At 38.1% G+C, this 52,256-nt stretch carries 48 protein-coding genes, 3 tRNA genes and 2 rRNA genes; 5 read left to right on the top strand and 48 right to left on the bottom strand.

The window, feature by feature from the left end:
* From BMX18_RS08510 to BMX18_RS08485, 6 genes are all read right to left on the bottom strand, one after another.
* Nucleotides 1-197, bottom strand: a 16S ribosomal RNA gene (locus tag BMX18_RS08510); the annotation flags it as partial.
* A 429-nt stretch (nt 198-626) separates the two neighbouring features.
* A complete protein-coding gene (locus BMX18_RS08505) occupies nt 627-1,559 on the bottom strand; it encodes an ABC transporter ATP-binding protein (RefSeq protein ID WP_039696037.1) in 933 nt (310 codons plus the stop codon).
* On the bottom strand, nt 1,559-2,605 hold the full coding sequence (locus BMX18_RS08500) for an ABC transporter ATP-binding protein (RefSeq protein ID WP_074870119.1): 1,047 nt from the start codon (nt 2,603-2,605) through the stop codon (nt 1,559-1,561). Before BMX18_RS08500 ends, BMX18_RS08505 begins: the two co-directional genes overlap by 1 nt.
* A gap of 11 nt (nt 2,606-2,616) precedes the next feature.
* Nucleotides 2,617-3,648: an ABC transporter permease gene (locus BMX18_RS08495; protein ID WP_074565183.1), complete on the bottom strand. Its 1,032-nt coding sequence runs from the start codon at nt 3,646-3,648 to the stop codon at nt 2,617-2,619.
* 11 nt (nt 3,649-3,659) lie between these two features.
* On the bottom strand, nt 3,660-4,574 hold the full coding sequence (locus tag BMX18_RS08490) for an ABC transporter permease (protein WP_006530948.1): 915 nt from the start codon (nt 4,572-4,574) through the stop codon (nt 3,660-3,662).
* Between the two features lie 111 nt (nt 4,575-4,685).
* Nucleotides 4,686-6,341, bottom strand: a complete 1,656-nt coding sequence (locus BMX18_RS08485; RefSeq protein WP_074561358.1) for a peptide ABC transporter substrate-binding protein — start codon at nt 6,339-6,341, stop codon at nt 4,686-4,688.
* A gap of 199 nt (nt 6,342-6,540) precedes the next feature.
* On the opposite strand from BMX18_RS08485, the gene pbp3 reads away from it, so the two are divergent.
* Nucleotides 6,541-7,773 carry a D-alanyl-D-alanine carboxypeptidase PBP3 gene (gene pbp3, locus BMX18_RS08480; RefSeq protein WP_093816044.1) on the top strand — a complete coding sequence of 411 codons (1,233 nt, stop codon included), beginning with the start codon at nt 6,541-6,543 and terminating at the stop codon, nt 7,771-7,773.
* A gap of 69 nt (nt 7,774-7,842) precedes the next feature.
* Here the strand turns inward: pbp3 and sufB are convergent, their stop codons facing one another.
* The 9 genes from sufB to BMX18_RS08435 form a co-directional block, all read right to left on the bottom strand.
* A complete protein-coding gene (gene sufB, locus BMX18_RS08475) occupies nt 7,843-9,261 on the bottom strand; it encodes a Fe-S cluster assembly protein SufB (RefSeq protein ID WP_074482843.1) in 1,419 nt (472 codons plus the stop codon).
* A gap of 4 nt (nt 9,262-9,265) precedes the next feature.
* Nucleotides 9,266-9,712, bottom strand: coding sequence for a Fe-S cluster assembly sulfur transfer protein SufU (sufU, locus tag BMX18_RS08470; protein ID WP_074565189.1), 447 nt, complete (start codon nt 9,710-9,712; stop codon nt 9,266-9,268).
* The gene (locus BMX18_RS08465) at nt 9,699-10,931 is read right to left on the bottom strand and encodes a cysteine desulfurase (RefSeq protein ID WP_074965537.1); all 1,233 of its coding nucleotides are present in this window, start codon (nt 10,929-10,931) and stop codon (nt 9,699-9,701) included. The genes sufU and BMX18_RS08465 overlap by 14 nt, the downstream gene beginning before the upstream one ends.
* A 1-nt stretch (nt 10,932) precedes the next feature.
* A complete protein-coding gene (gene sufD / locus BMX18_RS08460; RefSeq protein WP_014334313.1) occupies nt 10,933-12,195 on the bottom strand; it encodes a Fe-S cluster assembly protein SufD in 1,263 nt (420 codons plus the stop codon).
* A gap of 74 nt (nt 12,196-12,269) precedes the next feature.
* Nucleotides 12,270-13,040, bottom strand: coding sequence for a Fe-S cluster assembly ATPase SufC (sufC, locus tag BMX18_RS08455; RefSeq protein ID WP_074565193.1), 771 nt, complete (start codon nt 13,038-13,040; stop codon nt 12,270-12,272).
* A gap of 113 nt (nt 13,041-13,153) precedes the next feature.
* The gene (locus BMX18_RS08450) at nt 13,154-14,317 is read right to left on the bottom strand and encodes a glycosyltransferase family 4 protein (RefSeq protein WP_074561363.1); all 1,164 of its coding nucleotides are present in this window, start codon (nt 14,315-14,317) and stop codon (nt 13,154-13,156) included.
* Between the two features lies 1 nt (nt 14,318).
* Nucleotides 14,319-15,080, bottom strand: a complete 762-nt coding sequence (mecA, locus tag BMX18_RS08445; RefSeq protein ID WP_074603782.1) for an adaptor protein MecA — start codon at nt 15,078-15,080, stop codon at nt 14,319-14,321.
* Nucleotides 15,081-15,183: 103 nt separating this feature from the next.
* A complete protein-coding gene (locus BMX18_RS08440) occupies nt 15,184-16,023 on the bottom strand; it encodes an undecaprenyl-diphosphate phosphatase (RefSeq protein WP_039696026.1) in 840 nt (279 codons plus the stop codon).
* 51 nt (nt 16,024-16,074) lie between these two features.
* A complete protein-coding gene (locus tag BMX18_RS08435; RefSeq protein WP_180366650.1) occupies nt 16,075-17,967 on the bottom strand; it encodes a DUF2207 domain-containing protein in 1,893 nt (630 codons plus the stop codon).
* Nucleotides 17,968-18,103: 136 nt separating this feature from the next.
* Here BMX18_RS08435 and BMX18_RS08430 point away from each other — a divergent pair, with 136 nt between their 5' ends.
* From BMX18_RS08430 to BMX18_RS08420, 3 genes are all read left to right on the top strand, one after another.
* Nucleotides 18,104-19,675, top strand: a complete 1,572-nt coding sequence (locus BMX18_RS08430; protein ID WP_074965543.1) for an ABC transporter permease subunit — start codon at nt 18,104-18,106, stop codon at nt 19,673-19,675.
* Complete coding sequence (locus tag BMX18_RS08425) at nt 19,675-20,415, top strand: amino acid ABC transporter ATP-binding protein (RefSeq protein ID WP_039696023.1); 741 nt, start codon at nt 19,675-19,677, stop codon at nt 20,413-20,415. Before BMX18_RS08430 ends, BMX18_RS08425 begins: the two co-directional genes overlap by 1 nt.
* Nucleotides 20,416-20,569: 154 nt before the next feature.
* Nucleotides 20,570-20,689, top strand: a complete 120-nt coding sequence (locus BMX18_RS08420) for a putative metal homeostasis protein (RefSeq protein ID WP_093816040.1) — start codon at nt 20,570-20,572, stop codon at nt 20,687-20,689.
* Between the two features lie 88 nt (nt 20,690-20,777).
* On the opposite strand, the gene BMX18_RS08415 is transcribed toward BMX18_RS08420, so the two are convergent.
* The 16 genes from BMX18_RS08415 to tig all read right to left on the bottom strand — a co-directional run bounded on the left by BMX18_RS08415 (nt 20,778) and on the right by tig (nt 37,497).
* On the bottom strand, nt 20,778-21,662 hold the full coding sequence (locus BMX18_RS08415) for an SPFH domain-containing protein (RefSeq protein ID WP_074561367.1): 885 nt from the start codon (nt 21,660-21,662) through the stop codon (nt 20,778-20,780).
* A gap of 161 nt (nt 21,663-21,823) precedes the next feature.
* Nucleotides 21,824-23,074 (bottom strand): threonine ammonia-lyase IlvA, encoded by a 1,251-nt coding sequence (ilvA, locus tag BMX18_RS08410; protein ID WP_074561368.1) that lies wholly within the window; start codon nt 23,072-23,074, stop codon nt 21,824-21,826.
* A gap of 106 nt (nt 23,075-23,180) precedes the next feature.
* Nucleotides 23,181-24,203 carry a ketol-acid reductoisomerase gene (ilvC, locus tag BMX18_RS08405; RefSeq protein ID WP_006530986.1) on the bottom strand — a complete coding sequence of 341 codons (1,023 nt, stop codon included), beginning with the start codon at nt 24,201-24,203 and terminating at the stop codon, nt 23,181-23,183.
* 68 nt (nt 24,204-24,271) lie between these two features.
* Nucleotides 24,272-24,757: an acetolactate synthase small subunit gene (gene ilvN / locus BMX18_RS08400; protein ID WP_074561369.1), complete on the bottom strand. Its 486-nt coding sequence runs from the start codon at nt 24,755-24,757 to the stop codon at nt 24,272-24,274.
* The gene (locus BMX18_RS08395) at nt 24,750-26,453 is read right to left on the bottom strand and encodes an acetolactate synthase large subunit (protein WP_093816036.1); all 1,704 of its coding nucleotides are present in this window, start codon (nt 26,451-26,453) and stop codon (nt 24,750-24,752) included. The genes ilvN and BMX18_RS08395 overlap by 8 nt, the downstream gene beginning before the upstream one ends.
* A gap of 135 nt (nt 26,454-26,588) precedes the next feature.
* The gene (gene ilvD, locus BMX18_RS08390) at nt 26,589-28,310 is read right to left on the bottom strand and encodes a dihydroxy-acid dehydratase (protein ID WP_074603789.1); all 1,722 of its coding nucleotides are present in this window, start codon (nt 28,308-28,310) and stop codon (nt 26,589-26,591) included.
* 203 nt (nt 28,311-28,513) lie between these two features.
* Nucleotides 28,514-30,178 (bottom strand): DAK2 domain-containing protein, encoded by a 1,665-nt coding sequence (locus BMX18_RS08385; RefSeq protein ID WP_093816034.1) that lies wholly within the window; start codon nt 30,176-30,178, stop codon nt 28,514-28,516.
* Nucleotides 30,178-30,543, bottom strand: a complete 366-nt coding sequence (locus BMX18_RS08380) for an Asp23/Gls24 family envelope stress response protein (RefSeq protein WP_003063261.1) — start codon at nt 30,541-30,543, stop codon at nt 30,178-30,180. Before BMX18_RS08380 ends, BMX18_RS08385 begins: the two co-directional genes overlap by 1 nt.
* A gap of 115 nt (nt 30,544-30,658) precedes the next feature.
* On the bottom strand, nt 30,659-30,847 hold the full coding sequence (rpmB, locus tag BMX18_RS08375) for a 50S ribosomal protein L28 (protein ID WP_021141651.1): 189 nt from the start codon (nt 30,845-30,847) through the stop codon (nt 30,659-30,661).
* A 205-nt stretch (nt 30,848-31,052) separates the two neighbouring features.
* Nucleotides 31,053-31,125, bottom strand: a tRNA-Thr gene (locus BMX18_RS08370).
* Nucleotides 31,126-31,249: 124 nt separating this feature from the next.
* Entirely contained in the window at nt 31,250-32,131 is an 882-nt protein-coding gene (locus tag BMX18_RS08365) for a class II fructose-bisphosphate aldolase (RefSeq protein WP_024344752.1), read from the bottom strand.
* A gap of 224 nt (nt 32,132-32,355) precedes the next feature.
* Nucleotides 32,356-32,441 (bottom strand) — tRNA-Leu (locus BMX18_RS08360).
* 59 nt (nt 32,442-32,500) lie between these two features.
* The gene (locus BMX18_RS08355) at nt 32,501-33,430 is read right to left on the bottom strand and encodes an alpha/beta hydrolase (RefSeq protein WP_093816046.1); all 930 of its coding nucleotides are present in this window, start codon (nt 33,428-33,430) and stop codon (nt 32,501-32,503) included.
* A gap of 127 nt (nt 33,431-33,557) precedes the next feature.
* On the bottom strand, nt 33,558-35,168 hold the full coding sequence (locus BMX18_RS08350; RefSeq protein ID WP_039696017.1) for a CTP synthase: 1,611 nt from the start codon (nt 35,166-35,168) through the stop codon (nt 33,558-33,560).
* Between the two features lie 278 nt (nt 35,169-35,446).
* A complete protein-coding gene (rpoE, locus tag BMX18_RS08345) occupies nt 35,447-36,019 on the bottom strand; it encodes a DNA-directed RNA polymerase subunit delta (RefSeq protein WP_039696016.1) in 573 nt (190 codons plus the stop codon).
* Nucleotides 36,020-36,213: 194 nt separating this feature from the next.
* On the bottom strand, nt 36,214-37,497 hold the full coding sequence (gene tig / locus BMX18_RS08340; protein ID WP_093816032.1) for a trigger factor: 1,284 nt from the start codon (nt 37,495-37,497) through the stop codon (nt 36,214-36,216).
* Between the two features lie 203 nt (nt 37,498-37,700).
* Here tig and BMX18_RS08335 point away from each other — a divergent pair, with 203 nt between their 5' ends.
* The gene (locus tag BMX18_RS08335; protein ID WP_039696038.1) at nt 37,701-38,543 is read left to right on the top strand and encodes a mechanosensitive ion channel family protein; all 843 of its coding nucleotides are present in this window, start codon (nt 37,701-37,703) and stop codon (nt 38,541-38,543) included.
* Between the two features lie 45 nt (nt 38,544-38,588).
* On the opposite strand, the gene BMX18_RS08330 is transcribed toward BMX18_RS08335, so the two are convergent.
* The 17 genes from BMX18_RS08330 to rrf form a co-directional block, all read right to left on the bottom strand.
* Nucleotides 38,589-39,152 carry a TIGR01440 family protein gene (locus BMX18_RS08330; RefSeq protein ID WP_074565210.1) on the bottom strand — a complete coding sequence of 188 codons (564 nt, stop codon included), beginning with the start codon at nt 39,150-39,152 and terminating at the stop codon, nt 38,589-38,591.
* A 24-nt stretch (nt 39,153-39,176) separates the two neighbouring features.
* Entirely contained in the window at nt 39,177-39,647 is a 471-nt protein-coding gene (locus BMX18_RS08325) for an ECF transporter S component (RefSeq protein ID WP_093816030.1), read from the bottom strand.
* Nucleotides 39,634-40,401, bottom strand: a complete 768-nt coding sequence (locus BMX18_RS08320) for a bifunctional hydroxymethylpyrimidine kinase/phosphomethylpyrimidine kinase (protein ID WP_093816028.1) — start codon at nt 40,399-40,401, stop codon at nt 39,634-39,636. Before BMX18_RS08320 ends, BMX18_RS08325 begins: the two co-directional genes overlap by 14 nt.
* Complete coding sequence (truA, locus tag BMX18_RS08315; RefSeq protein WP_074561376.1) at nt 40,391-41,140, bottom strand: tRNA pseudouridine(38-40) synthase TruA; 750 nt, start codon at nt 41,138-41,140, stop codon at nt 40,391-40,393. Before truA ends, BMX18_RS08320 begins: the two co-directional genes overlap by 11 nt.
* A gap of 117 nt (nt 41,141-41,257) precedes the next feature.
* The gene (locus BMX18_RS08310; protein ID WP_074561377.1) at nt 41,258-42,028 is read right to left on the bottom strand and encodes an alpha/beta fold hydrolase; all 771 of its coding nucleotides are present in this window, start codon (nt 42,026-42,028) and stop codon (nt 41,258-41,260) included.
* A 66-nt stretch (nt 42,029-42,094) separates the two neighbouring features.
* Complete coding sequence (dnaJ, locus tag BMX18_RS08305) at nt 42,095-43,234, bottom strand: molecular chaperone DnaJ (protein WP_074561378.1); 1,140 nt, start codon at nt 43,232-43,234, stop codon at nt 42,095-42,097.
* 315 nt (nt 43,235-43,549) lie between these two features.
* Entirely contained in the window at nt 43,550-45,382 is a 1,833-nt protein-coding gene (gene dnaK, locus BMX18_RS08300) for a molecular chaperone DnaK (protein ID WP_074561379.1), read from the bottom strand.
* Nucleotides 45,383-45,466: 84 nt separating this feature from the next.
* The gene (gene grpE / locus BMX18_RS08295; protein WP_039696008.1) at nt 45,467-46,006 is read right to left on the bottom strand and encodes a nucleotide exchange factor GrpE; all 540 of its coding nucleotides are present in this window, start codon (nt 46,004-46,006) and stop codon (nt 45,467-45,469) included.
* Nucleotides 46,007-46,051: 45 nt separating this feature from the next.
* The gene (hrcA, locus tag BMX18_RS08290; protein ID WP_039696007.1) at nt 46,052-47,086 is read right to left on the bottom strand and encodes a heat-inducible transcriptional repressor HrcA; all 1,035 of its coding nucleotides are present in this window, start codon (nt 47,084-47,086) and stop codon (nt 46,052-46,054) included.
* Between the two features lie 134 nt (nt 47,087-47,220).
* On the bottom strand, nt 47,221-47,811 hold the full coding sequence (locus tag BMX18_RS08285) for a glycoside hydrolase family 73 protein (RefSeq protein WP_093816026.1): 591 nt from the start codon (nt 47,809-47,811) through the stop codon (nt 47,221-47,223).
* Nucleotides 47,808-48,584: a M15 family metallopeptidase gene (locus BMX18_RS08280; RefSeq protein WP_093816024.1), complete on the bottom strand. Its 777-nt coding sequence runs from the start codon at nt 48,582-48,584 to the stop codon at nt 47,808-47,810. The genes BMX18_RS08285 and BMX18_RS08280 overlap by 4 nt, the downstream gene beginning before the upstream one ends.
* Complete coding sequence (locus tag BMX18_RS08275) at nt 48,568-49,272, bottom strand: histidine phosphatase family protein (protein ID WP_074561382.1); 705 nt, start codon at nt 49,270-49,272, stop codon at nt 48,568-48,570. The genes BMX18_RS08280 and BMX18_RS08275 overlap by 17 nt, the downstream gene beginning before the upstream one ends.
* 229 nt (nt 49,273-49,501) lie before the next feature.
* Nucleotides 49,502-50,839, bottom strand: coding sequence for a PFL family protein (locus tag BMX18_RS08270; protein WP_093816022.1), 1,338 nt, complete (start codon nt 50,837-50,839; stop codon nt 49,502-49,504).
* 11 nt (nt 50,840-50,850) lie between these two features.
* Complete coding sequence (locus tag BMX18_RS08265; protein ID WP_021141631.1) at nt 50,851-51,117, bottom strand: ACT domain-containing protein; 267 nt, start codon at nt 51,115-51,117, stop codon at nt 50,851-50,853.
* Nucleotides 51,118-51,310: 193 nt separating this feature from the next.
* Nucleotides 51,311-51,787, bottom strand: a complete 477-nt coding sequence (locus tag BMX18_RS08260) for a sigma-70 RNA polymerase sigma factor region 4 domain-containing protein (RefSeq protein WP_093815957.1) — start codon at nt 51,785-51,787, stop codon at nt 51,311-51,313.
* 142 nt (nt 51,788-51,929) lie between these two features.
* Nucleotides 51,930-52,003, bottom strand: a tRNA-Asn gene (locus BMX18_RS08255).
* Nucleotides 52,004-52,008: 5 nt separating this feature from the next.
* Nucleotides 52,009-52,124 (bottom strand): 5S ribosomal RNA (gene rrf, locus BMX18_RS08250).
* Nucleotides 52,125-52,256 lie beyond the last annotated feature (132 nt).

Here is a 52,256-nt window from a genome sequence, read left to right as displayed (position 1 = left end):
CATGGGTTAAATGCTGTTATGCGGTATTAGCTATCGTTTCCAATAGTTATCCCCCGCTAGTAGGCAGGTTACCTACGCGTTACTCACCCGTTCGCAACTCTTCCAACTTTAGCAAGCTAAAGTCTTCAGCGTTCTACTTGCATGTATTAGGCACGCCGCCAGCGTTCGTCCTGAGCCAGGATCAAACTCTCATTTAATCTTGTTCTCATTCTGTCACTGACAGATTTATCGTTTTTGACAGGTTACTTCCGTAACCCGCACGTTTGGTTCGTATTGTTCAGTTTTCAAAGGTCTTTGTCTCACTCGAGACAACTTCTATATTCTATCAAATTTGAAACGCTTTGTCAACATCCTTTTTCAAGAAATTTTCAAGTTTGTTTCAAACTTGTTACCGATGTCCTCTCGAACAACAGCTATATTAGTATACTAAATTTACTACAGCGTGTCAACGCTTTTATGAAACTTTTTTCATTTTTTCCAATTTGCCATCAGAACCCTCTAAAATCGCTCAATTCAGCAGTAATTGACTTCGTGTACATTCTAATACTTCTTCTCTTATAATGCAACTAAATTGACTTTTAGGAACCTTTAAACGCAAAAAAGAGGGCTCTTTGCCCTCTTTATAATTATGATAATGCTTTTTTATATTCTTCAGCTTCAGCTTCAGTAGAAAGTACAAAGTGACCTGGTGTAATTTCACGCATTTCACGTTCTTGACCATCAAGTTCTGCACTTGGATCATAAACTTGATGCACGCGTTCACGTTCAGATTCTGGATCTGGTTCTGGAATTGCAGACAATAAACTCTTAGTGTATGGGTGAATTGGGTTATTGTAAACATCTTCAGATGTTCCAATTTCAAGCATTTTACCCCAGTGCATTACACCAATACGATCTGAAATGTATTTGACCATTGACAAATCGTGAGCGATGAAGAGATAAGTCAAGCCTTTTTCGCGTTGAAGTTTTTGCATCAAGTTAACAACTTGAGCTTGAATAGACACGTCAAGCGCAGAAATTGGTTCATCAGCAATAATGAATTTCGGTTGTACAGCAAGAGCACGTGCAATACCAATACGTTGACGTTGACCACCAGAGAATTCGTGTGGGTAACGAGTCATGTGATCTTTGTTCAAACCTACTAGAGAAAGTAATTCTTGAACTTTTTCATCACGCTCTTCTTTACTATTAACGAGTTTGTGAATATCAAGACCTTCGGCAACGATGTCACGGATTTTCATACGTCCATTAAGACTTGCTTGTGGGTCTTGGAAAATCATTTGCACATTTTTACGGAATTCATGCAATTCTTTACCTTTAAGGTTAGAAACTGTTTCTCCATTAAAGTCGATTTCACCACCACTAATATCGTAAAGTTTTAAGATAGCACGTCCAACAGTTGTTTTACCAGAACCTGATTCACCAACTAAACCAAAGACTTCACCTTCATAGATATCGAAGCTGACGTTGTTGATGGCTTTTACTTCATTCTTTTTGCCTTCGTTGAAAGTCAAAGAGACATTTTTAAGTTCAACAAGCTTTTTTCTATTTTCAGTCATTAAGCTTTTCTCCCTTCAAGTTCTTTCCATTTTGCCCAACGTTTTTGAATTGGTAATGGTGGTGTTACTTTAGGTGCACGTTCGTCTAACAACCAAGTTGCAGCATAGTGTGTGTCACTAACTTTAAACATTGGTGGTTCTTCTTCGTAATCGATATCCAAAGCGAATTCGTTACGTGGTGCAAAAGCATCACCTTTTGGTGGGTTAAGAAGATCTGGTGGTGTACCTGGGATTGATTGTAAGCTACCAGCTTCTGTGTCAGTTGTTGGCATTGAGTTCAACAAGCCCCAAGTATATGGGTGTTGCGGATTGTAGAAGACTTCGTCAACTGTTCCATATTCAATAACTTTACCAGCATACATAACTGCAACACGGTCAGCCATACCAGCAACGACACCAAGGTCGTGGGTGATAAAGATGATTGATGAACCACGTTCTTTTTGAATTTTTTTCATCAAGTTAAGAATTTGAGCTTGAATAGTAACATCCAAGGCAGTTGTTGGTTCGTCAGCAATTAAGACATCTGGGTTAGCAGCAAGTGCGATTGCAATAACAGCACGTTGACGCATACCACCAGACCATTGGTGTGGGTAATCGTTGATATGTTCTTCCGCATTTGGAATACCAACATTTTTCATTAAATCTAGCGCACGATTCCAAGCTTCTTGTTTTGAAACTTTTTCGTGGATCATGATTGGTTCAGCAATTTGTTGACCAATTTTCATTGTTGGGTCAAGACTTGTCATTGGATCTTGGAAAATCATTGCGATTTCATTTCCACGAACTTTGATCCATTCGTCTTCTTTTAATTCAGTAAGTTTTTTACCTTTAAAGTCAATGTCACCTGTAATAGTAGCATTTGAAGCAGATAGCCCCATTAATGTTTTAGTTGTTACAGATTTACCTGATCCAGATTCACCTACGATAGCAAGTGTTTCGCCTTTCTTCAAGTCAAAGTTGACGTCGCGAATAGCTTTAATTTCTCCAGCGTAGGTTTGGAAATCTACATGGAGGTTTTTAACTTGTAAAATTGTTTCTTCACTCATATTTTTTCCTCCTAACGATCACCAGATTTTGGATCAAATGCATCACGAAGACCGTCACCTAACAAGATGAAAGCAAGTGAGATTAATACCAAAGCAAGGGCTGGTAGAGTTACTTGATAAGGGTAGTATTGTAAGTATTCTTGAGCATCAGTAATCAATGAACCAAGTGATGCTGTTGGTGGTTTTACCCCAAGGTTAATAGCTGAAAGCACAGCTTCATACATGATGGCACTTGGAACTGTCATCATAATTTGAACAATAATAATCCCTGAAATATTTGGAAGGATGTGTTTAAATGCGATTTTAGGAGCACTTTCACCCAATGAACGAGCAGCAAGAACAAACTCTTGTTCGCGGTAAGAAAGTGTTAAGTTACGTACTTGACGAGCCATTGATGTCCATCCAACGATAGCAATTGAAATAATGATTGATGTAACACCATTACCAAGCAAAAGACCAAGCATTGTAACGATAACCAAGTTAGGAATTGATGAAATAACTTCGATAATACGTTGCATAACCATGTCGACACGTCCGCCAACATAACCTGAAATCAAACCATAAGTTACCCCAATCAAAAGGTCAATCAATGTTGCAACGATAGCAATAAGAAGTGAGATACGCACACCTACGATGATACGTTTGGCAACACTACGACCTAGGTTATCAGTACCAAGGATAAATTTTTTACCTTCTGGAACACCTTGGTCTGCATAAGCATCGTTAGCTTCAGTATTACCAGAATAAGTAATTTTACCGTTCCAGAATGGAAGGTTGTCACTAAGTTTTGGTGGAAGGTTACGGTAAGTTGTAACTTCTTTTGTATTGAAAGCATTAGCGTCATCACGTGGTACCAAAACTACTGAAATCATTGAGAATACAAGTAAAATTCCCAAGAACCACATTGAGATAACAGCTAATTTATTTTTCTTCAAACGGCGCCATGCATCTTGCATAAAAGAAAGAGCAGGCTTTTCGATTTTTTCTTGTGAGCTGGCTGAACCAACACCAACAAGTTTAAATTCTCTTGTTTTTTCTGCCATGAATAGTCTCCTTATTGCAAGCGTACACGTGGGTCAACAATACTTGTTGCAATATCTGTTACCAAGATAGCAACCATCAACATCATTGCATAAACGATTGTTGTTCCCATAATTACTGGATAGTCTTTAGCTGGGATTGATGTTACAAATTGTTGACCAATTCCTGGAATTGAGAAAATTTGTTCAATCAAAGCTGAACCTGTTAGCAAGTTTGCTGCCATAGGACCAACCAAAGTCAAAACTGGAATCATTGAGTTACGGTACGCGTGTTTACGTGTCACTTGACGTTTGTTCAAACCTTTAGCAGTAGCTAATTGAATGTAGTCAGAACTCAATGTTTCAATCATTTGTCCACGGAAGAAACGTGTAACTTGGGCAAATACTGGAATTGCCAAGGCAATAGATGGCATAATGGTTTGTTCAAATGAACCCCATCCTGCAAGTGGGAACAAGCTCCATTTGAAACCAAGAGTAACCAATAAGAAAAGACCGATAATGAATGATGGTACTGAAATACCAAGTGTAGAAATAACACTAAGTACACCATCAATCCAGTTATTTTTGTTACGTGCTGATGCAGCACCAACCGCAAGACCAGCAAGAAGACCAACGATTAGGGCTTGAACACCAAGTTGGATCGAAACGCCTAAACGTTGAGAAATCAAACGTCCAACTGGTTGATTAATTGATTGGTAACTTGTACCGAAATCACCATGGAGAATATTCCATAGATATGTAAGATATTGTTGCCAAACTGGTTTATCCAACCCATATTGTTTGTTCATTAAAGCAATCATCTCATCAGTTAATTTTGGGTTATTGTAAGGTGTCCCAGGCATAACTTGCATGAGGAAAAACGACAGGGTAACAACTACCCAGAGTGTTACAAGAAGAATAGCAACACGTTTAAGAATGTATTTTACCATAATATTTCCTTCTCTTATTTGCTTTTGTTGGCAGGGGAAAAGTTTTACCTGTCAACAAAAGCAAGAATTGGTCGCAACCAATTCTTGCCCATTATTCATACTTATTAAAGATTATTTGTCTTTATAGGCATATGTAAAGTCAACTTGCAAACCAGTTGAGTTACGAACAAGACCTTTGATTGATGGATTTTGAAGTGCTTTTGTGTTACGGAAGTAAAGTGGGTTATAGTGTGCATTATCATAAAGTGCTTTTTCAGCAGCTTTATAATCATCTGCAGCAGCTACAGGATCTAAAGCATCTGTAGTCAATGCTTTTTGGTAGGCCGCATCATATGTAGCATCGCTAAACTTACCGTAGTTGTAAGCTGAATCTGATGTAAACAATCCATAGAATGTAGATCCTTCTGGATAGTCACCACCCCAAAGTGATAGAACAACATCAAAGTTTTGTGTTTTAGAATCTTGCAATCGTTGTTTGAATGTTACGAATTTTTCTTCTACTTTTAATCCTGGAAGAACATCTTCCCATGTTTGTTTGATGTAGTCTACTGATGCTTTGGCAACTGGTGTATCAGAATCAGCTGTAATTGTCAATTTAACTGATTTTTCACCGATTTCAGCAAGACCTTCTTTGAAAAGTTTTGCTGCTTGTTTGGCATCATAAGTGTAATCTTGTGATACGTATTTAGATAAATCAGTACCATCTTCTAAGGTTTCAAGTCCTGTTGGAACAAGAGCCGTTGCTGCTTTTGAACCAGTATCGATAGCTGCTTTAACAACACCTTCACGATTTGTTGCAAGATTAAGTGCTTGACGAATCTTAGTATTAGCTAAAGCTTTAACAGAACCTGTTTCGTTGTAAACGAGGTATGCAGATGTTGCTTCTGGAGCATCCACAACATCTTTGTTGCTTTTATTTGCTTTATAAATTGCTTCTGTACCAGAGATGTTTGCTGTATCAAGCTCACCATCTTTGTACATTTGCACGGCAGTATCAGGTTTTTTAACAGCTTGGACGTTAACTTTCTTCAATTTAACGTTTTTAGCGTCCCAATAGTATTTGTTTTTCACAAGTGTGAATGAACCATTAGAACCATTCCAATTTTTTACTGTGTATGGACCTGAATAAAGTGCTTTTTCAGAAGTTGTAGCGTAGTCACTTCCTGCTTTTTCCACAAAGGCTTTGTTTTGAGGAACGAAGTTAGCAAATGTCAAAAGACTCATAAATTGTGGAGATGGACTAGATAATGTAAAGATTACTTTATTACCATCTGCTTTAACTCCCAATTCATCAACGCTCTTAGTACCATTGATAACTTCTGCAGCATTTAAAACATGCGCATCTGATGCAAGGTAAGCATACTCTGAAGCAGTCGCTGGATCAACAATACGTTGCCATGTATAAACAAAGTCATCTGCCGTTAAATCACTACCGTCAGACCATTTAAGTCCATCACGTAATGTGGCAGTGTATGTTAAACCATCTTCAGATACTTCTACTTTCTCAGCCAAATCAGGTTTTAATTCACCGTCTTCGTTACGACGAAGTAAGTTACTACCTGAGTTACCGATAGCAATTGAAGAATAAGTATCTGTAACTTTCGAAATGTCCAAAGTGCTAATTTCAGTCGGAGTGTACCAATTGATCTCATCAGTTTTTGAAGAAGTTGATGAGCTTTTACCTCCACAAGCTGCCAAAACAGCTGTTGAGACTAAGGCTACAGCCCCAAGACCGACGCGTTTCCATGTTTTACCATTTAGTGACATGTGACGCCCTCCTAGTTGTTCTCTCTAAATTATATTATTTGACAAATAAAATTATATCATAAAGTTTCCTTAAAGAAAATAGTTTTTTCTGAAGAGAATAGTTTTTTCTGAATTTTTTGTCAGATTTTCTGACACACTGAAAGTAAGCGATTAATATGATATAATCATATTATCTAATTTTTTAACAAAGGATGGAACAATGAAGAAAGTTTTTGCTGTTTTGGCCCTACTCTTGGCCTTCATTGGAAACAAAGTTGCTGCTGATGATACCTTTGATGTAGCAGCTAAACACGCTATCGCTGTCGAAGCTTCTACTGGTAAAGTATTATATGAAAAAGATGCAACTACACCTGATGGTATTGCTTCAATGACAAAAATATTAACGGTTTACTTAACTTACAAAGAAATCGATAAAGGGAATCTAAGTTGGGATACTAAAGTTCCTATATCTGATTATGCTTATGATTTAACAGCTAATTCGGATGCTAGTAACGTTCCTATGGAAGCACGCGAATATACTGTGGAGCAATTAGTTAATGCTGCCATGGTAGCTAGTGCTAATAGTGCTGCGATTGCCCTTGCAGAAAAAATCGGCGGTACCGAAAGTAAGTTTGTTGATATGATGCAAACTCAACTCCAAGAATGGGGAATCAATGATGCTAAATTATTTAATGCTTCTGGTCTTAACAATAGTTACCTAGGTGATAACATTTACCCAGGTTCTAGTTCAACTGATGAAAATACCCTAAGCGCTCGTGATGTTGCCATCATTGCCCAACACTTAATCACCGAGTACCCAGATGTGCTTAAAATTAGTAACCAAACAACTGCTGACTTTGATGGTTCTACAATGAACACTTATAATTACATGCTCAAAGGAATGCCTTACGAACGTGATGGTGTTGATGGTCTAAAAACCGGTACAACTGAACTTGCTGGTGCTTCATTTGTTGCGACTTCTACAGAAAACGGCATGCGCATTATCTCTGTTGTTATGAATGCAGATAATTGGCAAGAAGATGAATTTGCCCGATTTAAAGCTACGAATGATCTTCTTGAATATGTTAAATCGCATTATGAAATGACTACTCTTGTTGATGCTGGCGAATCAACTAAAAATAGCAAAGCAAAAGTTATCGATGGAAAAGAAAAGACTGTACCTGCAGTTGCTTCTCAAGAATTAAAGGTTGTTCATCGTATTGGTACTGATGCTTCAGCAACATTCTCAACAAAATCTAAAGGATACGAAGCTACTATTAATAAAGGTGATAAAGTTGGTTCTTTCATTTATGATGATAAACAAATCGTCGGAACTGGCTATCTAGACTCTAAACCAAGCGTACCAGCACTTGCTAAGAAAGAGGTAAAAAAAAGCATTTTTCTTAAAGTCTGGTGGAACCACTTCGTCACTTACGTTAACGAAAAACTATAAAAACTACCATTACTTTTCCTATTATATATAGAAAAAAAGAGACAAGTTTAAAAACTTGTCTCTTTTAAGTTATCCAACAGAACCTTCCATTTCATAACTAATCAAACGGTTAAGTTCAACCGCGTATTCCATTGGGAGTTCTTTTGTAAATGGTTCTACAAATCCCATGACAATCATCTCTGTTGCTTCTTGTTCAGAAAGACCACGACTCATAAGATAATAGAGTTGTTCTTCTGAGATTTTTGAAACTTTAGCTTCATGTTCAAGCGCAACTTGTGAATTGTGAATTTCGTTAAATGGAATGGTATCAGAACTTGAAATATCATCCATCAAAATCGTATCACATTCAATGTGACTCACTGATTTTTTAGAATTTTTATTAAAAGTCACTTGACCACGATAGTCAACTTTTCCGCCACCTTTAGCAATTGATTTTGAAACAATTGATGATGAGGTATGTGGTGCATTGTGAATCATCTTAGCACCTGTATCTTGATGTTGACCTTTATTAGCAAAGGCAATTGAGAGCATTGTCCCACGCGCACCTTCGCCATCAAGATAAACAGATGGATACTTCATTGTTGTTTTGGCACCAAGGTTACCATCAATCCATTCTACCGTAGCATTTTTCTTAGCCGTGGCACGTTTAGTTACCAAGTTATAGACATTATCTGACCAGTTCTGAATAGTAGAATAACGCATGTAACTACCTTCAAGAGCAAAGATTTCAACAATGGCTGCATGAAGACTAGCTGATGAGTAGTTTGGTGCTGTACATCCCTCAACGTAGTGAACACTTGCCCCCTCATCAACAATAATCAAAGTACGTTCAAATTGTCCCATCGCTTCGTTGTTAATACGGAAATAAGTTTGCAAAGGAATATCAACTTTGACACCTTTTGGGACGTAAATGAAGGTACCACCTGACCAGAAAGCTGAGTTTAAAGCAGCTAACTTGTTATCTGTTGGTGGGACTAATTTAGAGAAATATTTTTTGAAAAGCTCTGGGTATTCTTTCAAAGCAGAATCTGTATCGGTGAACACGATTCCTAGCTTATCATACTCATCTTTCATGTTGTGGTAAACCACTTCAGATTCATACTGAGCTGAAGCACCAGCGAGATAAGCTCGTTCGGCTTCTGGAATCCCGATACGTTCAAAAGTTTCTTTGATTTTATCTGGAACATCATCCCATGAGCGGGCAGGTTTATCAGATGCTTTTTGATAGTAAGTAATCTCATCAAAATCAATATCTGACAAATCTGGTCCCCAATCTTGCATTGGCATTTTGTTAAAAATTTCCAATGATTTCAAGCGAAATTCCAGCATCCATTCTGGCTCACCTTTTTCAGCAGATAATTCACGAACAACATCTTCACTGATTCCTTTTCCTGTTGAAAAGACTGGTGTCACGTCATCGTGGAAGCCATATTGATACTCACCAATATCAATTGGTTTTGGCGTTACTTTTTCATTTTTTTCAGGCATCTAATTACCTTTCTGTATTTTTACTATCGTTTTCAATAGCTTTTTTCAGGGCATTCCATGCAAGAGTTGAACATTTTATACGTTGTGGAAATTTTGAAACTCCTGCCAAGAAACTTGCCTCACCGAGTCTTTTTTGGGCGTCATCTCTTTCACCTTGAACCATTTTTGAAAAAATCTCAGCTAGTTCAAGAGCTTCTTCTTTCGTCTTGCCAACAACAGCATCAGTCATCATACTTGATGAAGCTGTTGAAATGGTACAACCATCACCAGCAAAAGCGATATCAGAAATGCGATCACCATCAAATTTCACTGATAATGAAATCACATCACCACAAGTTGGATTATTAAGATTAACTTGATCAACATCTTCTAATTTTCCATGATGGTGAGGATTTTTTGAGTGATCTGAAACAACTGCCATATAAAGACTATCTAATCTAGAAAGTGCCATTGAAAAACTCCTTTGTTTTAAGAATTGCTTCTATTAGTTTATCACAATCTTCTTTCGTATTATAGATATAAAAACTTGCGCGCACTGCCGAATGAATTCCAAGATAATTAATCAAAGGTTGTGCACAGTGATGTCCTGCTCGCACAGCAACACCTTCATAATCAAGTGCTGTTGCCACATCATGTGGATGCAATCCATCAATATTAAATGAAATGACTCCCATGTGCTGACTAGGGTCTTGTGGACCGTAAACTGTTACTCCTTCGATGGCTTGTAGTTTAGGTAAAATATAATCAACCAGTTCTTGCTCATGCGCATGAACATTATCTAAACCAAGATCATCCAAATACTCAATAGCCGCGCCTAAAGCAATAGCACCAGCAATATTTGGTGTCCCGGCTTCGAATTTCCAAGGCAATTCTGTCCAAGTGGCTTCTTGTTCGTAAACGAAGTCGATCATTTCCCCACCAAACTCAACTGGTGACATTTGATTGAGCAATTCTTCTTTACCATAAAGCACACCAATGCCTGTTGGTCCAAGCATTTTATGTCCTGAGAAAGCAAAGAAATCACAATCCAAATCTTGAACGTCGATTGTCATATGAGGAGCAGACTGTGCACCGTCAACCACCATATAAGCACCAACTTCATGAGCTAATTTGGCAATTTCTTTAACAGGTTGCACTGAGCCTAGAACATTTGAAACATGGGCAATGCTTACAAATTTTGTTTTACTTGAAAGTTTGCTGCGCAAATCTTCCATATCCAGCTGACCATCTTTTAAATAAACATAAACCAATTTTGCACCAGTCTTATGGCAAACTTGTTGCCAAGGAACGACATTCGCATGATGTTCTAAAACTGAAATAAGCACTTCATCGTCTTTTTGAAGAACTTCTTGGGCAAACTGCGCAACCCAGTTAAGTCCAGTTGTTGTTCCACGTGTAAATAACACTTCTTTTGTTGACTTAGCATTAATGAACTGACGTGCTTTTTCACGACTGGCTTCATAAGCAGCTGTTGCACGTTCAGCAAGGGTATGAACACCGCGGTGCACATTGGCATTGATAGTATGATAATACTGATTGAGCGCATCAAGTACTTTTTGTGGTTTCTGAGTTGTTGCCGCATTGTCTAGATAAACCAGAGGTTCATCATTGACAACTTGGTCAAGTATAGTAAAGTCTTGAGCGATTTTATGAGCGTCTAATTTTGTCATATTAGCGTTGCTCCAACTTGCTATCAAGTACAGCAATCATTTCATCACGCACTTCTTTGACAGGAATTTCAGTGATAACAGTCCCTAAGAAACCACGAATAACTAGGCGTTCTGCTGTTTCCTTGTCAATACCACGACTCATGAGATAATACATATCTTCTGGGTCAACTTGTCCGATTGAAGCGGCGTGACCAGCTGTCACATCATTTTCATCAATCAATAGGATTGGGTTGGCATCTGAACGAGCTTTGTCTGAAAGCATCAGAACACGACTTTCTTGTTGAGCGTCCGCTCCCTTAGCACCTTTTACAATGTGACCAACACCATTAAAAGTCAATGTTCCGCGTTCAAGAATGACACCGTGTTGTAAAATGTGTCCGACTGAATGGCAACCGTAGTTTGTCACGCGCGTATCCACACCTTGAACTTGACGGCCAGATGAAGCAGCAACCACTTTAAGATTAGCTTGGCTACCATCTCCGTACAAGTCTGAATCAAAATCAGCAATCACATTGCCTTCATTCATGATGCCGATTGCCCAGTCCACCACAGCATCTTTACCATGATGAGCACGACGGCTAATATAAGTTGTCACGTTATTTCCAAGACGGTCGATAGCAGAAAACTTCACTTGACTGCCATCTAAAGCAATAACTTCAACAGAGATGTTTGCTGTTGCTTTAGCATCGCCTTCACCGATTGATTCAAAACGTTCTAGATAACTGATGTGACTATTTTTTCCTACAATAATAAGGACGTGTTTATTAAATGGAACATCACTAGCCTTATCTTGGAAAAAGAGACCTTCGATTGGCTCTTCAATGTCCACATTATCTGGAACATAAAGCACAGCAGCACTGTTAAAGTAAGCTGTATGATAAGCAGCTAACTTGTCTTCCAAGTCACCACGCGCTTTACCAAAATATTTTTCAATCACTTCTGGAATTTCTTCCAAAGCGCTATAAAAATCTGTAAAAATAACACCTTTTGACATCAAGTCAACAGGTAATTGTTCAAGGACAGTTTGTGTTCCAACCTGAACAAGTTTTGGATTATCTCCAAGTGCTGTAAAATCAGGGACATTAGCCAAAGCCACATCCTCTGAAATACTTCCATCACCCAAGTTCCAACGGTGAAATTTTACACGGTTGACTTCTGGTAATGGCAATTTATCTATATGATCAAAAGCAGCTAAGCGTCGCTCTTGCAACCACAAAGGTTCTGCTTTTGCTTGTGAAAAATTTAAAACTGATTCTTTCGTCATAATTTGATGTTTACTCCTTTTTATATCCAACATACGAGTATCATCTACTATAATAGTAGACTTGACATCATCAATTACACTTCTTCTTCGTATTTAATTCCAAGTTCTTCGGCAATTTTCGCATAACCTTCTTTTTCAAGACGAGCAGCAAGTTCTGCACCACCTGTAAGAACAACACGACCATCCATCATAATATGAACAACATCTGGTGTGATGTAGTTAAGAAGTCGTTGATAGTGAGTGATAATCATTGCTCCAAAGTCATTTCCACGCATAGCATTAACACCTTTTGAAACAACTTTCAAAGCATCGATATCAAGACCTGAATCGATTTCATCAAGAAGAGCAAATTTAGGTTCAAGCATCAACAATTGAAGAATTTCATTACGTTTTTTCTCACCACCTGAGAAACCTTCGTTAAGGTAACGTTCTGCCATTTCTTCTTTCATGCCAAGAAATTCCATCTTTTCATCCAATTTTGTGATAAAATCCATAACAGAAATTTTTTCGTCATCTTCTTTTCCAGCATTCATAGCTGCACGAATAAATTCAGCATTTGTAATACCAGGAATTTCAGATGGGTATTGCATAGCAAGGAATAAACCAAGGCGAGCACGTTCATCGACTTCAAGGTCAAGAATATTCTCACCATCTAGCAAAATTTCACCCTGAGTAACCTCGTAATTTGGATTACCCATGATAGCAGCTGAAAGCGTTGATTTACCAGTTCCGTTAGGACCCATAATCGCAGCAATCTCTCCAGTCTTAAGGGTTAAATTGACACCCTTAAGAATTTCTTTATCTTCAATTGAAACATGAAGATCTTTTATTTCAAGTACAGACATGTGTACGTTCCTCCAATTTATCAAATGCGGCAGTAACTTTTTTCTGAAAATTACCGCAGTTCTATAGGGTTACTAATCATTATATCAAAAAAAAGCCATAATAGGCTTTCCATTTACTTATTATTTTTGCGATTTTTCCATTTTAACATTGTCGCTTGGCGATAATCGCTATTTCCGATAAATTTAAGGGTATCGAAAAGTGGTGTTCGACCAACGCCCCAAATTTCAAGTCCTTCAATAAAGACTTCTAAGGCAAAGGCTAAACCAATCATCAAAAGGACACCACCTAAACGGCTTGAAACATTTAGCAAGAGTGCGATAAGTGAGAAAAGAATCGCAATTCCATAAACGACCAAAACAGCTCCACGGTGTGTAAACCCCATAGCTAACAAACGGTGATGCAAATGCATCTTGTCTGCTTCTGTCGCTGGACGCCCTGATAATTTACGGCGAATAATCGCAACAGTTGTATCCAAAATTGGAACACCAAGAATAATAACTGGTGTCACCACCGCAACAGCAGTCGAATTTTTCAACCCTTGAAGAGATAACACACCAATCATAAATCCTATGAAAAGAGCTCCGGTATCTCCCAAGTATATAATAGCTGGATTGTAATTATAAGGGAAAAATCCTGCAATACAAGCAATCAATAATAAGATTGTCAAAGTCAAGTAAAAGTCGGTCTGTGGCAAGAAGAAATAAGATACCAAAGCCATTGTAATCAAGCTAATGATAGAAACACCACTCACCAGACCATCTAAGCCATCAATCAAATTCATGGCGTTTGTAATTGAAATAATCCAAAAAACCGTCAAAAAGAAAGTGACTACTGAATTGAATTGCAATAATGGTCCGCCGAAAGGAATTTTAAAACTATCAAAACGGAAATCCGTAAAGGCCCAAACAATGACAGCTCCTAAAATAATCCCTGCCATTTTTGTTTTTGGCTTCAATTCATAAATATCATCGATAAAACCAGTCGCTGTAATGATAAATCCACCAATAACAACTGGCAAAATATAATCAAAATAAGAAATCGTCCAAATCGGCTGTTTCAAAACCATTGGCATAAAAATCAAAGATGACATTAAAAAGGCTAAGAAAATCGCCAACCCACCACTACTTGGCATTGGGACTTCATTAACACGACGAGCATTTGGATTGTCAACGGCACCAACACGAAAAGCAATAAAACGAACAATTGGCGTCAAGAAAAGTGATAATAAAAACGCGCCAATTAAAACTAAAACATATTCAATTGTAAAGGGTGCCATACTATACCAACTCAATCATTTTTAATTTTTCGACGGCATCATCCGTCAATAATTCAACCGCATGCTCTTGTAAATAAGCACGAGTTTTTGTACCAGCGCCAGCGTATTCTAACATACGGGCATACATCAAATTTGCATAATAAGATGGGTGATTTTGCAAATCAATGAGAACTGTCATGTAGTAAGCCCCATCCATCTTATAAAGTTCTGAAGCTTCAACTGGAAAATCAATAGCCTTAGCAAAAGCAACAGTAGCTTCTAAGCTTGGAAAATCCAAGACATAGTGAACATAATCTGATGGATTCACATCTTCTTCCGGTTCAGTCTCAGCTTGTTGGGCATGTTCTGTCAGAACATCTTCAACAGCACCTTCCATCATTTCTTCAATCTTACCTAATTTTTCGTGAGCTTCCGTGTCGCCTTTAGACAACATTGTCTGCTCTAAAGTCTTGAAAAATTCCTCAGGTGACATGTTTGAAACATCATCAAAAGCTGCTAAATCTTCAAAGTTTATATCTTTATTGATTTCAGATTTGGTAACAAAGACATCAATGCGGTCTTTACGTGGTGTCACACGGAAGCTAAGCATGCCGCTATCTTTGAAATTATCTGGTAAATCCAATTCATCCATTACTGAATAGAAGAACTCTTCTGTCTTTTCTTGTGGAATCAAGAAGTCTTTCAACTCCATTCCGCGTTCTTCTAAATCTTCCATACTAATCGTTATTTTTAGCGTTGTCTCGCTAATCTGTTTCATTTCCATACTATATACCTCGCACGAGTAGTCATTTTATTATACAAGAAAAGTCTTATTTTTTCAATTTTTACGTCACAAAAAGCAGCCCTGACAAGGGCTGCTGGCTTTTTTAAAAGATAAATTTGGCAATGCTATATAGAATAAGAATTGTTCCCAAAACGATACGATATTTACCAAAAATAGTGAAATCGTGTTTCTTAACATAATCAGTCAAGAAGCGGATAACGTATAGACTGACAAGGAAAGCTGTAACGCTTGCCACCATCAAAATCAAGAATTGGCTAAAGTTTAGAACATTTCCGTCTAAGAAGAACTTAACAGCTTTCAAACCACTGTAACCAAACATAGTTGGAATAGCAAGGAAGAAAGTGAAGTCAGCTGCAACTGAACGACTTGTTCCCACAATGATGGCTCCAAGGATTGTTGCTCCTGAACGACTTGTTCCTGGAACGATACTTAGAACTTGGAAGCATCCAATCCAAAAGGCTGTCAAATAAGGCATGCGAGCAAGATCAGTCACTTCAGGTTCAATATTAGCATTTCGTTTTTCAATCCAGATAAATGCAATCCCGTAAACAATTAAGGCAATTGCGATTGGAATCATGTAGTTGAAGTGTGCTTCAAACCAATCATCAAAAGGTACTGCAATTAAAATTGATGGAATACATGCAATAACAACTTTTAACCATAGCTGCCATGTCAACTGAACTTCACGCGCTGTTTTTCCTGGCTGGAATGGATTCAAACGTTTAAAGTAAATCACAATAACCGCTAGGATAGCTCCCAATTGAATGACAATGTTAAACATGTCCAAAAACGCTTTATCTTGATTCAATTTAATAAATTCTTGAACCAAAATCAGGTGTCCTGTACTTGAAACAGGTAACCACTCTGTAATTCCCTCAACTACCCCTAAAAAGATAGCCTTAAGTAGTTCGAAAAATAACATAAGCTCTCCTTAATTTAATATCCCCTCAATTATAGCAGATTTGAAAGCATTTTAAAATGCTCCGCCGCCTCCGCCTCCGCCACCACCGGAGAATCCACCACTAGAGCCTGAACTACCAGATGATACAGAGAAATGCGCAGCTGAATCAGCACTTTGACTAGCCATTCCCAAACGATGAGTTTGCATGCCAATAAGGTAGCCAATTTCAGGATTCATCATAAAGTCTGATTCGCTAGCAAGTTTAATGTTATGAATTTTAAGGAATTTTTGAACTTGTTTGGCATAGCCGAACAGAGTCGCATAAACCAAGATACGATTCCAGACGACAACACCTTGCCAATCAACCTTATCAAATTTGTTAATGTCTCGCATCATATTAGTAAAGCTAACCCAAGCTTGAATACGTTGTTGTCCTTCAGCAGTTATCATACCATGAACTTTGTAATAATGAGATTTAACCATGATAATGACCAAACTCAAAACAACCAAAGCTAACAAAAGACCATAAGCAAGAAAAACTAGATTTAGATTAAACAAAAGATAGATTAACCCAATACCAACAGGTATCAAGGTAAGGAATAGGAGACCTTTTGCATATTCAAATTTCTTAGCGATACCATCACTTAAGTTCTCACGAATTTCTGGTAAAGCTTTTTGTGAAATTTCTTGATTAACTAAGTCAGTAATTTGTTCAAGTTTAGCAAGATAGCGATCATTGAAAGCTTCACCAAGACTGTTTAATTTTGTTTCTAAAGTATGACCTTTGTATTTCTTCTTATAGTTATCTACCAAATCATCATCAAAACGATAATCTGCAAACAAGTCTTCAATTTTTATGGTCTCTTTTCTACCAAATGCCATATCAATTACTTCTGCTTCATAGCTTGTCATTGGCTTATCCAGATGACAAGTTAATTCCTCATCGCTTGCAGTAATCACATGACGATCAATCAAATCAAGCAAAGTCGCCTGCATGGCAGTTTCAAATTTAAATTTTTGTGAAATTGGACTTCCTTTGGTATCTGTATCTTGCAAATCAACATCATAGATATACTGCATGATTAGCAAAGGTGACCAATCTTCTGGCGCTTCATAAGAACGACTATCATGACTAAATTTTTCATATTTCTTAGCCAATCTTTTACCTGTAATAAAGAAAATCCAAGCCAAAACAATCAAAATAATAACAAGAGCTGGCACAAGATAGAACAAAAGTACTTTGAGCAGCTGACTTCTACGAGCAATTTTAGCTTCTTGCTTGATAATAGCTGCTTTACGTTTACTTGTAATGGGTGCAGGATTCGTCAAAATATCTTTATCCCAGTAAGCGTGCAACTCTAACTTTCCATCAACATTTTCAGCCGTAATTCGATAACCATCAGGTAATTTTTCAACATTTACCGATTTCAAGTAACCTCTATGAGCCCAAAGTTTGCGATTAGCAGTTGTTTTATCTGTTAAGACTGTAAAAGTAACATGGCGCAATGTTTCATCCCAGTCACTAATCGGTACCCAATTAAGCTCTGCGACATCTTGATAAGGAAATAGTAAATGCGATAGTTTCCAGTGTAGCTTAACAGTCACTACATCTCCACTATAACCAGAATTATAAATTTTTACCTGATAACCATCACCAAGATCGCTTACCACAGACCGAACAATTTTATCGGCTCCATTAACTTCAGCAGAAACTTCTGGCTGATTATTAACCGAAAATCCTTCTGGCATGTGACCGGCTTCTCCCAAAGTCACCACCTGCCCATTGTACGAGGAATCAAATCGATAAGTAATAGTCTGATAAAAATCAGCAGCATTATCATCATGTATCGCTAAAACACCATCATAATTTCTGATACTATAGTCAACATCGCTATCAGCAAAAACTGGAACTGATAATCCTAAAACAGTAGCGATTGCTAGTAAAAATATTCTTAATTTTTTCATGATCTCCTACTCCTTTCTTATATCCCTATTTTATCATAATATATTGTATAAATATTCTATTTTTGGGTCTATCGTGTTGAAATCAGACCCTATTTCCTGTAAAATAGTAAGGTACAAGAATAGACAGGAGTCTTAAATGAAAAAGTTACTTTTAAGTTGTTTCGCAGCCCTTCTTCTTCTCTTTGGAGGAATGACTAGCGCAAACGCTGACGAATATCTTCGTGTCGGTATGGAAGCAGCCTATGCCCCATTTAACTGGACACAAGATGATGATTCTAATGGAGCTGTTCCTATCGAAGGAACTAGCCAGTATGCTAACGGATACGATGTCCAAATAGCTAAGAAAATAGCAGACAGCTTAGGCAAGGAACTCCTCGTTGTCAAAACTACTTGGACAGGATTAATTCCAGCACTTACTTCCGGAAAGATTGACATGATTGCTGCCGGAATGAGTCCTACCGCTGAACGTAAGAAAGAAATTGCATTCTCAGATAGTTACTATACAAGCTACCCAGTTATCGTTGTTTCTAAAAAAGGTGACTTTGCACAAGCTACATCACTTAAAGATTTTGCTGGTGCAAAATTAACATCTCAACAAGGTGTCTACCTTTACAACTTGATTGACCAAATCAAAGGCGCTTCAAAAGAAACTGCTATGGGTGACTTCAACCAAATGCGTCAAGCACTTGAATCTGGTATTATTGATGGTTATGTTTCTGAACGTCCTGATGCTATCTCTGCTGAAAATGCAAATAGCGACTTCAAGATGATTGCTTTTGAAGATGGCAAAGGTTTTGCGACATCTAAAGCAGACACAGCCATTGCCGTTGGTCTTCGTAAAGATGACACTGACACACTTGCTAAAGTAAATGCCGTTTTAGCTGGCATCTCTGATAATGACCGTTTGCAACTCATGGATGACATGATTGAAAAACAACCAGCTGACAAGTCTGAAAAAGATCAAAAGAGTAATTTCTTCACTGATATGTGGGGAATCTTCGAGAAAAACTGGAACCAATTTCTACGTGGTGCGGGAGTTACACTTCTCATCTCTATCATCGGTACAGTTGTTGGTCTCTTTATCGGTCTTTTGATTGGTGTTTACCGCACAGCTCCAAAAGCTGCCAATAAATTCCTTGCTGGTCTTCAAAAAGTATTTGGTTGGTTACTTAGCGTTTATATCGAAATCTTCCGTGGTACACCGATGATTGTACAAGCAATGGTTATCTACTACGGTACTGCTCAAGCCTTTGGTATTTCAATCGACCGAACTCTTGCAGCCATCTTTATTGTTTCAATCAATACTGGTGCTTACATGAGTGAAATCGTTCGCGGTGGTATCTTTGCTGTTGATAAAGGTCAATTCGAAGCTGCTACAGCACTTGGATTTACACACGGTCAAACAATGCGCAAAATCGTTCTTCCACAAGTTGTCCGCAACATCTTGCCAGCAACTGGTAACGAATTTGTCATCAACATCAAAGATACTTCAGTATTGAATGTTATCTCAGTTGTCGAACTTTACTTCTCAGGTAATACCGTTGCAACTCAAACATATCAATACTTCCAAACATTTACAATTATCGCTATTATCTACTTTGTTCTCACCTTTACAGTGACACGCATCTTGCGCTTTATCGAACGTCGTTTCGATGCGGACACTTACACAACTGGTGCTAACCAAAACCAAACGAAAGAGGTGAAATAATGTCTCAACCTATTATTGAAATTAAACACCTTAAAAAATCTTATGGACAAAATGAGGTCCTAAAAGATATTTCACTTTCTGTAAATAAAGGTGAAGTTATTTCTATCATTGGTTCATCAGGTTCAGGGAAATCAACATTCCTCCGCTCTATCAATCTTTTAGAAGATCCAACTGCTGGAGAAATTCTTTTCCACGGACAAAACGTTCTTGAAAAAGATTATAACTTGACAGAATACCGTGAAAAACTTGGCATGGTTTTCCAATCATTTAACCTTTTTGAAAACTTAAACGTTCTTGAAAATGCCATTGTTGCTCAAACAACTGTTTTGAAACGTTCTCGAAGCGAAGCTGAAAAAATCGCTAAAGAAAACCTTACAAAAGTTGGTATGACTGAGCAATACTGGAAAGCTAAACCAAAACAACTTTCTGGTGGTCAAAAACAACGTGTGGCTATCGCACGCGCCTTGTCAGTTAACCCAGAAGCAATGCTCTTTGACGAACCAACTTCTGCCCTTGACCCAGAAATGGTCGGTGAAGTTCTTAAAACAATGCAAGAACTCGCTAAATCAGGTTTAACAATGATTATCGTCACTCACGAAATGGAATTCGCTAGAGATGTTTCAGACCGTGTCATCTTCATGGATAAAGGTGTTATCGCTGAAGAAGGTACACCTGAACAAATCTTCGAACACCCACAACAAGAACGTACAAAAGAGTTCTTACAACGTTTCTTGAAATAATCACTCAAAACAACCTTTCCTTTTTGGGAAGGTTGTTTTTTTATGCCAAAATGCTAATTTTAAGCCAAATTACAGTAAATACTTTACCGGTTAAGTATTTTGTGCTATACTACTTCATGTTAACGTTAATAAATCTATATTTAAGGAGGTTGGTATGGCTGAAAAAAATGATTTAGCATCTGCATATCGCAGACTTAAAAGTCCCAATATCAAAACACGGAAACGTGCTCTGAAAATAATCCATGAATATAAACGGTATAAAAGAAACATGTAACTCCTATTTCAATCCCTAACAAAATGCCAGACAAAAAGTCCCTATTGCAATTCCTTCCGTCTGCAATAGGGACTTTTTTTAGTTTTAACTATTTAGCTTTCAATGATGACAAAATTTGTGTGCGAATATCTTCAATACCTTCTGGATGATTTGGTAAGAACAATGTTTGATTGCCTTTAGCCGCAAAAGTATTTAAGGTATCAAGATATTGGTTAGTTAATAGAATAGACATGATTTGTTCTTCAGTCATGCCAACATTGGCATCTTTTAATTCTTGAATTGACTCAGCTAGACCATCGACAATCGCTTTACGTTGTTGAGCAATACCGACACCATGAAGACGATCTTTTTCAGCTTCAGCTTCTGCAGCTGTTACAATTTTAATTTTATCCGCATTAGCCAACTCTTGAGCAGCTACACGTTTACGTTGCGCAGCATTGATTTCATTCATTGATTGTTTAACTTCAGCATCCGGCTCAACTTTAGTAATCAATGTTTTAACAATAATGTAGCCGTAAGTTGACATTTCTTCAGCCACTTGATGTTGCACTTCAAGAGCAATTTCATCTTTTTTCTCAAATAATTCATCCAAAGTCAATTTAGGAACAGATGAACGAAGAGCATCTTCAATGTATGATTTGATTTGAGCTTCAGGACGCATGAGTTTGTAATAAGCATCTGTCACATTTTGTTCATTCACACGGTATTGTGTGGCAACATTCAAAGTCACAAAAACATTGTCTTTAGTCTTTGTTTCCACAACAATTTCAGATTGCAACAAACGTAATTGAATTCGCGCAGCAATTTTATCAATACCAAATGGCAATCGAACATGAATCCCACTACCAGATGTTGTTTGATACTTCCCAAAACGTTCAATAATAACAACCGTTTGTTGACGTACCACGTAAAGTGTACTAGCAATAACACCCAAAATAAGTAAGGCAATAATTGCCAAAAGAACTAAAAACATAAAAATCTCCTTTTGTACTTAAAACTTAATACAATTATATTTTATTTCTTTAAAAAGTCAAGTAAAAATAAAGCAAAAACCTAGTCAAACTGTAAGGTTCAACTAGGCTTGCTTGTCAATATAATAATAATTTTAAGAGAGAACAGAAGTTTACTTTAGCATCAAACTAATAGATTATAGAGGCTTTCATTCCCGTGTAAATTGATGTATGAAGGATCAAAACCAGACAAACGATCGATAAAATCATTGTAGTCATTTTTATCACCTAGTGTAATACCGATGAGAACAGGGCCTGTGCCTTTATTCGCACGTTTAATGTATTCAAAACGTGTAATGTCATCGTTTGGACCAAGAATGTTGTTGACAAATTCACGTAGGGCACCTGGACGTTGTGGGAAGTTAACCACAAAATAATGTTTCACTCCATCATAGATAAGGGCACGTTCTTCCATCTCTTGCATACGATTGATATCATTATTACCACCAGAAATGATACAAACGACAGTTTTCCCTTTAATCTCATCTTTCATCACTTCAAGAGCTGCAATTGAAGAAGCTCCCGCAGGCTCAGCAATAATCCCTTGTTTTGAATACATGTCGATAAGTGTTTCAGAAATCAAGCCTTCATCAACACCAACTAATTTATCCACATGTTTACGAGCAACTTCAAAGGTTTTTTCACCGACTTTTTGAACGGCAATCCCATCAGCAAATTTATCGATTTCTTCCAATTTAACAGGATGACCTTTGTCAAAAGCAGCACGCATGCTACGAGCACCTGAGGCTTCGACTCCAACTACTTGGATTTCTGGAGCTACATCTTTAATGTATGTGGCAACTCCTGCAATCAAACCACCACCACCAACTGGCACAAAGATTTGATCAAAAGTTACACCTTCTTCTTGAGCTTGTTCATAAATCTCGTAAGCTACCGTTCCTTGACCAGCCTGCACATTTTCATCATCAAAAGGATCGATAAAAGTCATTCCTTCTGATTTTGTAAAATCTTGTGCTGCTTGAGCTGATGCATCAAAAGTATCTCCAACAAGCTTAATCGTCACATAAGGGCCACCAAAAAATCTCACTTGCCCAATTTTTTGTTGCGGAGTTGTTACTGGCATAAAAATTGTTGCTGGAATCTTCATTTCATGACACGTAAAGGCAACACCTTGAGCGTGGTTACCAGCTGAAGCACATACTACACCACGTTTTTTTTCATCCTCTGATAATTGGTGAATAGCATAGTAGGCTCCACGAATTTTGAAAGAACGGACCTTCTGCATGTTTTCACGTTTAAGATAAACAGTTGCACCATATTTTTCCGACAAATAGCGGTCAAAATCTAGGGGTGTACGCTCAACAACATCTTTCAAGACGTCATAGGCGTCAACAACATCCTTAGCTAAGATCATAAACTACCTCTTCTAATATCTAAATATTTTATATGACAAATTGCTGATTAATAGATAAAAAACCGATGACAAACATCGGCCTTTTATAAGTGGATTTCTTCAAAAATTAGTTATAAATTTTGAATGCATCGTCATCGTTTTGGTTAACAAAAGGCATTGCTTTACGAAGTTCAGCACCCACTTTTTCAATTTCAAGAGCTGCAGCTTCTTTACGGTATGCTTCAAGTTTTGGACGACCTGCTTGGTAGTCGTTAACAAAGTCTTCAGCGAATTTACCTGATTGGATATCAGCAAGAACAGCTTTCATATTTTCTTTAACATCTTTAGTGATAACACGTGGTCCAGATACGTAGTCACCAAATTCAGCTGTATTTGAAATTGATTGACGCATTTTCTTGAATCCACCTTCGTAGATAAGGTCAACGATAAGTTTCATTTCATGAAGAACTTCAAAGTAAGCCAATTCTGGAGCATAGCCAGCTTCAGTAAGAACTTCAAAACCAGCTTCGATAAGAGCAGTTAAACCACCACAAAGTACTGCTTGTTCACCAAAGAGGTCTTCTTCAGTTTCTTCTTTAAATGTTGTTTCAAGAAGTCCAACACGTGCAGCACCGATACCTTTAGACCAATCCATTGCGATGTCTTTAGCATTACCAGTAGCATCTTGGTAAACAGCGTAAAGTGCTGGTACACCAAATCCTTCTGTGTATGTACGACGAACAAGGTGACCTGGTCCTTTAGGAGCACACATGAAGACATCTACTGTTTCTGGAGCTTTAATGTATCCAAAACGGATATTGAAACCATGTGCAAATCCAAGAGCGTTACCAGCTTCAAGGTTTGGAGCGATTTCTTCAGCATAAAGTTTAGCTTGGATTTCATCAGGAGCCAATACCATGATAACATCAGCAAGTTTTGTTGCTTCTGCTACTTCATAAGTATCAAATCCATCTTCTTTTGCTTTATCGAATGATTTACCATGGCGAACCCCAATGATAACATCGTGACCTGAGTCACGCAAGTTTTGAGCATGAGCATGACCTTGTGATCCATAACCAATAACGGCAATTTTTTTACCATCAAGAGCTGCTACTTTTACGTCTTTTTCGTATTCCATTGTTACTGCCATAATAAATATCTCTTTTCTATTTTTATTTTAACTGCCTGGCCAGGCAACTGTTAACTAAATTAATTGTTTTAACAAGAAAAATCTCTTGAGAATCCTGTCGCACCTGTGCGAGCAAGATTCTGAATACCATAAGGTTTGACAACACGAAGCAAAGCATCGATTTTATCGCCATCACCAGTTACCTGAATAGTAATTGATTTTGGTGCCACATCAACAACGCTTGCACGAAACGGTTGAATAACCGCTAAAATCTCGGCACGTTTGCTTGTTGGTGCTGTCAATTTAACTAAAATCACTTCACGTTCCAAATGTGGAATATCCGTGATATCACGAACGCGAAGCACATCAATCAAACGGTTCAATTGTTTGATGATTTGTTCAACTTCTTCCAAACTCTCAACATCGATAATAATCGTAATTCGAGAGACATTTTCTTCCATTGTTTGTCCAACTGAAATAGACTCAATGTTAACTTGTCGACGTGAGAGGACGCCTGTGAAACGATTAAGAACACCTGTTGAATTTTGAAGCTTTGCTGTCAACATTCTACGCATTAAACTTCACCCCCAACATTTCACTATTTGATTTACCTGATGGAACCATTGGATAAACATGTTCACGATTAGAAATCGCAACCTCAATTAACATTGGTTTATTCTCAGTGATGACTTTCAAGTCCTCTTCCAGTGTCTTCGGATCAGTAAATTTGTGGTGAGCAATGCCGTAGGCTTCTGCCATCATTTGGAAGTTTGGCTCATCATCAAAAGTTGACTCACTGCGATGTTCATCGTAGAAAGATTCTTGCCATTGACGAACCATACCAAGTGAATGATTGTTAATCAGAACCACTTTAATCGGAACACCGTAACCATTTAGCAATGCTAACTCTTGGTTTGTCATTTGGAAACCACCATCACCGACAAAGAGAATAACTTCTTTATCTGGATTCGCTAACTTAGCACCGATAGCAGCTGGAATTCCGAATCCCATTGTTCCAAGACCACCAGATGTAATTAATTGACGCTCATTTTTATATGGATAAAATTGAGCTGCCCACATTTGGTGTTGGCCGACGTCTGTAACCACGATAGCATCGCCATCTGTTACTTTACCAATTGTAGCAATGGCATGTTGTGGTTTGATAACTGCTTCATCAAAGTCATAGCTAAACGGCGCTTTAGCTTTATTAGCAAGAACTGATTCTGTCCAATCATCGTGACGTGTTTTAACTTCATCTTCTTCTAGAAGAATCTGTAGTGTACGCTTGGCATCGCCAACGATTGGAATTTGTGTCTTGACGACTTTTCCGATTTCCGCAGGATCAATATCCACATGAGCAACCACTGCTTTTTTAGCAAAAGTAGCTGGATTACCAGTCAAACGATCTGCAAAACGCGACCCGAAGTTAATCATAAAGTCACATTGTGTCAAAGCCATATTTGACGCATATGAACCGTGCATACCACCCATTCCCAGAGAAAGGGGATGATTAATTGGCATAACACCCAAACTCAACAAGGTTGAAACAACAGGAATATTATAACGTTCTGCAAAAGCAATTAACTCCTTAGAGGCCCCTGAGTAGTTAACACCACCACCAGCGATAATCAATGGACGTTTTGCCTTTTTCAACTGAGTCAAAATTTTCTTGACCTGTAAAACATTTGGTTCCAAAGTTGGTTGGTAACTTGGAAGATCAACAGTAGGATCATTATAAACTGTTGTTTTAGCAGCCGAAATATTTTTCGGAAGGTCAATAACAACTGGACCAGGTCGACCTGTTGTTGCAATATGAACAGCTTCTGTCACAATGCGTGGCACATCTGCAACATCACGAATCTGATAATTGTATTTTGTGATTGGCATTGTGATACCAATAATATCAGCTTCTTGGAAAGCATCTTTACCAATACCAGACATTCCGACTTGACCAGTAAAGATAAGCATTGGAACGCTGTCGCTCATACCATCTGCAATCCCAGTAATGGCATTCGTCGCACCAGGACCACTTGTTACAATAGCAACACCAAGTTTACCAGTTGATTTGGCATAACCTTCGGCTTCATGAAGGGCACCTTGCTCATGACGAGCCAAAATATGACGAATACCATCAAAATTATAAATAGCGTCATACAGTGGCAGAACGGCTCCACCTGGGTAGCCAAAAATCGTATCAATCCCCAGACTAGCCAAGGTTTCCAATAATAATTCCGATCCATTCTTGGATTCTTTTAATCTAATCTGTTTCACAAAGTCCTCCTTTTCATGTAAATTCCGAATTATCTAAAAATTCTAACAGCTTGTTACTATAATAACATTTAAAAAAAATAAAGCAAGAGAAAGTGAACAAATATTTTGAGCACTTTCAAAAATATTTAATCTGCCTTATTCATTTTCTTGTTTTTCACGTTCTGCTTTACGTTCTTCAAACTCTTCTTGAGTCATCATTGAACCACCAAAGTTCGCAGATGACGCAAATGCAGTGTAACGACGCAACCAACCGCTAGAAATTTTTGACTTAAATGGTTTCAAGTGTTTGCGACGTTCTTCCAATGTCGCATCATCTACAAGCAAATCAATAGTACGATTTGTCAAATCAATATAGATTTCATCACCATCTTCGATGAGAGCAATATTCCCACCCTCTGCAGCTTCTGGTGACACATGACCAATAGCGATACCACGTGTTGCCCCAGAGAAACGACCATCTGTGATAAGAGCAACATCTTTACCAAGACCACGTCCAACAATCTTAGAAGTTGGCGCAAGCATTTCTGGCATACCTGGTCCACCTTGAGGGCCTTCATAGCGAATAACGACCACATGCCCTTTTTTAACAGTACCATTATCAATCAATTCAAGAGCTTCATCTTGTGAATCACAGCAAATCGCTTTACCACGGAATGTTTTAACAGAAGGATCAACACCACCAACTTTAATAACAGCTCCATCTTGTGCGATATTACCGTAAAGAACTGACAAACCACCCACTGGAGAAATTGGATGTTCAATTGGGTGAATGATTTCTTCATTCTTAATTTCTGCACCAGCTACATTTTCTTTCAAAGTCTTACCAGTAACTGTAATACGATCACCCTTGATAGTACCTTTTTTAATCAATTGATTAATAATAGCTGAGATACCACCTGCTTCTTGGACATCGTGCATAGTATAAACACTTGATGGTGCAATTTTAGACAAATATGGCGTCTTCTTAGCAATTTCATTGATATCTGTTAAATTGTAATCGATACCCGCTTCACGTGCGATAGCAAGCGTATGAAGAACGGTATTGGTAGAACCACCCATAGCCATATCAAGAGCAAAAGCATCATCAATAGCTTCTTTAGTGATAATGTCTCTTGGACGCAAGTTATTTTTAACATTGTCCATCAAATGTTTAGCAGCTTGACGAACCAATTCACGACGTTGATCAGATACCGCAAGAACAGTACCATTTCCAGGAAGAGCAAGACCTAGCACTTCCATAAGAGAGTTCATCGAATTAGCTGTAAACATCCCCGCACAAGAACCACAAGTTGGACAAGCATTTTGCTCCAAATAATCCAATTCTTTCTTAGACATATCACCAGCTTGATAAGTTCCGACAGCTTCAAAAAGGCTTGACAAAGTTGCCTGATGACCTGTCATATCAATACCGCCCTTCATCGGACCACCTGAACAAAAGACTGCAGGAACATTGGTACGAAGTGCAGCTAAAATCATACCTGGTGTAATTTTGTCACAGTTTGGAATATAGAAAACACCGTCAAACCAATGCGCATTAATGACTGTTTCAGCAGCATCCGCAATGATTTCACGAGATGGAAGGCTATAACGCATCCCAATATGCCCCATAGCAATTCCGTCGTCTACCCCAATGGTATTGAATTCAAAAGGAATACCACCCATTTCACGGATAGCTTCCTTGGCGACATCTGCCAACTCACGCAAATGAACATGCCCAGGAACAATATCAATGTAAGAATTACAAATTGCGATAAATGGTTTTTGCATGTCTTTAGCAGATTTTACTTGCCCGGTTGCATAAAGAAGACCACGGGCTGGTGCTTTATCCACACCTACCTTAATCATGTCACTTCTCATCTGTTTTCTCCTATCAATTAAATCTTACACACCATGTTAACACTTTAAAAAATAAAGTCAAGACAATTTTCAGAAAATTTTGTTAGTTAACAATTTTCTTTCTATTAGATATTGAATTGACGCCTTTTATTGAGAAAAAATTTTTTACACAAAAAAAGAAAGCACCGAAATGCTTTCTTTTATCTTTTATATTAAATAAGAAATTATTCAACACTCATCAAGTATGGATAAACTGGTTGTTTACCTTCGTGAATTTCAACTTCAACATCTTCGTAAGTTGATTCAAGGTAATCAGCCATTTCTTCAGCCATTTCTTGACTTCCATCTTCACCAACGTAGATAGTGATAATTTCGCTATCTTCGTCAATCATTTTAGCGAATGTTTCTTTCAAAGTAGTTGTCATGTCTGGGTTTGAAACCACGATTTTACCATCAACCATACCTAGGTTGTCATCTTGGTGGATTTCAAGACCATCAATTGAAGTATCACGAACAGCAAGTGTTACGCTACCACTAACAACATCTGAAAGGCTTGCAGTCATAGCTTCAACGTTTTCTTCCAATGATTGAGTTGGATTGAAGGCTAACAAACTTGTAAATCCTTGAGGTACAGTACGTGTTTCAACAACTGCAGCTGGGACTTCAGACACTTCTGCTGCTGATTGGGCAGCCATAAAGATGTTTTTGTTGTTTGGCAAGATGATAACATTTTTAGCGTTAACAGCATCGATAGCTTTCAAGATATCTTCTGTAGATGGGTTCATTGTTTGACCACCTGAGATAACGTAGTCAACACCTTGTGATTTGAAGATGTCAGCTAATCCATCACCAGCACATACTGCAACGATTGCAAAATCTTTTGCTTCTTGGCTAGCAGCTGCTGCTTGATCTTTTTCAAGAACAGCATCGTGTTGGTTACGCATGTTATCAACTTTAACTTTTTTAAGAGCACCGTATTTAAGACCTTCTTGAAGGACTAACCCTGGGTCTTCTGTGTGGACGTGAACTTTAGCAATTTCATCATCGTTAACAAGGATAAGTGAATCACCTAAACCACTCAAGAAACCTTGGAACTCATCGTAGTTAAATTCTTTAACGTAAGTAGGACCTTGTTTTAGAGCAACCATGATTTCAGTACAGTAACCGTACTTGATATCTTCAGTTGCAACGTGTTCAGCTACAGATTTGTGGTGTTCAGCGTTAATCATTTCTGTCATAACAGCTGGAGTTGCTTTGAAATCTTCAGAAGCGATGTATTCACCAGTCAAAGCAGCAAGGAAACCTTCATAGATGAAGACCAAACCTTGACCACCTGAATCGACAACACCAACTTCTTTCAAAACAGGAAGCATTTCTGGTGTTTTAGCCAAAGCGCCTTTTGCACCATCAAGTGCAGCACGCATAACTTCAACAGCATCATCAGTTTCTTCAGCTTTTTTAAGCGCAGCAGTTGCAGCACCACGAGAAACAGTCAAAATAGTACCTTCAACAGGTTTCATAACAGCTTTGTAAGCAACTTCAACACCTGATTGGAAGGCATGTGCAAGGTCTTTACCAGTCAATTCTTCTTTATCTTTAATTGCTTGACCGAATCCACGGAATAATTGAGATGTAATAACCCCTGAGTTACCACGTGCACCCATCAAAAGACCTTTTGAAAGGATTTGTCCAACTTCTCCAACAGTAGATGCAGGTTTGTCTGCAACTTCTTTGGCACCATTTTCAATTGTCATTCCCATGTTTGTTCCTGTATCACCATCTGGTACAGGGAAAACATTAAGAGAGTTTACATATTCTGCTTGATTTCCAAGACGGGTGCTAGCAGCTTGAACCATTTCTTGGAATAAACTTGTTGTAATATTTGACACTAATCTTCTCCTACAACTTTAATATTTTGTACGTAAACATTCACCATGTCTGCTGAAAGGCCAAGTTGATTTTCGAGGTTGAACTTGACACGTTCCTGAATGTTCTTAGATACTTCAGAAATTTTCACACCGTATGACATCACAGTGTAAACATCGACTGAAATACCACTTTCTGTTGATTTGACAACAACACCTTTTGCGTAGTTTTCTTTACGCAGAAGCGCTTGAAAATTATCCTTAAGAGCACTTTTACTTGCCATACCAACAACACCAAAAATTTCTGTTGCTGAACCACCAACAACAGTTGCAATTACGTCGTCAGATAACTCAATTTGGCCATCTTTTGTATTAATTTTCACAGTCATATTTACTACCTCAAAAGTTTTTATCAGTTTATTTTACCATATATTAGCCGTATTGTAAAAAATTATGGAAAATTAACGGCTACAAAACAAAGAAAAAAGCCTTTCGGCTTTTATTTTATACGCGTTCAACTTTACCAGATTTAAGCGCACGAGCTGATGCCCAAACTTTTTTAGGTTTTCCATCTACAAGAATAGTAACTTTTTGAAGATTTGGTTTAACTGCACGTTTAGTTTTGTTCATTGAGTGTGAACGGTTGTTTCCTGATACAGTCTTACGACCTGTGAAATAACAAACTTTAGCCATTTTATCTGCGTCCTCCTACTTAGATTATAGGTGTTTTACACCACATACCATAAAATGATAACATATTGGGCCTATTTTAGCAAGCTTTTTAACCAATAATCATTAAAAAACTTTTAGAAAATACCCTTCTATTTTCTGAAACTGTTTAAACTCTCAAAAATATCACAACATAAAAAGCCCCAAAATTAGGGCTTTTTACCTCTTCTGCCGATTGCAGGAATTGAACCTACGACCTACGCGTTACGAGTGCGTTGCTCTACCGACTGAGCTAAATCGGCTAACAGGTTCATTATAGCACTCACTAAATAATTGTCAACAAAAGAGCTAAGTTTACTCAAAAAACTTTTAAAAGCATAAAAAAACTTCCCAAAAGGGAAGTTTTTTTAACGAAACGAAGTCTGATTAAGCTTTGTTAGCTGAACCAAATACGTCGATACGTTCTTCAACAGCTTCAGTAATAGCTTCGAAACCTGGTTTCAAGAATTTACGTGGGTCGAAGAGTTTTTTCTTATCGTATTCTTCTTCGTTTGCTTCGTATTCAGCAACAAATTTACGAGTAGCTTTAGCGAATGCGATTTGGCATTCAGTGTTAACGTTAACTTTAGCTACACCAAGTTTGATAGCTGCTTTGATTTGATCATCAGGGATACCTGAACCACCGTGCAATACGATTGGGAATCCTGGAACAGCAGCAGTCAATTTTTCAAGGTGGTCAAGGTGAAGACCTTGCCAGTTAGCTGGGTAAGGACCGTGGATGTTACCGATACCTGCTGCAAGGAAGTCGATTCCTGTAGCAACCATAGCTTTAGCATCTTCGATTGGTGCCAATTCACCGCCACCAACGATACCGTCTTCTTCACCACCGATAGTACCAACTTCAGCTTCAACTGAAACGCCTTTAGCGTGAGCTTTAGCTACAACTTCTTTAGCTTTTTCAAGGTTTTCTTCAAGTGGAAGGTGTGAACCGTCGAACATAACTGAAGTGTAACCAACTTCGATACATTCCAATGCATCTTCAAAGTGACCGTGGTCAAGGTGAATAGCAACTGGTACAGTGATACCCATTGATTCTACAAGGTTTTCGATAAGTGTTTTACAAAGTTTGTAACCACCCATGTATTTTGCAGCACCCATAGAAGTTTGGATAAGAATTGGAGCTTTTTTAGCTTCTGCTGCACGCAAGATTGCTTGAGTCCATTCAAGGTTGTTTGTGTTAAATCCACCAACCGCATATCCGTTTTCACGGGCAGCTTTGATAAATTTTTCCGCTGAAACGATTGCCATTATATAGGCCTCCTATTTATTTTTTGGGATATACCCTTTTTATATGTACATTCTATCACAAAATAAATAAGATTGCTAGCGTTACTTACAATTTGATTAATTTTCTGTGAAAAAAGCAGTGTAAAAAAGAAAGTCTTTTCAAACTTTCTCACTGCTTTCATTTCTGTTTTCACTCAATGACTTCTGAGCATAAAAAAAGACAAGCACTCTCTGGCTTGTCACTCTGCGGAAAGAGGGACTTGAACCCTCACGATCTAAAGCGATCACAGGATCCTTAGTCCTGCGCGTCTGCCAATTCCGCCATTTCCGCTGTTCCTTAACAACATAAATAATTATATCAGCCATTCACATTTCTGTCAACACTATTTTTCAATTTTTTTGCAAAAAAGCTGAAATTTTTTCAATGTATGTTTTAGGATCACTTTCAAAAGATTTGGCATGCGCTGCACCCTTAGCTATATAAAGGTCTTTCTCACTATTGGTTGCACGATAATTTTTATAAACCATACTTGTTGGAACGAACTTATCTTCGCTACCATGGATAAAAAGAATTGGGCGCGTATTGTTTTTTAATTGTTTCACACAGCTGGCTTGTCCATAAGAGAAACCTGCTCGAACTTTTGATACCGCAGACACTTCATAAAGAATCGGGAAAGCTGGTAAGTTATACATAGCTTTGGCTTGATATTTTAATTCATCCCAAACGCTGCTATAACCACAATCTTCAATAATATTAACCACTTGTTTTGGTAGTGTCTCTTCACCTGAAGCCATCATGACGGTAGCTCCACCCATCGAAACACCAAACAATGTAATTTGACAATCTGAATTTTCTTCTGCCAATAGTTGAGCCCATTTTACGATATTTAGGCGATCATTCCAACCATAACCAATGATCTGTCCCTGACTATCACCATGAGACATGTTATCTGGCATCAGGACATTATAACCAAGTTCATGGAACATCCAAGCATAAGGTTTCATGTCTTCTTTTTCACTTGTAAAACCGTGAACAACGATAGCTGTTTTATTTGTTTCAGTCGCTGCAGGAACATACCAAGCGTCCTGTTTGAGACCTTGATTAGTCATCCAACGTGTTTCTTTGCTTAACTGATCAAAACTTTGTTCATAGGCATATAAACTACTATCTTTGGGACGTGGTTTATTGTTAATAAACGATTTATCTTCACGAACCTGAGCAACATGGAAAAAATAAAAACTTGCCCCAACACTTGCTATAAATACTAGAGCAATCATCCATAACAAAATACTACGTTTCCTTATTCTCATTTTTCTCATGCTCACTATTATACTATTTTTTATCAAAATGTGAAGACTTCCTATGTAACAATACCATTACATAAAAAAACACCTTCTAAACCTTAGAAAGGTTTAAAAAGGTGTTTATTATCACGTATTTCTACTATTATTTACTGTTTTTGTTTTCAATTGCCGCAGTCACAAATGCTGTGTAAAGCTCTTCTGGACGGTTTGGACGGCTTTGAAGTTCTGGGTGATATTGAGCAGCCACGAAGAATTTTTTCTCTGGCAATTCAACAACTTCCATCAAGCGGTTATCTGGTGACACACCTGAGAAGACGAAACCAGCAGCTTCAAATTGTTCACGGAATTTAGTATTAAATTCGTAGCGGTGGCGGTGACGACGTTGAACAACTTCTTGGTTGTTGTAAGCTTGCGCTGCACGTGAACCTGGTTTCAATTTACATGGGTAAAGTCCAAGACGAAGTGTTCCACCCATGTCTTCGATGTCGATTTGGTCACGCATGATGTCGATGATTGGGTATTTAGTGTCTGGATCAAGCTCAGCAGAGTTTGCACCTTCCATGTTCAAGACGTGGCGAGCAAATTCCACACATGTCAATTGCATACCAAGACAGATACCTAGCATTGGCACATCTTTTTCACGCGCATAACGGATAGCTTCGATTTTACCTTCTGTACCACGTTGACCGAATCCACCAGGAACGATGATACCATCAGCATCACCAAGCATTTCTTCAACGTTATCAGCAGTCAAGTCGTTAGCGTTAACCCATTTAAGGTCAATTGCTGCATCGTTAACGTAACCTGAGTGTTTAAGTGCTTCAACAACTGAAAGGTATGCATCTGGCAATTCAACATATTTACCAACAAGAGCAATTTTAGTTGATTTTTTAAGGTTCATGATCTTATCAACCATTGCTGACCATTCTGACATATCAGCTTTTGGTACATCAAGTTTCAAGTGATCACAAACGATTTGGTCCATGTTTTGAGCTTGCATGTTAAGTGGAATTTGGTAAATGTGATCCACATCAAGTGACTCAATAACAGCTTCTGGAGCAACGTCACAGAATTGTGCCAATTTATTTTTGATGCCTTGACCAGCTGGTTTTTCAGTACGGATAACCAACATGTTTGGTTGAATACCAAGTCCACGCAATTCTTTAACTGAGTGTTGTGTTGGTTTAGTTTTCATTTCACCAGCAGCTTTAAGGTATGGAAGAAGAGTTGTGTGGATGTACATAACGTTATCCGCACCAACATCAGCTTTCATTTGACGAAGAGCTTCAAGGAATGGAAGACTTTCGATATCACCAACTGTACCACCAACTTCAGTGATGATAACATCAGAGTCAGTTGTTGTAGCAGCGCGTTTGATTTTTTCTTTCAAAGCGTCAGTGATGTGTGGAATAACTTGGACAGTTGCACCAAGGTATTCACCTTTACGTTCTTTACGAAGAACTTCGCTGTAGATTTTACCAGTTGTAACGTTTGAATATTTGTTAAGGTTGATATCGATGAAACGTTCGTAGTGACCAAGGTCAAGGTCAGTTTCCGCACCATCGTCTGTTACATAAACTTCACCGTGTTGATAAGGACTCATTGTACCTGGGTCAATATTGATGTATGGGTCAAATTTTTGGATAGTCACTTTAAGACCACGATTTTTCAAAAGACGACCAAGACTTGCAGCAACGATTCCCTTACCGATAGAAGAAACAACACCACCAGTAACAAAAATATACTTAGTCATTAAATAAAACTCCTTTAAAATAAAAATGATAGCAAACGATAAGTGCTTGAAAATTGAAAACGAAAGAATATCAAATAATTAGCAAATTTATTCGATAAATGAAAAAAAGCAAATGGCCATTTACTTTTAGGAAAACAAAAATAGCTCCCTAAAAAGTTAGGGAGCTTTTCTCCGACCTCTAAAAAAGAGGTGCCCGAATAATACTATAAACTATCCTGAGACTTTTGTCAAATGATATGAATCAGTTTTTTTAAATTAAATTTAGACGTTTAAAATAATTATTCTTCGTCTAAATCGTCATCTTCATCATCTTCTTCGTTGATATCAACTTCTTCATCCAAATCATCATCTGGAATGATTTCGTTGATTTCTGAATCGTATGATTCAACTTCAGATTTTTCGTCATCTGGATTTTCGTCATCGTATTCCATATCAGAAGATTTTGCAGAGTAATCGTCATCTTCTGGATCATCATCTGAATAATCGATGGCATCTTCGTCACCATCCATAAAGGCATTTACACGTTTGCGTTTACGTTTTGGTGCTCCATTTTCATCTTCTTCAAGTGTAATGATTTCTTCGTCGATTTCGTCGATAGCATACCATGAACGAAGTCCCCATTTGTTGTCGCCAAGTGGAATAAAGCTTCCATCAACGTTCAATGCAGAATAAAAATATGGTAAAGCTTCACGAATTTCTGCGTCTGATTTTTCGAGGTAGTTTTGGATCTCATTTACAAGATCGCTGAAATACATTTCATGATCACGTCCACGTTCTTCCAGAATAGCACGTGCAACTTCAATCATTGAAAGTTCGCTTTTTTCTTGTCCAGCAAATACTTCTAATTCCAAGGTAATTCTCCTTATTAATCTTAGGATGTGAGCAAACAGCCACAAAAACCCTATTATCTTAATTTTCGTTACTCTCTATTTTACGCTAATTTTGTCAATTCGTCAAAAGATTTATCAGAATTTCTGATAAAGAGTACAAAAAGCCAAGCAATCTATCGATTACCTGACTTTATAACTATTTATCTAAAGATAAATTATTTTACTTTTGCAGTGCTTGTTACCACTTCAACAGCTTTCTTCATAGCGATGTCGTGTTTAAGCATGTCTGCTGAAAGAAGGTTACGAACTTGTTCAACTTCCATGTTGTATTCTGAAGCAAGGTCGTTGATTTCTTTTTCGATTTCTTCGTCAGAAGCTTCGAATCCTTCTGCTTTAGCGATAGCTTCGATAACAAGGTTAGTTTTAACACGTTTGTCAGCGTCAGCTTCGTATTGTTTGTGAAGGTCTTCTTCAGTTGTACCAGTCAATTGGAAGTACATTTCTGGAGAGATACCTTGACGTTGCATGTTACCCATGAATTCGTTCATAGCGCGGTGAACTTCGTCGTGAACCATTTCTTCTGGCAATTCAACGATTTCAGCGTTTGCAACAGCCAATTCAAGTGCAGCACCTTCAACAGCATCGTCAAATGCGATTTCTTTAGCTGATTCAAGTTCTTTACGGTATTTAGCTTTCAATTCGTCAAGAGTTTCAACTTCTTCGTCGATGTCTTTAGCAAGTTCGTCATCAAGAGCTGGAACTTCTTTAGTTTTAACTTCGTGTACAGTTGTAACGAATTTAGCATCTTTACCAGCAAGATCTTCAGCTTGGTATTGTTCTGGGAATGTTACGTTAACTTCTACAGTTTCACCAGCTTTAGCACCAACTAATTGGTCTTCGAAACCAGGGATGAATTGACCTGAACCAAGTTCAAGTGAGAAGTTTTCACCTTTACCACCGTCAAATTCAACACCGTCAACTGAACCTACAAAGTCGATAACAACTGTATCACCAAGTTCTGCTGCACCTTCTTTAACGATAAGTTCAGCAAGGTTGTTGCGTTCGCGTTCAACTTTTTCGTCAACTTCAGCATCAGTTACTTCTTTAGAAGCTTCTACTGATACTTCAAGGTTTTTGTAGTCACCAAGTTTAACTTCTGGTTTTGTAACAACTTCAGCAGTCAAAGTCCATTCTTGACCTTTTTCCATTGATTGGATGTCAATTTTTGGTTGAGCAACAACATCAAGGCTAAGTTCTGCAACTGCTGCTTGGTAAGCTGCTGGAAGAAGTGCGTTCAATGCATCTTCGTAAAGTGCTTCTTCACCAAATTGTTGGTTAAATACGGCACGTGGCATGTGACCTTTACGGAATCCAGGTGCGTTCAAATTTTTCTTAACTTTGTTGAATGCTTGATCAAGAGCTGGTTTGATTTTATCTTGACCGATTGTGAATGTAATCACGCCACGGTTAGTAGCTTTGTTTTCAAATGATACAGACATGAAGTCATTTCTCCTTAAAATTTTATATACAGTTTAGTTTAACATATTTCAGGCTTTTTTGTCAAAGAATAGTGTTATATCAAGGGTTTTAGAGGCTAAGTTTTTTCTTATCATTTCAGCATTTTTGGCTATTATTACTTTGTGTCAACAAATCAAATTAATAAAAACTTGCTTGCAAAGTATTTTTTTAATAAACTATGGGTATGAACATTATTTCAAAATATATCGAACAACTTCAGGTAGAAGAAATTGCTATTGATCTTATCTCAAAAGCAGTGTCTCTTATCCTGCTTCTTGTGCTTTTTCTCATTGCTAAAAGAGTTGTTAATTTCATTTTCACACACGCTGTTGCAAAATCAATTGCACTCTCACGTCAGACAGAAGCCCGTCAAAAAACCATCACGAAACTGCTCCACAATATTATGAATTACACCCTCTACTTTTTCTTTATCTACTGGGTGTTAAGCATTCTGGGTGTTCCTGTTTCAAGTCTTCTTGCAGGTGCTGGGCTTGCTGGGGTTGCCCTTGGTCTTGGTGCACAAGGTTTCTTGACAGATGTCGTCAATGGTTTCTTCATCTTGCTTGAAAATCAATTTGAAGTTGGTGACTCAGTTGTTATCGGAGCTGTTGAAGGAAACATTTCAAGCGTAGGTATCCGCACAACACAAATTCGTGGTTTCGACGGAACCTTGCATTTCATTCCTAACCGTAATATCACTGTTGTTTCAAATAAATCTCGTGGTGATATGCGTGTTCAAATTGACATTCCAATCTACGCTCACACTGACCTTGAAAAAGTAGCCAACATCATCAAAACCGTTAACCAAGAACAATTACCAAGTTTCCCTGAAATCGTTGGTAGTCCGACAATTCTTGGTCCACGTACAAATAGCACTGCTCAACTTGTTTTCCGAATTGATATCTTCGTTCAAAACGGTAAGCAAAGCTACATTTACTCAAACTTCTATCGTCTTTACCAAGAAGCCCTCTTGGAAAACGATATTCATTTGCCAACAATGTATGCTAATCCGACACTTTCTAAATAAGCAAAAAAAGGTTGAAGTTCAACACTTCAGCCTTTTTATAATTGTTTAAAATTTACGGATTGGGTCTGCTGTGTAAGTCGCACGTGCACCACCGATAAGTTTTGGTCGACTAGCAAGCGCTGTGACGTGAGCGCCTCCAAGTTCACGTTGAACTGGAACAAGAGGAACTTGCACGCGCTTGACATGCATACCGATAAAAGTATCACCGATATCAAGCCCCGCGTGTGCCACAATTTCTTCCACTTCAACCGGGTCGCTCATGAATTTAAAAGCAGCCACTTGACCACTACCACCAGCGTGCAGATTTGGAATAACATTGACGATTTCTAAATCTTTCTTTTCAGCTAATTCACGTTCAACTGTCAAAGCACGATTCAAATGTTCACATCCCTGAACAGCTAGATAAATACCGCGCTCATTAAGTTCATCGAGAATGGTTTTTACAATCACTTCACCAATTTCTGCGCTGCTATTTTTTCCAATCAAGCCACCTGCTACTTCGCTAGATGATAACCCAAGGACAAAAATTTGTCCTTTTTTAATGGCTGAGCGTTCCACAATATCAACAACAATTGCTCGTGTTTCTTTTGCTAATGCTTCTAAATCCATCTTATGCCTCCCTGGTTTACTAATCTATTTTTTGTTAATTCCTTTTTCAAACGATAGAAAAATCAAATAACCTGCAAACATGCCAAAAATATTTTGGAGTAAGTTTCCTGGAATACTAGCCCAAGCAGCACCCCAACCATATCCTAAAAGCAATGCCGCTAAGAAGTACCAAGCAACCATTGAAATACTTGCAAGAACTAATCCCAAAATACGTTTTTTCTCTGTCCAACCAGCAAAAAATCCTTGTGCACCGTGGGCAATCAAACTATGAAACATATACTGTGGATAGCCCAACAAAAGGTCAATCAAAAAGCCTGATAAACCACCCACAACAGCTCCTGACTTAGACCCTAAATAGAAAGCTGTGAAATAAATCCCAACATCAAGAAGGGTTAAATAACCTGTTGGCGTTGGAATGTGTATATAGGCAAGCACAACGCAAAGCGCCGCCAAAACCGCCATTACCGTTAAATCGCGTGTCTTATTTTTCGTCATAATTTTGTTTCACTCCATATTTATCTGAATGACGGATAGCTTGGTAAACAAAGTCTTTTGATACCGCAACAGCTTCCTTAGCTGATTTTCCAAGAACCAATTGACTCGCAATACTTGACGCAAAAGTACACCCTGCACCAATATTATTCGTATCAAGCACAGCTGTTTCAAACACCTCGTAATTCTTACCGTCATAAAAGACATCAATAGCTTGCTCTTTGCTCAATCGATTGCCGCCTTTGATGACCACATTTTTGGCACCTAAGTCAACTAAACGTTTAGCAGCTGCCTTCATATCGTCCAAAGTCTTGATAGTCATTTGGGTCAATAGCTCCGCTTCAACCAAGTTTGGAGTAATAATCGTCACATAAGGGAAAAATTTCAAAAGCTCGTCACGCAGAGCTGAAACTTCCACATCATGTTTTTCTTTACAAACTAAAACCGGATCAAGTACAATCGGAATTTCTTTATGCTCTTTAACAAATTCAAGCGCCTTATCAGCCAGTCTAACATTAGGCAACAAACCTAATTTAATTCCTGAAAAAGGAACATCTTTTAAGCTGTTTAATTGATGATCAAACACCTCGTCATCTGTCGCAAAAACTTCAAAACCTTTGTCTGTCAAAGCTGTTAAACAAGTCACTGCTAAAAAGCCATGCAAATGATTAGTTGTGTAGGTTGCTAAATCAGCATAAAGCCCACCACCACTAAAAATATCATTGCCAGAAATTGCCAAAATGTACTTATTCGTCATAAATAATCTCCTTCAAATAAAGCCCATTACCTGCTGCCGTAGGTCCAGCCAAATCACGATTTTTAGAAGCTAACACCGTCTTAATCTGACTAACTGGCATACGACCATTTCCAATTTTCAATAAAGTCCCCACCATATTGCGGACTTGTTTATAAAGAAAACCATTTCCACTGAAGGTAAAGACAAAGAAGCCTGTTTTTTCGTCAATATCAACCGTTGCTCGTGTAATCGTGCGAACTTTATTTTCAACAGATGTACCTGAAGCTGTAAAACCTGTAAAATCATGAGTTCCTACCAAATCCTGAATAGCCTCTTGCATCAAAGCTAAATCTAGTGGATAAGGATAATGTGTTGCATAATGGCGCATCATAGGATTCTTAGGACGCCCTGCATCAACTAAAAACTCATAAGTTTTACTATGCTTATTGTAACGTGAATGAAATTCATCGCTGACTTGTTCAACTTTCACCACATCAATATCTTCCGGAGATTGTGTGTCCAAACCAAAACGTAATTTCTCCACATCACGCGCCTGCGGCAAATCAAAGTGAACCACTTGCCCATAAGCATGAACCCCAGAATCCGTGCGACCAGCACCGTGTACTTTAACTGGCTGACCACTATTTAGCCTCTGTAAAGTCTTTTCAAGTTCTTCTTGAACCGAACGTTCACTCGGCTGACGCTGAAAACCGGCAAAAAGCCTACCATCATATGAAATTGTTGCTTTATATCTTACCATGTGTGTATTTTATCATCTTCCTAGAGGACTTTCCAGAAAATTTAGAACAGACTGTCCCCGTACAGATTTTAACATAAAAACAGAGATTGGAAAATAGACTCCAACCTCTGCATACTATTAATCTTTCAAAGCAGCCACAATTGCTTGAGCAAGCCCAGAAGGATTCTCCCAAGCCATCGAGTGCCCTGCATCCTCAACAATTCTCAAAGACACACCTGTCTCTGCTAAACTTGTATAGTCATTATCCGGCAATGATTTTCTTCCAAAAATCACTGCTTTAGGTAAATTCAAATCATATAACATCTGGCGCCAAGATGTTTTGCCGCCCTGAACAGCATTGACAGACATTCGATAAACTGCATAAGGTGACCACTGTGCCAAAGTTGCTGCCCACATACTATTACCTGAATTTTTGCTTTCTGCTAATACTTTACAAAATCCGAAATCAATGAATTCTTTTTCTGAAAAGCTTGCAATTTCAAAACTCGAGCTTCCAAAAGCACTCGGATCTAAATTAGGTTCACTTAAAATTAACTTTTCTATTCTGTCTGAGCAAATGCTGGCTAATTCAATAGCAATTGGACCACCCAAGCTATGCCCAAAAACTGTCAGATTTGCTAAATTCAATGTCTCAATAAAATCCTTCAAGTACGTAACATGTGAACTGATACGATAGTCAAATCTTTCTGGCTTATCACTGTACCCTGCTCCCAATAAATCAACAAGCAAACAGCGATGATTTTTTAAGCATTCCTGCGAAACAACTTCACCGTAATCAAAAGAGCCCGCACAACCTAAACCATGAATGAATAAAATCGGACTACCGTCACCTGAAAAATCTTGATAACGCATATAAGCATTTTGAGCCTTAACAAAGTATTCTTTCATAATCTCCCTCCTTATTCAAAAACAGAGATTGGAAAATAGACTCCAACCTCTGTTTTTAATTTTCAATTATTCACCATCAAGGGCATCTTTTACTTTATTAAAGAAACCTTTTTTCTTAGGATTTCCAACTTTATCGCCACCTGCTTGCGCAAATTGTTTAAGTGCTTCAACTTGTGCATCGTTAAGTTTTGTTGGTGTCACAATATTAACTGTAACGTGTTGGTCACCTTGGCCACCGCCACGCAATTTAGGAGCACCTTTACCGCGAAGTCGGAAAGTTTTACCTGTTTGAGTACCAGCTGGGATAGTCATTTCAACATCACCATGAACCGTTGGTACTTCAACAGTATCACCGAGCGCAGCTTGAACAAAACTGATGTTCATTGTGTAGTAAATTGTTGAACCGTTACGTTCAAATTTATTGCTTGGCAAGACATTGATAATAACGAAAAGATCACCATAAGGACCGCCGTTAAAGCCAGCTTCACCTTGTCCTTGCAAGCGAATTTGTTGACCAGTTTCAACACCTGCTGGAATTTTAACAGACACTTTGTGTGTTTTCTTTTCGTGTCCTGTTCCACGACATGTATGACATGGTTCTTTGATTTCTTTACCTGTACCATGACAGACATCACATGTCACTTGGCGACGCATCATACCAAGTGGTGTTTGCGTATCGACATTAATCACACCTGAACCATGACAACGGCTACATGTTACGGGACTAGTTCCTGGTTTAGCACCTGAGCCATGACAAGTTGAACATGTTGATTCTCGGTTGTAAGCTACTTCTTTTTCAACACCAAAGACAGCTTCTTCAAATGTCAAATTAACACGGTATTGAAGGTCATCCCCTTGACGAGGTGCGTTTGGATTACGCATTCCGCCGCCTCCGCCAAAGAAGCTTGAGAAGATATCTTCAAATCCACCGAAACCAGCTCCATCAAACCCGCCAAAACCGCCAGCTCCACCACCGAAGCCACCGTTGGCACCAGCAGGACCATATTGGTCATAAGCCGCACGTTTTTGTTCATCACCTAAAGTTTCATAGGCTTCTTGAACTTCCTTATATTTTTCTTCTGCACCAGGTTCTTTATTAATATCTGGGTGATACTTTTTAGACATTTTGCGGTAAGCTTTTTTAATTTCAGCTTGCGAAGCGTCTTTAGAAACACCCAAACGATCGTAAAATTCTGTATTGTTCATAATTATGATATTAAGCCGTTAGATGTCGTCAAAATAGGAGATTGAATAAAAGATGTTTATATCTCCCTTTTGACACCATCCCTGGCTCGTGTTCATTTCTGAACACTTTTCCTTTCTATTTGATTAGAAGGTTTTTTATAAACAAGCTTATCTGACTCTCGCCACAAAAGGCTTGTTCATTCAAGCGACTTACGGTCGCTATCTACTTATGCTATCTACCCAAAAGCAGAGGCTGGGTTGCAACCTCTGCATTTAGATTTATATTTTCAACATACTGAGTTTCAAACCCAATGTAAATCTGTCTAGAAGACTCAATTATTTTTCAGTGAATTCACCGTCAACAACGTCATCACCATTGTTGTTTGATGAATCAGCTGATTGAGCACCTTCAGTACCTTGTGCTGCTTGTTGAGCTGCAGCTGCTTGTTCGTACATTTTCACTGCAAGTGCTTGAGCTTTTTCGTTAAGAGCTTCAAGTTTAGCTTTCATATCTTCAAGATTGTTAGCTTCTTGAGCAGCTTTCAATTCATCAAGAGCAGCTTGAGCAGCATCGCGTTCTGTATCGAAACCTTTACCTTCAGTTTCTTTGATTGTTTTTTCTGTTGCAAAGATAGCTTGGTCAACTTCGTTACGAAGATCAACTTCTTCTTTACGTTTAGCATCAGCTTCTGCGTTAGCTTCTGCATCTTTCATCATTTTTTCAATTTCTTCATCAGTCAAACCTGAGTTAGATTGGATAACGATGTGTTGTTCTTTTTGAGTACCAAGGTCTTTAGCTTTAACAGATACAATACCGTTTTTATCGATATCAAATGTTACTTCGATTTGAGGGATACCACGAGGTGCAGCTGGGATATCAGTCAATTGGAAACGACCAAGAGTTTTGTTATCAGCAGCCATTGGACGCTCACCTTGAAGAACGTGGATATCTACAGCTGGTTGGTTATCAGCAGCTGTTGAGAAGACTTGTGATTTAGAAGTTGGGATAGTAGTGTTACGGTCGATAAGTTTTGTAAATACACCACCCATAGTTTCGATACCAAGTGACAATGGAGTAACATCAAGAAGTACGACGTCTTTAACATCACCAGTGATAACACCACCTTGGATAGCAGCACCCATAGCAACTACTTCATCAGGGTTAACTGATTTGTTTGGTTCTTTGCCAGTTTCAGCTTTAACAGCTTCTACAACGGCAGGAATACGAGTTGAACCACCGACAAGGATAACTTCGTCGATTTCAGAGATTGAAAGACCGGCATCTGAAAGAGCTTGACGAACTGGAGTTTTAGTACGTTCAACAAGGTCACGAGTCAAATCATCGAATTTAGCACGTGAAAGGCTTGTTTCCAAGTGAAGAGGTCCAGCAGCTCCTGCAGTGATGAATGGAAGTGAGATTTGTGTTTGAGTAACACCTGAAAGATCTTTTTTAGCTTTTTCAGCAGCATCTTTCAAACGTTGAAGAGCCATTTTATCTTGACTAAGGTCAATTCCGTTTTCGTTCTTGAAGTCAGCAACTAACCAATCGATAATTTTTTGGTCGAAGTCGTCACCACCAAGTTTGTTATCACCTGCTGTAGCAAGTACGTCAAAGACACCATCACCAAGTTCAAGAATAGATACGTCGAATGTACCACCACCAAGGTCAAATACCAAGATTTTTTCATCTTTATCAGTTTTATCAAGACCATATGCAAGTGCAGCTGCAGTTGGTTCGTTAACGATACGTTCTACTTCAAGACCAGCGATTTTACCAGCGTCTTTAGTTGCTTGACGTTGAGCATCGTTGAAGTATGCAGGAACTGTGATAACAGCTTTTGTTACTTTTTCACCAAGGTAATCTTCAGCGTAACCTTTAAGGTATTGAAGAATCATTGCTGAGATTTCTTGTGGAGTGTATTCTTTACCATTTGCAGATACTTTTTCAGAAGTACCCATTTTAGATTTGATAGAGATAACTGTATCTGGGTTTGTCACTGCTTGACGTTTTGCAGCATCACCAACGATGATTTCACCATTTTTGAATGAAACAACTGATGGAGTTGTACGGTTACCTTCTGGGTTTGCAATGATTTTTGATTCAGTTCCTTCAAGAACTGCAACAGCTGAGTTTGTTGTACCTAAGTCAATACCAATAATTTTAGACATGTTCTACCCCTCTTTTTTATATGAATTTATCTTTTTTATGCTTTTTGTTATAGTTTAATGACATTGCGGTCAGGTCATTTGCATTTAGTTGTAAACAACAACCATTGCAGGACGCAACAAGCGTTCATGAAGTTTATAACCTTTTTGAAGAACTTGTGCAATGCTATCCACTGGATGTTCATCATCCGCTGGAAGTGTTTGAACTGCCATGTGCAAGTTGTGATCAAAGTTTTCAACAACCACTTCTTCAACACCTTCTTCATTAAGTGCACGAACCAGGCTATCACGTGTCATTTCAAGACCTTTTTTTACATCGTCAGTCAAACCTTCAACAGCAAGAGCTCGTTCCAAGTTATCCAAACTTGGTAAAATAGCTTTTGCTAAATCTTGTGAACGGTATTTTTGCAATTGTTGACGTTCTTCGTTAGCACGACGTTGAATATTTTGCATTTCAGCATGAGCACGAAGGTATTTATTTTCAAAATCTTCAGCACGCTCAAGTGCTTTTTGTAATTCTTCATTTTGAGCATCTTCTTGAGGCTGCTCTTCTACTTTTTCTTCAGTCACAACATCAGTGGCTTCAACTTCTTCTTGAAGTTCTTCGTTTTTAATTTCTTCTGACACTGTGTCCCTCCCTATCTTTTTATCAATTTAATTCAATTACTAAACTTAGTTGACCTCGTAGTGATTACTATTAAGATATCGGTAGTAATCACCAAGTTTCATCGCTAAAACTCGCCCGATAACATTAACCAAGCTAACGCTTCGGCGATAATCCATATCAATGGGACCAATCAAGCTAAGGAGCCCAAATCCACGATAAGGAATCAGAAACTTATGTGTTAAAACAGTCACATTTGCTAAAGCTGGCTCTTGACTATCTGCAACCTGAACATTGGCAATTTCATCTTCTTTCATTGAAGAGCGAAGCGCAACCGCCACTCGTTGGTCATTATCCAAGAAACGGTAAGTTTCCAAATCAGCATAATCAAGCGAATTAACTTTACCAGCTACAAAAACCAATTCTCTGAACAATTCTGCAAAAATATAATCAAACAAATCCAAAACATTATCTGTCACTGTGAAATACTTTTGCAAAACCTGTGGAATTTCTGTTCGTAACTTATAATGGATATCCATCACCGTGCGACCAAGCAAACGTTCATCAACGATTTCTTTCAAAGTCACCAAATCTTTCAACATAAAGTTTTTCGGAATGGCAAACTGAATGGTTGCTGGTTTAGATTCATCCAAAGTTAAAACAGCTAAAGCGTCATGACTTGATAGTTGAACAATATCAAAGGCAGTTAATTTCTGGCGGGCTGGTTCAACATCCAAAATCACTGATGTATAACCAGTCATATCAGCCAAGACTTGACTTGCCTTTTGTAAAATATCATCAAGCTTAAAAGCTTCAAAATCAAAAGCCTTAACCACTTGATAAATATCACGTTCATCGATACTATCAAGACTCAATGAATGCTCAACAAAGTACTTAAATCCAGCAGCACTTGGCATCCGTCCACTAGACGTGTGAGCTTTCTCAAGCAACCCTAGCTTTTCAAGTTTAGCCATGTCATTACGAATGGTAGCACTACTTGAATCGATAGTTGCTTGCAAAGTTTTAGAGCCGATAGGTTCATGCGTCTGTGTAAACAATTCAACGATTAAATTCAGAATTTCACTTTGACGTTGTGTAATCATAACCTCGCCCCTTTCAACTTTTAGCACTCATTTACCTCGACTGCTAATTTATAATTCTATTATACTCCTCTAAAAAGCAGTGTCAAGGAAAAAGCATAAAAAATTAGCACTCTTTTTACTAGAGTGCTAATTTTTTATTTATCATATGTTGTTAAGTCATTTTCTTCAATAATAGCAATCAATTTACTCGCATAATTGGGGTCTGAACTAAAGCCCATATCTTGCAGTGCTTGTGCTGGTTTCTTGTACCCTTTGTTAGAAACCATAACGTCATAAGCACCTTCGCTATTACGAATTTTACCTGATTTCAGCAAATCAAAATAATCGTAAATAGCATCATCCCAAGATTTATAAACAGCAAATTGGCCAATTTCAGTTTGCCACTCATTGACAAAATAACGTTTGTATTTCAAAGTCACAGGTTTATTTCCTGGCTGCGCAAAAACAGCAAAGAGATTATGATATTTTACAGCTAGCAAATTTTGACCATAATCAGATTCTAACGCTGCTTGTGCCATCACCAATGACGGACGCACGCCATAAGCTTCTGCCACTTCTTGAACCGTTGGTGCAATGTCAGCAAAAAATTCCGACTTATTATAGGAAACTTTTTCTGTTTTATTTGCACTAGGTGTTGCTCGGTGAGCATACAGCGGTGAAAAAATACCTAGAACCAAAACAGCCAAAAATACAAGAAATTGAACAAAAGAGAATCGAGATTTCATCGTTTATTCTCCTTCAACAAAGCAATGTATTCTTCAAGGCTAAGATTATTATCAGTCATGTATTTTGCTGATTCTTTACCAACATAACGGAAGTGCCAATCTTCATAATCAACACCTGTTGACTCACTTTTTCCTTTTGGAAAACGAAGAACAAATCCATATTCAGGTGCAATAGCTTTTACTTTTTCCACAACATCAACATCACTTTGATTGAGGTAATTAACAGTACTCATATCCATGGCTAAACCAGTTTGGTGTTCACTAGCCCCAGCCGGTTGTGAATACGTCTTAACCAAATCTTCTGCCGCAGACTGTGTCAAACTTGGGTCAGCAGCCATTTCCTGCGATACATATGAATTAAACAATTCTTCCTGATACGCAACGCTTCGGTAACCAGAAATCAAGTGTTCACTAGCGTCAATAGCTTGCGCTGCAGCCAAGAAATTACGAGCATCATCAGCAATACGTGAATCAACCGTAATATTATCAATCTGCGTCAAATCAGGATTCATTTCTGGCGTGATGTGGTCACGATTTACCAAGACCAATTGCCAATCTTTGGTTGAAACATCAGGTAAATTCGCTACTTTTTTCTTAGCAGCTACTGAAGGGGACTTAGCTGATGAACTTTGACTCACCGAAGTAGAAGCATTTCTTGCATTTCCCTTTAACGTCAATCGATTTCCTTGAACGAAAACAAAAATTCCAACAATAAAAATGATAATAACTAATAACCCTAATATTAAGGTTGGTAAACTACGCTTTTTTCTCATCTTTTCTTTCTTCTAATAATTGTCGACCTTTGAGACGATAACTAACATCTCCAATCGATTCAATAATAAATTTGCCATTCTCAAAACTAACAACTGTTACACTACCATTATCTAGTCCAAGACCTCTTGGTGTCGTAGGGTCAATTAACCACAAAAATGTACCAATAGTCATACCATGACTCACTACAATGGCATTGCCGCCGCCTGATGCTTCAATCTTTTTAGCAATAGCAGTAAAACCTTCTAAAATCCGACTACTTAGCTCTTCCCAAGTTTCAGCCCAACCAGCAGTATCGACTTTGTAAATGCCCTTGGCTAATTCTTCGTAAGACAGCTTTGTCATATCCTTATCAAAAACTCGAGGAAGAACACCGTTGAAGAGCTCACCGTCATATCCTCCATCTAGACTACCAAAGCACCACTCACGAATACGTTTATCACGCGTATAAGGAATGTCCTCTTGCTGACATTCTCGCAATATAATTTCCATTGTTTGCAAAGTCCGCCCACTATCACTTGAAAAAGCTTCCTTAAATGTCAAACCCGCAGCCTTTAAGCCAACACCAAGTTCCTGAATACCACGTTCACCCTCAGCAGTCAACGGAGTATCACTCCAACCCTGTGCACGACCGATTGTGTTAAACATTGTCTTACCATGACGAGCAATATACAACCTTGTTTTTACCATTGGCTTCCTCCTATAAACTAGAAACAAACAGAAATAGTGATAACAAAATAAATAGTAATTTAAGACTTTAATGCCACTTTATTATAACATATTTTTCGCTTTGCTCCTTCGTCCAAAACACAATCTTAATTAGGAAAAAGACAAGTTTTTAAAGAAGGATTTCAAACAAAAATCTAGGGCAAAAATTACTTTCACCCTAGATATTTTATGACTAAAAATGATTAACAGATTAGTTTTTAAAGCTATGGACAGGCGCAGGAATTTGACCTCCACGGTGAATGAAATCAGCAGACGAATTATGGTTAACACGCATCACTGGTGCAGCACCAAGAAGTCCACCAAATTCAATCATATCGCCTTCTTTACCTTTAGGAATGATACGAACAGCTGTTGTTTTTTGATTAATAACACCAATAGCAGCTTCATCAGCAATCATAGCAGCAATTGTTTCGTGCGGAGTATCCTCAGGAATAGCAATCATATCCAAACCAACTGAACAGATAGCTGTCATAGCTTCAAGTTTTTCTAAATTAAGAGAACCATTTTGAACAGCAGCAATCATTCCTTCATCTTCAGAAACTGGAATGAAAGCACCTGATAGACCACCGACTTGGTTACAAGCCATGATTCCACCTTTTTTAACTTGGTCATTCAAAAGCGCAAGTGCAGCAGTTGTACCGTGAGTACCAACTGCTTCAAGTCCCATTTCTTCAAGAACACGAGCGACAGAATCCCCAACAGCTGGTGTAGGAGCAAGTGAAAGGTCAACAATACCAAATTTAACCCCTAAACGTTCACTAGCCATTTGACCAACTAATTGACCGATACGAGTAATTTTGAAGGCTGTTTTCTTAACAGTTTCTGCAACAACATCGAAGCTTTCACCGCGAACTTTTTCAAGAGCACGTTTGACAACACCAGGACCAGAAACACCGACATTAATGACAACATCCGCTTCACCAACACCATGGAAAGCACCAGCCATGAAAGGATTATCCTCAACCGCATTGGCAAACACAACTAATTTCGCAGCGCCTAAATCAGACAATTGAGCAGTTTCTTTAATCACACGTCCCATGTCAGCAACGGCAGTCATATTAATACCTGATTTTGTTGAACCAATATTGACTGATGAACATACTTTTTCTGTCTCAGCAAGTGCACGAGGAATAGAATTAATTAAAATTTCATCACCTTTTTGGTAACCTTTTTGAACCAAAGCAGAAAATCCACCAATGAAATCAATACCAATTTCATGTGCAGCTTTATCCAAAGCATGGGCAAGAGGAAGATAATCTGTCGCATCAGTTGCAGCACCAATAATTGAGATTGGTGTTACAGAAACACGTTTATTTACAATCGGAATACCAAGTTCGGCGGCGATTTCATCACCAACTTTTACGAGTGAACCAGCTTTTTCGACAACTTTTTTGTAAATTTTATCGGCAGCTTTGTTAATATCAGGATCAATACAATCAAGAAGAGAAATTCCCATAGTAATTGTACGAACATCGAAATTTTGCTCTTCAATCATTGCAATCGTTTCAGTAACTTGTCTAATATCCACAATTAGCCTCCTTAAATATTGTACATGGCGTCAAAAATCGCTGCACTTTGAATGTTAATTTTGACGTTCAAAGTTTCTCCATAAGCTTCAAATTCAGAACGTAATTTTGTAAAATCTTGTTTTTCATCAGATGAAACAACAGCCATCATTGTAAAGAAATCATCTAAAACAGTCTGAGAAATATCATCAATATTCAAACCAAATTCAGCAATTTTAGCTGAAACACCTGCTACAATACCTGCTTTATCTTTTCCGACAACAGTAATAATTGCTTTCATGAGAAGCCTCCAAAACTAATATTTGTTCAATTTTACCACAATTTTCTGAAAAGTTCCATTTAATTAGCAAAATAATTCGTTTTTAGCGAATCATTTTTGATTATTTAGGACAAATATTCATGTTTTCAACTAAAAACAAAGCCTTCTTCCGCGCAGAAGAGTAAGCAAAAGGCCAGAATCCTCTGGTCTTTTCTTATGGTCTAAAATCTGAGAAATACGGTTCAATGCTTTTTAAAAAGGCTTTCTTCCCTTCAAAACGTTCCCCACGAATCACTTTTTCCAACTTCAGTCGGTCTTCTCTTCCCAATGTTCTTCGTAAACGTGCTAAGCTATCCTGATAAGCCACGTAATCTGCGACTTCAAAGAAAGATATCTGGGGTACACAGTGACTAATATCACCGATTTCCTCATAAGGCATGCGATTAAATTTCCTTTTAAAGGATTCCTGATGGCGGATAGTATCTTTAACATGGTTAGAAAATTTTGTTTTAAAGTAGCTATAGCGTTTGCCTTCATTAATTAAGAGGTCTGGATGTTCCTCTAAGAGTTGAAAGAAAACAATTCGACCTTCTTGAATCCAATCCTCATAGTCCCAGAGTTTAACAAAATAATGACGGCGTAATTTTAAAATAATTGGTTTAACCGTTTGAAAATAGCGTTCAAAATCCACTGTTACGATCTCCTTTTTCCTTTTTATTGTTAAGGTACCCTTATTATAGAAAGGATTAGGAAAAAGGAACATGACAAAAATGTCCAAATGAATGCACAAAAAAAGCAACTCAATGAGTTGCTCATCGTCTACCGCTTTTAAACTCCGCCAGTAGGACTCGAACCTACGACATCATGATTAACAGTCATGCGCTACTACCAACTGAGCTATGGCGGATAAATGCTAAGCGACTACCATATCTAACAGGGGGCAACCCCCAACTACATCAGGCGTGCTAGGGCTTAACTTCTGTGTTCGGCATGGGAACAGGTGTATCTCCTAGGCTATCGTCACTTAACTATGATTGATTATCCAATCAAAATTGAATACCTATATATTCTAACAAGAAACCGACTCGCTGTCAATATTGACTCGTTTCTTTTTTGGATAAGTCCTCGAGCTATTAGTATTAGTCCGCTACATGTGTCAC

Origin of the sequence: Streptococcus sp. 45 (assembly GCF_900108865.1) — a bacterium.
Classification (GTDB): Bacteria; Bacillota; Bacilli; order Lactobacillales; family Streptococcaceae; genus Streptococcus; species Streptococcus ruminicola.
Note: the sequence above shows the minus strand (reverse complement) of the source record. Positions and strands in the feature narration are given on the sequence as shown.

Bases quoted from the DNA above. Each gene is read 5' to 3' on its own strand.
- BMX18_RS08505 (WP_039696037.1), bottom strand. From the start codon at position 1,559: ATGACTGAAAATAGAAAAAAGCTTGTTGAACTTAAAAATGTCTCTTTG.
- BMX18_RS08500 (WP_074870119.1), bottom strand. From the start codon at position 2,605: ATGAGTGAAGAAACAATTTTACAAGTTAAAAACCTCCATGTAGATTTC.
- BMX18_RS08495 (WP_074565183.1), bottom strand. From the start codon at position 3,648: ATGGCAGAAAAAACAAGAGAATTTAAACTTGTTGGTGTTGGTTCAGCC.
- BMX18_RS08490 (WP_006530948.1), bottom strand. From the start codon at position 4,574: ATGGTAAAATACATTCTTAAACGTGTTGCTATTCTTCTTGTAACACTC.
- BMX18_RS08485 (WP_074561358.1), bottom strand. From the start codon at position 6,341: ATGTCACTAAATGGTAAAACATGGAAACGCGTCGGTCTTGGGGCTGTA.
- pbp3 (WP_093816044.1), top strand. From the start codon at position 6,541: ATGAAGAAAGTTTTTGCTGTTTTGGCCCTACTCTTGGCCTTCATTGGA.
- sufB (WP_074482843.1), bottom strand. From the start codon at position 9,261: ATGCCTGAAAAAAATGAAAAAGTAACGCCAAAACCAATTGATATTGGT.
- sufU (WP_074565189.1), bottom strand. From the start codon at position 9,712: ATGGCACTTTCTAGATTAGATAGTCTTTATATGGCAGTTGTTTCAGAT.
- BMX18_RS08465 (WP_074965537.1), bottom strand. From the start codon at position 10,931: ATGACAAAATTAGACGCTCATAAAATCGCTCAAGACTTTACTATACTT.
- sufD (WP_014334313.1), bottom strand. From the start codon at position 12,195: ATGACGAAAGAATCAGTTTTAAATTTTTCACAAGCAAAAGCAGAACCT.
- sufC (WP_074565193.1), bottom strand. From the start codon at position 13,040: ATGTCTGTACTTGAAATAAAAGATCTTCATGTTTCAATTGAAGATAAA.
- BMX18_RS08450 (WP_074561363.1), bottom strand. From the start codon at position 14,317: ATGGCACCCTTTACAATTGAATATGTTTTAGTTTTAATTGGCGCGTTT.
- mecA (WP_074603782.1), bottom strand. From the start codon at position 15,080: ATGGAAATGAAACAGATTAGCGAGACAACGCTAAAAATAACGATTAGT.
- BMX18_RS08440 (WP_039696026.1), bottom strand. From the start codon at position 16,023: ATGTTATTTTTCGAACTACTTAAGGCTATCTTTTTAGGGGTAGTTGAG.
- BMX18_RS08435 (WP_180366650.1), bottom strand. From the start codon at position 17,967: ATGAAAAAATTAAGAATATTTTTACTAGCAATCGCTACTGTTTTAGGA.
- BMX18_RS08430 (WP_074965543.1), top strand. From the start codon at position 18,104: ATGAAAAAGTTACTTTTAAGTTGTTTCGCAGCCCTTCTTCTTCTCTTT.
- BMX18_RS08425 (WP_039696023.1), top strand. From the start codon at position 19,675: ATGTCTCAACCTATTATTGAAATTAAACACCTTAAAAAATCTTATGGA.
- BMX18_RS08420 (WP_093816040.1), top strand. From the start codon at position 20,570: ATGGCTGAAAAAAATGATTTAGCATCTGCATATCGCAGACTTAAAAGT.
- BMX18_RS08415 (WP_074561367.1), bottom strand. From the start codon at position 21,662: ATGTTTTTAGTTCTTTTGGCAATTATTGCCTTACTTATTTTGGGTGTT.
- ilvA (WP_074561368.1), bottom strand. From the start codon at position 23,074: ATGATCTTAGCTAAGGATGTTGTTGACGCCTATGACGTCTTGAAAGAT.
- ilvC (WP_006530986.1), bottom strand. From the start codon at position 24,203: ATGGCAGTAACAATGGAATACGAAAAAGACGTAAAAGTAGCAGCTCTT.
- ilvN (WP_074561369.1), bottom strand. From the start codon at position 24,757: ATGCGTAGAATGTTGACAGCAAAGCTTCAAAATTCAACAGGTGTTCTT.
- ilvD (WP_074603789.1), bottom strand. From the start codon at position 28,310: ATGAGAAGTGACATGATTAAGGTAGGTGTGGATAAAGCACCAGCCCGT.
- BMX18_RS08380 (WP_003063261.1), bottom strand. From the start codon at position 30,543: ATGACTGTGAAAATTAATACAAAAGATGGCCAAATTGAGTTATCTGAC.
- rpmB (WP_021141651.1), bottom strand. From the start codon at position 30,847: ATGGCTAAAGTTTGTTATTTCACAGGTCGTAAGACTGTATCAGGAAAC.
- BMX18_RS08365 (WP_024344752.1), bottom strand. From the start codon at position 32,131: ATGGCAATCGTTTCAGCGGAAAAATTTATCAAAGCTGCCCGTGAAAAC.
- BMX18_RS08355 (WP_093816046.1), bottom strand. From the start codon at position 33,430: ATGAGAAAAATGAGAATAAGGAAACGTAGTATTTTGTTATGGATGATT.
- BMX18_RS08350 (WP_039696017.1), bottom strand. From the start codon at position 35,168: ATGACTAAGTATATTTTTGTTACTGGTGGTGTTGTTTCTTCTATCGGT.
- tig (WP_093816032.1), bottom strand. From the start codon at position 37,497: ATGTCTGTATCATTTGAAAACAAAGCTACTAACCGTGGCGTGATTACA.
- BMX18_RS08335 (WP_039696038.1), top strand. From the start codon at position 37,701: ATGAACATTATTTCAAAATATATCGAACAACTTCAGGTAGAAGAAATT.
- BMX18_RS08330 (WP_074565210.1), bottom strand. From the start codon at position 39,152: ATGGATTTAGAAGCATTAGCAAAAGAAACACGAGCAATTGTTGTTGAT.
- BMX18_RS08325 (WP_093816030.1), bottom strand. From the start codon at position 39,647: ATGACGAAAAATAAGACACGCGATTTAACGGTAATGGCGGTTTTGGCG.
- BMX18_RS08320 (WP_093816028.1), bottom strand. From the start codon at position 40,401: ATGACGAATAAGTACATTTTGGCAATTTCTGGCAATGATATTTTTAGT.
- truA (WP_074561376.1), bottom strand. From the start codon at position 41,140: ATGGTAAGATATAAAGCAACAATTTCATATGATGGTAGGCTTTTTGCC.
- BMX18_RS08310 (WP_074561377.1), bottom strand. From the start codon at position 42,028: ATGAAAGAATACTTTGTTAAGGCTCAAAATGCTTATATGCGTTATCAA.
- dnaJ (WP_074561378.1), bottom strand. From the start codon at position 43,234: ATGAACAATACAGAATTTTACGATCGTTTGGGTGTTTCTAAAGACGCT.
- dnaK (WP_074561379.1), bottom strand. From the start codon at position 45,382: ATGTCTAAAATTATTGGTATTGACTTAGGTACAACAAACTCAGCTGTT.
- hrcA (WP_039696007.1), bottom strand. From the start codon at position 47,086: ATGATTACACAACGTCAAAGTGAAATTCTGAATTTAATCGTTGAATTG.
- BMX18_RS08285 (WP_093816026.1), bottom strand. From the start codon at position 47,811: ATGAAATCTCGATTCTCTTTTGTTCAATTTCTTGTATTTTTGGCTGTT.
- BMX18_RS08280 (WP_093816024.1), bottom strand. From the start codon at position 48,584: ATGAGAAAAAAGCGTAGTTTACCAACCTTAATATTAGGGTTATTAGTT.
- BMX18_RS08275 (WP_074561382.1), bottom strand. From the start codon at position 49,272: ATGGTAAAAACAAGGTTGTATATTGCTCGTCATGGTAAGACAATGTTT.
- BMX18_RS08265 (WP_021141631.1), bottom strand. From the start codon at position 51,117: ATGAAAGCAATTATTACTGTTGTCGGAAAAGATAAAGCAGGTATTGTA.